The following is a 57,671-nucleotide window of genomic DNA, read 5'->3' as shown; positions in this document are numbered from 1 at the left end:
TTACTTGTCCTAATGAACCTCAAGCACTACCTTTAATTAAAGTAGATGAACCTACTCTGCAAATGACTTTCTCTGTAAATGACTCTCCATTTGCTGGTAAGGAAGGAAAATTTGTAACTTCTCGACAAGTACGCGATCGCTTGATGCGAGAGTTAGAAACTAATGTTGCATTGCGAGTAGAGGAAACTGACTCTCCAGAGAAATTTTCTGTTTCTGGTCGTGGGGAACTACACTTAGGTATTTTGATTGAAACCATGCGTCGAGAAGGTTATGAGTTTCAAGTTTCCCAACCTCAAGTTATTTATCGAGAAGTAAATGGTCAACCATGCGAACCATTTGAACTTTTAGTAATGGATGTTCCTGAAGATGCTGTTGGTGGTTGCATCGAAAGAATAGGTCAGCGCAAAGGTGAAATGCAGAATATGCAGGTGGGTACTAATGGTCGTACTCAGTTAGATTTTTCTGTTCCTGCTCGTGGTTTGATTGGTTTCCGGGGTGAGTTTATGCGTCTGACTCGTGGTGAAGGTATTATGAACCACAGTTTCTTAGATTATCGTCCGTTTATTGGTGAAATTGAAGCACGACGCAATGGGGTAATTATTGTATTTGAGGAAGGTGTGGCAACTTTTTATGCGTTGAAAAATGCTGAAGACCGTGGAGTGTTTTTTATTACTCCTGGTACGAAGGTTTATAAGGGTATGATTGTAGGAGAGCATAACCGTCCTCAAGATTTGGATTTGAATGTGTGTAAAACTAAGCAGTTGACTAACCATCGTTCTGCTACTGGGGATGAATTGGTGCAGTTGCAAACGCCTGTGGATATGAGTTTGGAGCGAGCGTTGGAATATATCGGACCAGATGAGTTGGTGGAGATTACTCCTGAGTCAGTTCGGTTGCGGAAGCTGAGTAAGAAGTTGGTGAAGAGGTAAATACAGTTATCAGTCAACTGAAATTGGTTGATTGGAATAATAATTATTCTGAAAAAAAGTGCGGATTTTATTGATTATTTATTTGTCAATTTAATCCGCACTATTCAAGGTTTTATTAAAACCGAAATATGAATTATTTTGTACAAATAGCCAATAATTTCCGGATGGGAATATATCTAAAAATTCTTGCTTTTGTCTTTATTATGGCTTATTAGGAACAGAAGTGATTTTACTTTCAGTATTTATAGTTTTATTATTGTGGAGAAAGTAGTCTGGTAATCTTGTAGATGCAATGATATTTACAAATAAATCTCTTTCATTGTCAGGAGGCTAATTACCAAAATCACTACTTGTGTAACACTACAGATTTCCATCACTAAAATTATGGCAAATCTACAAACTCAATTTAATAAATTTCATGACACTATCAAAATAGATTTTGATGATAGCCAACTATTGCGCGATAAGAGAGACTTAATTGTTAATAATTTAAAAAGTGGTTTAGAAAGGTTATTTCCCAGATGTACGCCTACATTTGAATTCTTTAACCAAGGAAGTTATAACTTGGCAACAGGAGTAGAACCCCTTCCAGGAGATGACTATGACATTGATGTAGGCATAATTTTTAATTTTTCAAGAAGTGATTATAAGCCAGTTGAAGTCAAAAAATGGGTTTGCCATGCTCTAAAGACAGGCAAAAGAACAGTTGAAATAAAAAGACCTTGTGTAAGAGTCCAATATCATGAGAATAGTCAAAAAGATTTTCATGTCGATCTGGCTATTTACTCAACTGAGAGGAATTCTTGGGGAAACGAAGTAACTTATATTGCCAAAGGCTTAATCAATTCATCTGAAGATAAGAAAATTTGGGAATTGTCTGATCCTTTCAAGCTTAAAGAGCTTTTGAAGTCTAAAATTGCTGATAGTTCAGATAGAGACCAATTTCGTAGAATTATAAGGTATTTGAAGAGGTGGAAAGACTGTAATTTCTCTTCAGTTAGAGGACGACCTACAGGAATAGCTTTAACTGCTTGTTGTTATAATCTTTTTACAGCAGAAAAAGATGATAATTATGGAACTTATACTTACTCTTACCAATACAATGATTTGAGGGCTTTACAAATGGTTGTCAACGGAATTATTGGAATGTTTTCTTGGCAAAACCAAATAAGTGTGAAACTTCCTGTTCAACCCTATAACGACCTTTTTGAAAAAATGACTGATAATCAAATAGAATTGATGAAACAAAAATTAACTATTTTGCAAAAAGTCTTAAATATAGCATCACAAGAAGACAATTCTTGTAATGCGTGTACTGCTTTAAAACAAGTATTTGGTAAAGATTTCCCCAGTACATAAAATGGCAAAACGAAAACCTATTCCTGAAACAACAAAATTACAACTGTGGGTAAAATCTGCAGGGCGGTGCGAATTTAAAGGATGCAATACACCTGTTTGGTATAACGGTCTAACGTTAAGTAAAGGTAATTTTGCAGAAGTTGCGCACATTATTGCTTCTAGTAAAGATGGTCCCCGAGGAACAGACCAGTCAGAAGAAATGCAAGTGGATTTTGACAACCTAATGCTTTTATGCAAAAGTTGCCATAAAGAAATAGATGACCATCCAGAAAAGTACCCAATTGAATTATTACGTTCTTGGAAACAAGAACATGAAAATAGAATAGAGATACAAACGAACTATCCAGAGGATATATACAAATCTACAGTATTAGTTTTCTCTGTGAATATTGGGGATAGAACTGTTCCTATCAATATTGAGGCTGTAAGAAATGCAATGTTTCCCAAATTTCCGACAGATACTAAAGGAATAAAAATAGAAGAACAAGATTTTGATCGAATGGGGACACCTGAGCAATGGCAAGCATTTGCAGAGACTAAGATTAAGCGTAGAATTTCAAGATATTTGGATGAAGGTGTTGATGATGTAAAAATAAAACATATCTCTCTATTTGGAATATCACCTATGCCTTTATTGATGTATTTGGGAAAATGTATAGGTGATACAGTTCCAACAGATATCTACCAATCTCATAGGAATATAGAAAATACAAGCAAAACTTGGTCTTGGCAAGAAGAGACTATTAGTGAGATTAATTACTTTGTTTCTTGCGAAAAAGAAGGTCAAAGCGAAATCGTATTTCTAAAATTGGCAATCAGCGACTCAATTGAACGTGATAAATACGAAAGTTTGCTTTCAAGTGATTGTAGTATTTACCAGATAACTATTTCTGAACCTTCACCGCATTTCTTAAAATCAAAAAGGCAACTTGAAATCTTTAGCTATGAGTATCGTAAGTTGCTCAATGAAATTCAGGCCAGACACGGACACAATTGCATTATCAATATTTTACCCGCAGTTCCCGTATCAGTGGCAGTAGAGTGTGGAAGAGTTATTTTGCCTACAAAAGATCCAGAGATATACGTGTGTGAATACTATGGTAATCAAAAAAAATTTAAAGTTGTACTCCGAGTAAATTAGAAATTATTAATTATGAATTTGGAAACAAAATACTATGAAATTTGTTAGTCCTAAAATTGATTATGCTTTTAAAAAAATATTCGGTTCAGAAGAAAGTGAAGATATCTTAATTAGCTTTCTGAATGCAATTATTTATGGGGGTGAAAAAACGATTCAGTCTTTGACGATTGTTAATCCTTTTAATCCTGGTAAAGTTATCTCATTAAAAGATACCTATTTAGATGTTAAAGCTGTTTTATTCGATGGTTCTCTGGTGATGATTGAAATGCAAGTAGCATGGATGGGAGCTTTTAATAAACGGGTAGCTTACAATTTAGCTAAAGCTTATGCTAATCAGTTAGACAAAGGAGAAAAGTACCCTCTACTAAATCCAGCGATCGCTGTGACAATTACAGATTTTATGTTATTTAAAAAGAGTGAGAAGGTAATTAATAAGTTTGTGTTTAAAGAAGAGGAGAAAAATTTTGAATGTTTGGATAAAGAACTGCGACTAATTTTTGTGGAATTGCCCAAATTTAAGAAAAGTTTGTCTGAGTTAGAAAGTTTGAGTGATAAGTGGATTTATTTTCTCAAAGAAGCTAGCAGTTTAGATGAGATACCGGAGAATTTAGGAGAAGTTTCGGAAATAGAAAAGGCTTTAAATATTGCCGAACAAATTAACATGACACCGGAAGAGTTAGATATGCTTGACCGCCGAGGAATGATGCTTCAAGATGAAAGAGGACGGATAAGTTATGCGGAGGAAAAAGGGGAAAAAAAAGGGAAATTGCGGTTAATAATGCGTCAAATTCAAAAGCGTTTTGGAGAAATTCCAGAGGCAATAAGTAGTCAAATTGAAGATTTATCTGTTGAAGATTTAGATGACTTAGGAGAATATTTTTTAGACTTAAATAGTCTGGAAGATTTGTTGAGTTGGTTGCAGGAACATTAGTTTTTAAGCATTCAGCGTTCAGCATTAAGCTAAGACTTTTTCAGCAAACCCTATTTATCAATTCTTTCCCCCTACTCCCTACTCCCTTTTCTAACATTTAATGAAGCTGTTAAGTAAATACCAAATAAACCCAGAGCAATTATTGTTTTGGGTTCGGTATCAGCATATAATACTGTATTTGCTACTGAATCTTCTGGAGAATTAAACACACTGAAAAAAGTATTACCACCGTCACTAGAAAAACCAGCTAATTTCAAGGTGTAATCTACTCCAGCAAAGTTAAAAAAATCATTTGTCAGACCATTAGCAGTAAAAATAAGTCTATCTCCATCTAAAACTGGGTCGTTGTAAATGAGTTATTAATTATTAATTATTGAAAGGGCTTATGCAGCAGCTCTATTTGTATTTGCTAATATTATTAAACTCTATAATTTTCCGGAAGCGATATTTTAGGATAAGAAGCTACTTTTAACTATCTAAAAAGGACTCTGGAAAATGGAACCTATAGAATTGACGGCAGTAGCGATCGCCTACCACTTTTTAACTAAATATGTGGAAAAAACAGGGGAAGGTTTAGCAGAAAAGACTACCGAAAATTTGGGTAAGTTATGGCAAGGGATAAAAACAATGCCTGCGAATACTTTTGCTGCTTTGAAACCTGCACGGGAAAATCCTTTTCCTGGAGATTTTGAGCAAGCGATACGGGAAATGGAGGCAGTGGCAAATCAAAACCCAGAACTTAAGCAAGATATTATTGATGTGGTTGCGGTTGCTAAAGAGGAATATCCGGAATATGTGAAAAATCTTGAGGCGAAGTTGGAAGAAATAAAGTCTCAAGGGATAACTGCTGAGAAAATTAATGCTTTGTTTCAGGGAAGCACTATTACTGGGGGCGTTGTAGGTAATACTGGAAACTTTATAGGTAATACTGGAACTACTATTGAGGGTAATGTTAACTTCAATCAAATATGACTGCCGCCGTCGGGATGGGCACCGACAAAGAAAAGTACCCAATCTCAACATCCTAACCAAAAATACAATATTCCTGGGGAGGAAGGTTTAAATAATAAGGTTTTTGTGGGAAGGGAAAGGGAACTTGCCCAACTCCACGAATTGCTAAAAAATCATCAACGGGTTGCTATTGCTTCTATTTCTGGAATGGGAGGTGTTGGTAAAACGGAACTTTCCCGTCGATACGCTCATGCTAATAAGTCTGTTTACCCTGGTGGTATTTGTTGGTTGGAAGTATCTGCGGGAGATGTGGGTATTCAGATACTGAGGTTTGCTCAGAATAATCTCGGACTTATTCTACCGGAGGAGGAAGATTTACAGGGAAGGTTGCGCTACTGTTGGCAAAATTGGTCTGAGGGGGAGGCGTTACTAATATATAATGATGTGACTGACTACAAAACTCAGGTAAAGCCTTTTTTGCCTCCAGACTTTTCTCGGTTTCGGGTACTGCTGACTACCCGTAAAAGTTTTGGCAAGGCATTTCGGGAGTTGCCTCTGGATGTGTTGCCACCTTTGGCAGCGATGCAGTTGTTAAAGTCAATATTGGGTAGAGATAGAGTTTTGCAGGAACCCTGGAAAGCAAGGGAGTTGTTGAAATGGTTGGGTTATTTGCCTCTGGCGATCGAATTGGTAGGGCGGTATTTGGATGAATATTGGGAGTCTTTGAATAGAGATAATTCAGCTTTGACAAAAATGCTCCAGCGTTTACAGGGAAAGAGTCTGGAACATCGGGCAATGTCTGCTAATGAGTTGATTAATTATCCTCATGGTGTGGCAGAGGCGATCGCTTTGAGTTGGGATAGGTTGGATGCTCAGACTCAAGAAATAGGTTTGAGCTTGGGGTTGTTTGCTTTGACACCTATTCGTTTGTTTTTGGATAGGATGAAAGATGATGAAGTGTGGGAAATTGCTCTTGGGGATCTGCTAAATCTCCATTTAGTTAAGAATGTTGAATCTGGGGTTTATAGTTTGCATCCTCTGGTGCGGGAGTTTTTGCAGATAAAATTGAGAGAAGATCCAGAAGCGGATGAGTTGAAACGTGGTTTTGTTGTGGGGATGGTGGGGGCGGCAGGGAAAATTCCCCAGAATATTACACTGGAGCAAGTAAAGGAACTTGAAGTTGATATTCCCCATATTATGGAAGTGGCAAAACATTTGATTGAGTATTTGAGCAATGATGATTTGATTATTCCTTTTATTCAACTGGTTAGGTTTTATGAAGCTCAAGGATTTTACTCACAGGCAGAAACTTGGTTAGTCAAGTGTAAAGAAATAGCTGAAAAATTTTTAGACAAAGATAATACTGATGTTGCGACTCTATACAACAACCTGGCAAATTTATATAATTCTCAAGGGAAATACCAAGCAGCAGAACCATTGTATCAACAAGCCATAGAAATCGTCAAAATCGCCCTGCCTCCTAATCATCCCTGTCTTGCCTCCAGTCTCAACAACCTGGCAAATTTATATAATTCTCAAGGGAAATACCAAGCAGCGGAACCATTGTACCAACAAGCCATAGAAATCGATAAAATTGCCCTGCCTGCTAATCATCCATCCCTTGCCACCCACCTCAACAACTTGGCAGGATTATATCGTGCTCAAGGGAAATACCAATCAGCGGAACCATTGTACCAACAAGCCATAGAAATCGATAAAATTGCCCTGCCTGCTAATCATCCATCCCTTGCCACCCACCTCAACAACTTGGCAGGATTATATCGTGCTCAAGGGAAATACCAATCAGCGGAACCATTGTATCTGCAAGCTTTAGCTATTTTGTTTTCACAACTAGGACAAGAACATCCTAATAGTCAGACTGTTTGGCGGAATTATCTCAAATTTTTGCAGCAAGTTGCCAGGGAAAGTCGTCAACAGGAGTTATCAGATGAAAAGAGTTTGCAGATTTTGTCAGAAATGGAGAATGAAGCAACTTAGGAAGGCAGAAGGCTTTTTTATAACTGATTATCCGGACATGATATAACTAGGGCTTACCGTTCTAATCTCAAAGCATTGACAACTAAAGGTTTGAGCCTTCTTAAATCCCCAAAAAGTGCGCTGGTTTTAGTCTAAAACCCTCAAAAAGTTAGCATAAAAGGCAAACCTTCGGACAGAAAAATTGAGGGACAATTCTTACTCCTACCTCCTCGCTCATTCCCATTTCTCCTGTCTCCTGTCTCCTGTCTCCTACCTCTACTAAAAGACTTTTGAGCGCAAACCCTAACTATTCGCTCTTATTTGAACAAGATTTTTCATAATGAACTGTTTTTTCAACTGTTTGTATTTCATTAGGAGGTACAGTTCTTTCATCCATATAGTAAATAATCAAACCATCTAATTGTTTTTTACCTTGATGAGTAGAATTCCATTGACGACAGAGATAAGCTGCATAATGAGGATATAATTTTTTTCCTACTGCACGGTTAAGAGTAATCAAATAAACTCGCCATTGAATTGTTTCATAAAGTTCTTGGCGCTGTTTAATATTTGGTTTATCCCAACTAATTGGTTGTTTTTCTGCTAAAACATTGACTGTACTTCCATTTTTTAATTTACCTTCAATGACGTGCCAACCATCATCTCTTGGCGGCGCCGGAGCAAAAATACTCCATGTTTGATCTAAACGAGTCATGTAACCAATAGGATGAATATATTGAAGAGTTCGTCTATTTAGTAGTTTATGACTAGCTGTAATCCAATCATTTTTCTGCTCTTGACGCGAAGCATAGGTTTGTTTGACAAAACTTCTAAAATTCCACATCGTAGTAAGTATAAGTAAAGTAATAGTAATAAGGTTGAAAATTAAGGAAGGGCAAACTTCAATTGGTCGAAATTTTAAAGGTGCAGTAAACTTGCCTGCAAATTGACGATTAGAAGCAATTGTTTCATAAATTTTAGTACCTAAAGATTTTAAAGGTTGCCATTTTAAGATAGGTACAAGAAAACGAAATAAAGGAGATAAACTCACTACATAAATTATTCCTTCCCATTTGAAGTAACGATTTTTTTGCCAATCTTCTACTACCCAAGAATTTTCGGCTAACATATCCTCATAAATAGATGGATAATCTTGTGCAATTAATACAGGGGTTTTCGGCAAAATTAAGAAGGTACGCAATAAATAAACTACTTTTTTACAAAAACCACAATCAGCATCGTAATAAATGGTTAATCCTTGACGTTGTTGATTTTCTATTTTTTGTTCTGCTTTATCCCAAATTACACTAGGTGTTAATGCTAACCAATTACAGATACTTAGATAACTTAAAATGCCGATGTGAAAACATAGTTCAAAACCAATATGTAATAAGACAAAAGAAACAATTGCTATACAACGAAATAAAGCATTCCGAAAAGGGATAAATATGATTAACGGACCAACCCACTCAAAAATCAGTGCAGAAATAGTCAGTAATTTTAAAATTTCTTGAGGAAAACTCAATAAAAATTGACCAAATGCTGTGGAATATTGGTCAAAACTTAATGAGTAATAAACAGCGTCTCCATCAGGCCACCAAATGTCACTTTTGGTTTTAAAAGCTGCCGACCAAATATAGATATAACAAAGTTGAATTAAAAAAGCTAAAGTTGCTCCACTGCATACTCTTTTAGGTAAAGGATTACGGGCAGAATTAAGGGCACTATCTATTGAATAACAAGCACCTAATGGTAAAAACATTGACCAAAAAAGCATTGCCCGCAACACATGATCTGCGGCAAAAATTAATACTGGATTACGATTATTTAGAGAGATTATTAATGCCCAAGTAGCAATAGTTGCTAGTCTGGTACGATAACCGAATAACATAGCTAAAGCAAAGAATATAGCTACCGCAAATATTAATCCTTGTATGAAAGGATGACCGCTAATTAAATTAATTGACCAATCCCAAGGATTAAGCATATCGATTAGAGCAGAACGTGGTAAAAGTCCATTATCAGTATAATGAGCATTTAAAGCTTGAGAACGAATAATTATATCCGTAAGGGTCATTAACGCTAAACCAATCCGAAATATGGCAAGCGATCGTAAATCTAAACCGATAATTTCATCTAATTTTAAAAGAGAAAAAATTTTTGACTTAGTCATAATTTACCTAATTATTAATTATGGGTTTACTGAAAAAGTCTTTTAGTAGGGGGTAGGAGACAGGAGAAAGGAGACAACCCACCCCTAACCCCTCCCAGGAGGGGAAGACAGGAGAAATGGGAATGAGCGAGGAGGTAGAAGTAAGAATTGTAAGAATGATTTTTCTGCCCAACTTTTGCCTAAAATACGCTCCTTTTTGAGCATGAATAGCTGATAAATTTGCACTTTTTTCGATTCCAAAAAGGCACTTTTTTTTATTTGTCAATGCTTTTATATTTAATCAGCAGAGCAATAATTATGGTTTATTAAGCGATTAATTATCAAGAAGTTTTGTACAAGACAGATTAGCAAAACTACCTATTTTGGCGTTGGTGAAGCGCGTGTATGATATTAATCTTAATTATTTAGGAGTCAGGAGAGAAGAAAGAAGAAGAAAGAGTAGTAAAAGGAGAAAGTTTTTTGTTCGCGCTCTTATTGGAAGGACGGTTTTAACGAGAGGTAATTATCAATTAATTAACCTGTACCTCATTTCCCCGAAATATACTGTAACTTCTGACTTTATTTCCCCGAAATATACTGTAACTTCTAACTTTTTATTTTTGACTTTTGACTTTTGAATTTTGACTTCGTTAAGCTTCTTTTTGCCGCCAAAGTCGCCAAACTGTTGTTACATAATCACGTCCTTTATCTAAATAATCTAACAAATTAATCCCTGTTTTACTTTCTCCTGTAGTGCGAGGTACACAAACATAAGGTACTTCTACCAAATGATAACCTAAACGAAAAGAACGACATAATAAATCAATACAATATTCTCCATAATCACCTTTTAAAGGAATTTTCTTTAATACTTCACTTCGTGCTGCAATAAAACCACTGGTATAATCATGTACTTGATTACCCAGAAATAACATCGCATAATTATTGATAATCCAGCTTAAGATACGAGCCATCATACCATGAGCAATATCTTTTCCACCTTTTATCCAACGAGAACCTACTGCCACATCTGCATTCCCTTCTCTTATTACTTTGACTAACTTAGGTACATCTTCTGGTGGCATAGATAAATCACAATCCATCCAGGTAATAATTTTAGCATCATAAGTAGCGATCGCTTCATTTATTCCTCTTTGAATTGCTGAAGTTAAACCTTTTTCGTCAATACGTTTAATTAATTCTACACCAGATTTAAAACTGTCATCTTGAAGAGAAAGGGGGTAATTATGGGCAATTTCTTCGACTATTTTCCAAGTACCATCTGGAGAATTATCATCTACGACTAAAATGAGATAAGGATGAGGCACGCTAGCTATTAAAGTTTCAATTAAAGGACGAATATTATCTTTTTCATTGAAAGTAGGTAAAACAGTGCAAACTAATTGATTAGACATAATTTTTTTTTATTTTTTTACTATTTTGGTAAGCATTTCCTCCGGAATGCTGCGCAAACAGCCGTCAGCATTCAGCCATCAGCTATTGCTTCTTTTTAGTTCTAGATAAAAGCTTTACTAATTGAATGAGAATTAAATTTTACTATAAAAGCAGCTTTTAAAGTCTATATATTAAATTCCCCTTATAAGAGCTGAGATCTGGCAGCTAATAGCTAAATTCTTACCTATTTTGAAAAACTTAATTGCTTTAAGCTGTTGCGCATTTAAATTGGAAATTATAGATATAGATTTTAAAAAGAGTGTTCTGGTCAAGTCTCATTAATTAGGCATAATAAAATTTTTCATTTCTGTGTCTTATATCATCTCCTTTATTTCCCTATTTTCCCTATTTTATGTTCCCTTTAAACTTCATATTTACTATTTCCAAAATAAATGTATATAGCGTTTCTTAAATTAGTGAGATACAGTTGTTTTTCTTTTTGGTAGTCCTACATAGTAATGGTAGATGAGGATGAATAGCGCTGCTTCATGGGAGCAAAATGCTCCCACTACCGTTTCCTTGACCAACATAATTACAATAGACCACCATTACAATGCACCACTACCTTGTTTTTTTATATCCCCTGTTTATCGAATTACTACTCCCTACTCCCTAAAACAAACGAATTTTGTACCTCACCAATATTAGAATTGCTATCTTAACTTATTTCAACAATTTCTCCTTGATAAATAGGATATTTACCATGGGTTCCTAAATTATTTAACTTCACCTGAAATAATTGATTATTTTGACTAAATTGAAGTTTTTCAGTGGCTTCTGTTAATGGACGACAGACACGATGGGGATAACAAATGTAAGTGAATTTATCTAAGCTTTTTTGTAACAATGCTTGAGCTAAATTTAATAAATCTTTGCTTTCTTCAGCACGAAATAATAAAGTTTTTGACGGCAAAGAAAACTCTAATGCTTGGGCTGCGTGTTGATGAGAAACAGCAACCACAGGGTCAGTATTTTTAGCTAAAAACTGAATTGTCGGCTCAATATCTTTACTGTTTTTATTTATGTATATTGTTCCTAAATATAGGTTTTTGTATATGCCTAAAGCTACAAAAGTCAAAACAGTAAATAAAGCAACATAATAGAATATAGTTGATGAGAAATTTTGAAAGTATTGTAATTGTTCAATCACCATCAAAGAAATAAGGGGGAGAAGGATTAATAAATATCTTGGTCCCCATTGTTTTCCTCCAACTGTAAATTCATCAGGTGCTATATCAACTAAAAGAGATACTCCTACCACAAAAAATAAACATATCAAATAAATAATTGTTATCTGATTATTCACTTCTAAACTTGTTTTACTCATGAAATAAAACCATAAAATTGTTGCTATCAAAGGAATAAACCATTTTTTTATTTTATTTTTTAGTTCTCTTACACCTCCTTTGATGAATTGAAATCCTGTTATTATTATGCCTATTGACACAAGGGCAGCAATCATTAAATTAACATTCAATAAATCAGGAGAATTTTCTATGCCAAATAACAGAATGTAAAATATAGGAAAAATGGTTAGAGGAAAATATTCTATTAAAGACTTAGTTAAAAATTGAATAATTATTTTAAATTCTTCGATTCTTCTTGATAGGGAAAATTCTTCCAGCACTAACAGAGAATGAAGACCTAAAAAATATCCATAAATAATTTTGTTAGTTACTAAAAAAGCACCGACAACCAAAAACATACTGATTAAGTAGAAAAATGGTACTTGCAAATTCAGATATAGATCCTGCCAGTTAAAATTGTTGGGATTTGTTAAAACTGCTAGTAAATTATTTTGAGAAAATGCTTGTAAAATAACAACTATTGTCAAAGCACCAACCATAGCAAAAAACTCAGATCTAACCCAAACCGATAATCCAACTAAACATCCAGTGATGATGACATTAAATATAGACATTTGAGGGATAAAGAAAAAACTCATTCCCGCAAAACAAAGGGCAATAGCTAATGTATGTTCCCAATACATCGCACTATATAAAGTTAGATTTGAAGCAAAAATTAGAGCAATTAATCCTAGATTTGTATTAATAACGTTAAAGTTCAAAGATTGACAAATTAAATTAAAAGTTATCCAAACAACCCAGGTAGAAACTACAGGAATCAGATATAAACCTCTATAACCAAAAAGTTTATAGAAAGGCGCAGTAATTAAAGAAAAAGTAAAGGGGAAAGAAATGTAGTAGCGATTATTTAAACAAAAAACAAACGGTTTTTCATAGGGATAAAGTCCTTGATTCCAAAGTTCTTTCACCCATTTTTCTTCAGATGGAATTAAGTCAAAACGCAATTTACCACTACTTAATTGTTTTGCTAATAAAGCTTTTAGTCCAGAATCACCATTAAAAAATGCACCATAAGCGACTTGAGAAAATAAATACAAGGAATAAATAATTCCTGCTAATATTATTAGCCAAGATAATTGTTCTTTGATAATTATCATAAATTTGTCATCCATTTATAAAATAAGGAAGAAGGAAGAAGGAAGAAATAAAGAAGAAAAAAAAGGGTGGGGAAATTATATAAAGAGGTAGCTTCTACCATTGGAGAGAGCTAATTTTAAAGTAAGCATTTCCTGCGGAATGCTGTGCAAACAGCTATTAGCGGTCAGATAGCCTCCTGCAGAGGAACTGGGTTATCAGCAATGAAAATAAACATAAATAGCTAAAGTTAGCTGATGATTAATCCTTTTCCCAGGCTTTTAATTATCGCTCAATCTTAATTTTAATTCCTCGTTTAAATACAATAAATGATGAAATTTCATGGCAGAATGCTAGCGACTGAATGGTTAAAAATTTAAGCATAAATCTCTACCTTTCCATTTTGTATAATTCTTTTTTTAAATTGGTATAAAACCTACGACTTGAAAACCTAATACCAATTCTCAAAAACTTTGCTCTACTTGAAATTTCTATTTCTAAATACTATTTATTGACGTGATGTAAGCCTTTAATCATCTTTGCTATTTTGAGGCTTATTTTGACACTTTCCAAATATAGCATTACTCTTGATAAATGGTATAATATCGTGTCCGGATAATTAGTGATGAAAAAACTTTCTCCTCTTTTTCCCTCCTGACTCGGTCTTCCTGACTCGGTCTTCCTCCTTTATTATTTATAACTATTCAACCGGACATAATATAACACCTAAATACCTATTAATATAATTAAGCAAAAATTGTTTTTAATGATTTTACAACTGTTTGTATTTGTTGGTTATTTAAAGCTAAACCACTAGGAAGATAAAATCCACGTCTTGCTATATTTTCAGCTACAGGGCAAGATTCTTGCTTAAATAATCCCATTTTTTGGAATACTGGTTGTTCGTGCATACACCAGAAAAAAGGACGAGTACCTATTTTTTGTTCGCGCAATTTTTTCATTGCTTCTTTAGCATCAAAAGAAACAGAATCTTTGAGTACAACCCCATAAACCCAGTAAATATTATCAGCATATTCTGTTTTTGTCAGAGGTAATTCTAATTCAGAAACATCTGCTAAAAGTTCAGTATAAAGTTTACCCATATTTCGCTTACGCTGGATAAATTCATCTAACCTTTCTAATTGTGCCAAACCTAATGCTGCTTGTAGGTTAGTCATGCGTAAATTCCAACCTAATTCTTCATGGATAAAACGTTGTTGTGGTTGAAAACAAAGATTTCTCAAAGACCGACATTTTTCAGCTAGTATTTCATCATCAGTAACAATCATTCCTCCTTCACCAGTCGTAACGTGTTTATTAGGATAAAAACTAAAAGTACTCAATTCTCCAAAACTACCACAAGGTTTACCAAAATAAGTTTGTCCGTGCATTTCTGCTGCATCTTCAAGAATTTTTAAACCATATTTTGCAGCTATTTCTAATACTGGATTCATATCTACTGGTAATCCATAAATATGAACCACCATAATAGCTTTAGTTTTCGGAGTAATTTTAGTTTCCAATTGCTTAATATCAATATTCCAAGTAGTAGAATCACAATCTACTACAACAGGAATTGCACCTGCTCTAACAATTGCTGCCGCACAAGAAATAATAGTAAAAGTAGGTAGAATAACCTCATCTCCTTCACCAATACCTAAAGCACTAATTGCTGCATCAATTGCCATTGAACCATTACAAACAGCAATACCATATTTTCTACCTACACGATTCGCAAAAGCTTGTTCAAATTGTTTAACAAAAGAGCCTTCAGAAGAAATCCAACCAGTATCAATACATTCATTCAAATATTGCTTTTCTTTTCCCTTTAGTAAAGGCTCATTCACAGGAATAAATTCTGTCATTTTTCTTTACCTTACAATTTAAATTTATACGAAATCCGCTTTAATATAACTATATTAAAAATATTCAAAACATTTGTATAAAGCGGATTAAGTAATTTAGGCAATCAGTCTATAATCACCGGATTTTGGTATTATGCTAGAACTTGTTCTCGACTATTATCGCTTCGTTCAAAGCGGGTTTTATCAAGATTTCCTACATAAGGGCCTTGTTTTACTTCAATCATTTCTACTTCTTCTAACATCTTGAAGCCGTGTCCACCTTTGATTAGTAAAATAACGTCTCCTTTATTTAAAATGTGGCTTTCAAGATATTCCTGTTGGTCATTGTAAAAATCTACTAGTAATTTTCCTTCCTTGATTAGTAAAACTTCTTGAGTATAAAAAACTTCTCGCCTTACCATATTATGACGATGAGGTTGAATTTCTTTGCCTTGAGGGTGTCTCATGTAAGCTAGCTGTTGAGAATAGTTATCTGGGGTGAAAAAATGAATTCCAGGCTCTCTAAAATCAGCCGGAATAATCATCGCTAATACTTCATTGTGATACATGATTTGTTTAATCATAAGTAAATATCCTGATCATGTAATTTTATGATTTTGTGAAGCCTCAATAAACTTGATATATACATAGGACTTACACAGTACAAGGTATTTCCCTCCAAAGTGACCAACAGGGTTTGTGGAGCAGTCCGCAACGGACAGCAATCTCAAATCCTAGTTTTTCCTACCTGACGCGTAAGTCTTGTATAAATTAGTTTGGCTTCCTCATTAATAATACCACAAAAATTCTAGCCTAATCGTTCATTTTTCTGCTCACCTATCCGTTCATTTACTTATTCAAAGTGTCCATTACCTATTCAAAATAAAAAAATAAGTAGAACGGTGCAAAAAAACAGAAGTATGTAACGAAAAGTAAATTTGCCAAAAACTATCTTCCCTTCTGCCTCCTGCCCTCTGCCTCCTGCCTTTTCATAACGATAATTTTCAACACCTACCTACTTAGCTTAGGCTAAAGACATTAGGGGATAGCACAGAAAAACTACATCAAGTAGATATGAGTTATACCATGTCCGGATAATTAGTGATGAAAACACTTTTTTCCATATCTCCTATCTCCTGTCTCCTGTCTCCTCCCTAATTATTTATAATTGTTCAACCGGACATGATATTAGTCCCAGTCCAGGTTCAAGTCTATAGCAGGGAACAGGCAACAGTGGGAAAAACATTCCTCTGTCTTGCTGTCTAAGGTTGATCGTCAGTCTGTGTCCTAAGCAACTCGTTCTTTGCTACAATAAATAAAGAGTAAACAACTTGTCCGAATACAATGCTTCCTTGTTTGCCTAGCATTTCGTAAGAAAGTAAACAGGGAGTTTGACTTTTTGCTCAAGTCAAGTTGCGATCGCTTCTGAGCTGTGGTGAAATTTACTCAGGACTTACCTAACTACCAAATATAGTAGGGGTTAACGGCCGCCCGCCCCTACAAATGGTGTATAGTTTCGTTAGCCTCCGTAAGTCTTGTTACTATCTATAAGTCAAGGAACAGACAACAGTGAGAAAAATATTTCCCTCTATATCCTCAGCATCTTTCTCAATCCCCCCATCTCCTTATCTCCCCATCTCCCCACACTCTATCTACCATTACTATGCACTAGCACCAAATGATGGACCTGGCCTTTTTTTTTGCCTCTAGTCTCTCCCTTTCAGTAGACTGAGGATATACAGATGGAGAAAGTCCTATGAAAAAATCATCAAAATCTAAAGGTCGTCTAGTTTGGAATCATTCCACTCATATTGAAGGGTTGATTCCTATTTTAGAGAAACTAACTCAACGTCAGGGTATTGAAACTGTGACTCCAGGAGTCATCAGCAGATCCAAAAGTCATATTCCCCACATGAAGTTAAAAGTTTCAGTGCCTATTCGAGGTGGTTTTAAACTTATTGCTAGACAAGGAAAGACAGTTCAAGAAGTGTTTATGTTGACAAGTTTAACTCAAGAAGATTTAGAAGAGGCGATCGCTTATGTTTTAGCTAAATAATTTGGCGTTGCTGAAGCTTGTGTATGATATTAATCTTAATTCTTTAGGAGTCAACCCACCCCTAACCCCTCCCAGGAGGGGAATTCAGGAGGACTGAGTCAGGAGAGAAGAAAGAATAAGAAACAGGAGTAGAAGTCGCGGAGCGTGGAACGGAGTTCTATCGCGCTCCTATCTGGACATGATATCATACCTCAAATCACCAATGCCAATAATCTATGCTTTTGCCGACCTCTGAACCACATTGTCACAACAAAAATCTTGTAGGGGCGTTAGCAAATGGCCATTTGCTAACGCAAAGCTCCGCTAACGCCCCTACTATGGTCTACCGAAATGAAAACCGCTGTAAATACCTATTCAGTGCTTTATTCTCCTCTATCCAAATGCCATAATTTTATTTTTAAACCGTCACGGGGATTAGGTGTTGGTACTGCAACTAGACTTAAATCTTGTTCTGGTAGAAGTTCCCATTCATAACCCCGTAACAACTTGGCGGCAAAAATCTTCATTTCTAGGCGAGCAAATTCTTTACCTAAGCATTCCCGCATCCCACCACCAAAGGGAATATAACCAAATATTTTTTGTTTATCTACAGCATTTTCTGGGGAAAAACGGTCGGGGTCAAAATTGTTATGTTCTGGGTAGAGAGTTTCATCTTGTTGAGTCTTACCAATTTGATACTGAATTAACCAACCTTTTGGAATAGAATATCCACCAAATTCACAGTCTTGAATTACTTGTCGGAACCCACCCCCCACAGGCGGAATTAAACGCAATACTTCTTTGAGAACTTGTTCTAGATAGGTCATCTGTTTGAGATTTTCTGTAGTTAGTGGTTCTGTGGGAGAATATTGTTTTTGTTCTTCACGGATACGGGTAAGTACATTGGGGTTTTGAGTTACTAATAGACAGAAAGAAGCGATCGCTGAAGTTAATGTCTCGTGACCAGCAAACAGCAATAATAATATTTGGTCTTTCAATTCATCTAAAGGTAAAGCATTTCCATCTTCATCCCGCGCTTGCAAGAGTATTCCCAAGGCATCCTCACCCAAGTTTTGTTGTTGCTGTCGTTGCAAAACTATTTCTTCAATGTATTGGAGTAATTTTTGCCGACAACGCAGTGATTTTCCAAATCTTGTCCAAGGTAGTGATAGGGGAATGGAAAATAAACCTTTTACCCACTCTTCAAATAAACTGGCTAATTTTGTTTGGGAACCCCCATCACTACCCATAAATAAATGACTAGCAATATCAAAGGTATAATCACGAATTTCAGGATACCAAGTTAACGTACCCATTTTTGCCCACTTCTCCAAATAGCTAGCAGTTATAGTCTCCATTGTGGGAGCATAATTTGCTAAAGCTCTAGGTTGAAAAGCTTGTGCCAATAGTCTACGCCGTTGTTGATGAAGACTACCTTGTTGAACAGCTAAAGAGTTAGGGCCTAATAAAATCCTGGTACTTTTTGGCCAAGTAGCAGTAAAGTATTTATTTTCATTGGAAAACAAAAATTTATTTGCTTCTGCTCCGGCTAAAAATACTGTGGGACTGCCAAAAATATGACTTTTATAGATTTTTCCGTACTTTTTTTCTCTTGTTTGGGCGAATGTATTATCAGTTAAGAAACTGATAGTTTCACCAACAAAAGGTAGGCCAAAATTTCCTGGTGGTAGGGGTAATAATGATTTGGTATTTGTGATAGTCATTTCAGTTATCAATCATATAAATTTAATTCTCACTTGTACTTTGTCTAACATACTTCCACAAAATTGAATTAGAGGTTGTCTGAGAAGTCTCATTTGTTACATCAAAGCCCCCTAAATCCCCCAAAATTGGGGGACTTTTACCAACTAATGGATTCTTGTTCCCCCCAGAATTGGGGGGCTAGGGGGGCAAAATTCAGTATTAAACAACTTTTCAGATATCCTCTTAATTAAGATTCAAAAACACTCATATTTTAAATTTATATTTTTCATTAAAAAAAACTTCTTCCCTTTTCCTTCTTCAATAATCACCACCTAAAAATTAAACTTCTTCCTTCTTCCCTCTTCCCTCTTCCTTCTTCCTTCAATAAGCCCAATTATCTTGCCACTTAACCGTACCCTCTTCAGCTAATAACCATTGTCGAGAAACTAAATTTTCTCGCTGTGGAATTTCAGTTTCATTTCCATTTTCATCCCGGTAAACAATTGCATATTTATAAGCAATTACTTTTCCTGCACTTTCATTAAAGGGAATTTCATTAAACCAAGTATTAGAATTAATATATTCTAACTGGTAAGCTTTACTAATATCCCAATTTCCCAATTCAGGACAATCTCCTGTTACTACTATTGCTTCTCCAGGATTAGTTGAAACTCCATTTAATTGCGCTCGGACGATTAATTTTCCCTTGACGCGATCGCCTAAATAATTAATCACTATCATCTCTTGTACACCCAGTTCTAAATTATGTAATGCGCCATCTTTTACCTCAAAAAAGCGCTTTGTTAAAATACAAATATATTCTCCATCTTCTAAATCAGTTTCTACCCGTTCTATTGTTACTGAATTACCTCGATTAATTGCTACAAAACAACGATAATCTCGGTAACATCGCACATAACAATAAACATCCTCAGTAATATATTTTTGCCATTGACTTCCCAGAGAAACAGCAGGATTAATTCGACGTACTTTTGATAATAATTGAACATCCCGATAAATTGGTGTATCTGTATCCCATTTTTCCATCATCGGGCGATTATAAGGTTCTTCCCCACCATCTGTATCATTATAAAGACACTGTTCTGTACCATAATAAATGCAGGGAATGCCACGAGAAGTCATAATTAAATTAATAGCTAATCTCAAAATTCCTGGGTCTGGATTCAAATTTTGAAACCTGGGGATATCATGGTTATCAATAAATGTCACTAGCTCACTAGCACTATTATAAACATTATCTTGGTCTAATACTTCTTGAATAATATGAAATCCTCCCGGTTCACATTTTCCTAGCGCGCGTCGAATTGCCACACAAAAACCAAAGTCTAACATTGACATTCCAGACTTATTAGCAAATTCCAGAGATGCACCATCATAAGGTCCGCTAAAAATCCATTCTCCAAAGACAAATACTGAAGGTTTATGACTTTTAATATCAGCATAAAATTCTTGCCAAAACCATAATGGCATATGTTTAATTGTATCTATTCGTAGCGCATCTACTCCACGGTCTAACCATAATTTAATTGCTGATTTAATATAATCTCTATAGTCAGAATTATTCTCATTAAAATCTGCTAATCCTCCCAATTCTCTATTTTCGACTTGCCATTTGTCATCCCAATCTTCTACTTCACCATAATGGTGATACCAGTCGTTAACATCGTTATGAAAATCAGCAATTAAAACTCCATCATCAAATAACTGACCTTTTTTACCACCTGCATCTGGGCTACTATGATTACACACAATATCCAAGATTATTTTTATTCCTAAATCATGAGCTGCTGCTACTAATTTGTCGAAAACTGTTTCCTGATTTTTTACTAAAGAAATCTCATCATCTTTGTCTACTAAACGAGGATTGAGTCGTTTAAAATCTTTCGCCCAATAGCCATGAATAGGAGCCATTTCAAATAATTCTTCTTCTATTTGTTCAAATAAAGGAGTCATCCAAATAGCTGTAATTCCCATATTTTTGAGATAGCCAAGTTGATCAATTATTCCCTGTAAATCTCCACCCCAATATAAACCCCATTTTTCTTTATTTGGGTCATATAATTTAGGATTTGGACCTTCATTATTCCTGGGGTCTCCATCAAAAAAGCGGTCTACGATAATGAAATATATTGTTTCTTGGCGAAACTCTATAGAACGAGTGAAAAGAAATTCAAAATCGTTGTTGGTGTTATTTTGGTTGTTAAATGTTTGATTTGTAGAATCTTTTGGCATTTTTGAGTCTTACTTTGGTTAAGATTATTTTGGTTTATTATTTGATACCAATTTTATAGCAGAAGTTAATACGAAAACAGAATGCGAAGATGTTTCAATCCCTAAAAGGTTGTCTGAGAAGTCTCATTTGCTACATAAAAGCCCCCTAAATCCCCCAAAATTGGGGGACTTTCACCAGCTAATGGATTCTTGTTCCCCCCAGAATTGGGGGGCTAGGGGGGCAAAATTCAGTATTAAACAACTTTTCAGATATCCTCTTAACTTCTTCCCTCTTACCGAATAATTAATAATTAAATAATTCTGGTTTAAAGCCTCCCCTTTTAAGGATAAATAATATTTCCTTATATTCAATAAAGAACGGTTTTAACCAGAGGTAATTATCAATTATCAATTAATGAATTCTTCCTTCTTATCTTACCGAAAAATTGTGGTTTAAAGCCTCCCTTTTTAAGGGGATAATAAAGAAAATTTTTCATGATTAGTCAATGTAAGCATTCCGTAGGAAATGCGAGCTAGATGAATGCTTACGAGTCAATCCTCTTCTTTTAAAGGAGAGGTAATAATTAATAATTAATTAGGGCTTGCTGATTAAATCTAAAAGTATTTACAGATAAAGGTTTTAGCCTTTTTTTTGCCTTTGAAAAGTGCATGGTTTTCAGCTCTTCACGCTCAAAAAGTTAATATTTTAGGCGCATAGTTGGGCAGAAAAATCATTCTTACAAAACTTAGCTCCTACCTCCTCTAAGTGCCTATTTCTCCTGTCTCCTGTCTCCTGTCTCCTGTCTCCTACCCTCACCCATAAGACTTTTTCAGCAAATCCTAATTATTTAACGACTCCAATCTTCAACTTCATACAAAAAACGAGTTCCACCAATTAATTTACGATTCACCGACGTACTCTGAACAAAAACTACATATTTCTCCAAATTATTAGGTTTAATTCACACCGTTGTACCATGAGGCAAATCTAAAATTTCTCGTGCAGCTTCTCCCTCAAATAAATCTCCCGTTGCTCGATCCATTAAAATAATTTCTTTTTTCCCTTGAATAGTTTCGGTCTTGGTAAATTCATAAAAACCACGCCCTTTGTTAAAAGTTAAACCATTTTCTAAGACAAAGTTTTTAATTGGTTTATTCTCATCCACTTCTAAAACTTGGAACCTTCCCGGTGTCACAACTCGCAAATCTGCTGACTCATAAATACTGGTTTTTTCTCGATTTAACATGGTATTAAAAATTTGATTTAAACCACGATTCATTCGCCCCATATCTAAAATTTCTTGTTCATAATTTTGCAGCTCTTCATCTGAAGATTGTTGATAACAAACTGCTAAAAATAAATCATTAATATAAGCAAATTGGTCTAACTTGATATGAAACCCACCCGATTTTTCTGCCAATTCTTGATAAAACATTGTGGCATGACGACGATTTAATGCTTGTACGCCATAAATTATAATTCCCATATCTGATAATTTATTAACTTCTTCTCGCCAATTTAACTTCTGAGGATTTTGACTAGGTGGATGAGGAATATCATCTCCAATTAATACTAAAGATTTGGTTGCTTTCCGAGTCCAAGCAAAAGATTGAGCTTGATGCAATACTAATTCATAACATTCTGGCGCGTCTCCACCACCTGTCTTTCCTACCCTTTCTACAAAGTTACAAATAGCATCAATATTTTGGGATAATTCTAATCGTTTTGTCATATAAGTAGAGTGGCGAGCGCAATAATCTCCATGAGCAATAATTCCAATTCTAATACCAGGAATTTCTAACATTAATCGAGTTACTGTATTTTGGATTTTTCGGCGTACTTGAGTTAGGCAAGGATACATACTGCCAGTTGTGTCAAAGCTGAATACTACTTCTATATTATTAGTCATATTTTTTCTCCAATTTTTGACAAAATTTCCACAGAAAATCCCTCGGTTTCAGCCTATAAATTAGCTGCCACCATTAGATAAATTAGTCAGGTTTGAAAGCTTTCTTTTGTGTCTTATAGGAGGGAACAGGGAATAGGGAATAGGGAATAGGGGAAAAACATTTCCCTATCTGAAGTTCATCATCAGTCTATGTTCTCAGGACTTACGCACAGACACTAAATTAATTGAGTGCGAATGCCATTCGCCCCTACATATGGCGTTTTCAACGTTAATTTGCGTAAGTCCTGGTTCTAAGTAACTTGTTCCTTGCTGTATATTTATCAGGACTTACGCCAAGAAACTATGTATAGAGTCCAGTAACTATTGGACAATAGTTACAAGTACTATATATAGCGTATCTGCGTAAGTCCTATTTATCATTTTCTTTGTGGGTTTAATACCCCACCGTCAACTGGAGTGTTCAAAATTACTTGGGGTTAGAATCCCCATGTAATTTTCCTCCTGTCTCCTGTCTCCTGTCTCCTGTCTCCTTCTTCAAATTTTAATCAATGTTGAACAAAACGTCAATAATAAATTGAATAAAAAATCAATCAAATATTTTTTAGATTTTAGATAAATTCTGGGAGAGCCAGAACCCATAAAATATAGCAGTACCTTCTTTACTTTGGCGTTTGACAATAAAGTAGGGACGTTGTATGCAATGTCCTCCACTATACACGCCAGAAAAGCTGTTTGCGCAGCATTCCGTAGGAATAGCTGACCGCTGACCGCTGACTGCTATCTCAAAAACAACCATTGTTCAAGAGGAGAAATAATTGATAGAAGAACGTGCCTACTGGTTGGCATGGGCAAAAATCAGTGGTATAGGTCCAATAGCTCTACAACGACTCAAACAACAATTCGAGACTTTGGCAATAGCTTGGACGGCCAGCCCCAAAGAATTAGGCCAAGTACCAGGATTTGGCCGTCAGAAGATAGAGAAAGTAGTGGAAGAGCGATCGCGTCTGGACCCAAAACAACTGATAGAAGAACACACAGCGAAAAATCCTGATTTCTGGACTCCAGCAGACTCAGACTATCCACGCCTTTTGCAAGAAATTCCGACACCGCCTGCTCTGCTATATTATCGAGGCATAGTTGACCCCCAAGAAGTTCTAGGTATTACTCCGACGGTAGGAATAGTCGGTACTCGTTACCCCACTGAATATGGTCGTCGTTGGACAAGGAAAATAAGTTCGACCTTGGCAAAAAGTGGATTTACTATTGTTTCTGGACTAGCTATGGGAATTGATGCTGAGGCGCATAGTGCTTGTTTAGAAGCAGGGGGGCGAACAATTGCTGTTTTTGGTAATGGGGTTGATACAGTTTATCCCAAGGAAAATAAAACTCTTGCTGAAAAAGTGATAAAACAGGGGTTGGTGGTGAGTGAATATCCGGCAGGTACGAGACCAAATTCTAAACATTTTCCCCAACGTAATAGAATTATTGCAGGATTAAGTAGGGCAGTTTTAGTGATGGAAGCTCCCCAAAGATCGGGTGCTTTAATTACTGCAGATATGGCAAATGAATTTTGTCGAGATGTGTATGTTTTACCTGCTCGTTTAGATGACGAAAAATCTCATGGTTGTTTGCAGTTAATTAATCATGGTGCAGAGGTAATTCCGATTACTATGGATAAGTTATTAGAAATGTTAGGAGCAATACCACCGTTAGATATTGATGTGGTAGAACCTTCCGAACAATTATCTTTATTTGAGGAGAAAAGTCGGGATTCTATTCCAGATTTACAACCTCTTTTAGCGAAGGTTTTTCAACATATTTCTAATGAAGCTATTCATTTAGATTTAGTTGTACAAGCAACAGGTTTATCACCAGCAGATGTTTCTAGTTCTTTATTACAGTTGGAGTTATTAGGGTTAGTTACTCAGTTACCAGGAATGCGTTATATCATCTCCGGTTGAATACTTGACGGAGGAGTCAGGAGTCAGGAGTCAGGAGTCAGGAGGAAAGAAAGAAGAAGAAAGAATAAAGAGGAGGAAAAAGAGAAAGTTTTTTATCACGAATTATCCGGACATGATATTTTCAAAAAAATTAATATGGCAGGTATCTGTGGGTGCATCTCAATATTTGCAAAAATACTTTTTTCCTATATATTTTCTGTTGCCTGTTGCCTGTTGCCTAAAAGCGATAATTTTTTGGCTTTATTCTTGCATTGAGATGTACCCGTATCTGTAAAACTTCTGCTTTTTTTAATTAATCTTGATGTTGAATATCAAATAATGATTAAATTTTTCCTTCTTATTTCTTCCTTCTTCCCTCTTCCTTCTGAATAATGACTAAATATTTACTTCTTCCCTCTTCCTTCTTCCCTCCTCTTTCTTATTTCTTCCTTCTTCCTTCTTCCCTCCTCTTTCTTATTTCTTCCTTCTGAATAATGACTAAATTTTTCCTTCTACCTTCTTCCCTGTTCTTGATTATTTCTTCCTTCTTCCTTCTTCCTTCTTCCCTCTTCCTTCTGAGTGCCACTGCCACCCCGAAAATTATTTTTCCCACCTGCCCTAGAAGCGAAATTTCTCAACTACCTCAACCTCCTTTATCTCAAACTCAACCAAGTATTCCTAGTCTGTGGTTAACTCAAGATTTCTTTGGTGAAGAACTTATTTATACTTGGTTTGTTGACTCAGATGATATTTGGGTAATGTTGGTAGTCAGAAAATTAATTTGGGATAAAAAAGGCTACCTAGAACGTTATAAATTTATTAACCATTTTGGTAATGTAGCTAGAGAATATGGCTATAACTTACAAGTATGCGAACCTCGTAATAAAAAACCAATTGCTGCCTATTTTTGTGACTTTGAAACTGCTCCATTAAATTGTAATGTAGAAATTGATTATAGATTTGGTAGAAGTTTATTTCGTTCACCTAAAGGCTTTACATTTCCTCCCACAGTAGAGTGAATATTTATCATGACTAGATTTCTTTATTCCCAATTTTTCAAACAATTTTTAGAAGAATTATAGCAATTTCCATACTGGCGAGGTACAAAATTTTAGGTTTGAGGGAACACCGGATCTGGGAACGGGGAACAGGGAATAAAAATACGAAAATATCACTGTACCTCACGAGCTTGAGAAACGCTATACTATCAATTATTCATACAGTAAAAGTACGCTATGATCTACAGATAAATCCGATAAATAGATGTTGTGGTAATAACGAATATCTTTGTTTATTTTTGTCGTGAAAATTATCAGATGTAAACAAGCGATCGCTCCCTAAGTAATAATATTAAATTCGATAGTATTGGCATTATTTAGGATACATAGCACAAGGAAGAAGGAAGAAGGAAAAATCTTACGTTATCTGGGTTTTAAGCTTTTTATCTGTCTTAACCTTTCCTTCGACTGCTATAGCAATAAGGTGAAAATTTTAGGGGCAAACGGCCGTTTACCTCTACTGATGCTAGAAATTATATTACTCGGTAATATTATGTCCGCTTAATTAGTCAGAAAAAACTTTTTCCTCTCTCTCATTTTTGGCATTTTTTCCCTTTATTCCTTTTTTCATCTTCTCCAAATTTCGTTTATTCAGTATTCAAACAGAAATGATATAGGTACAAAAAATCAAAAACATAAAATTATATTTAATATTACAAGAAGTCATTAAAATATTTAACCAGATTTCATCTCAACAGATAGACGAATTTCTTGCCATAATTGCCTATATTGTTGAATAGTACTATCTGCCAGTGGGTAGATAAAATCACTTTTTTCTAGAATATCTTCTGGAGGTAATAGCAAAGAATTATCTTTAATTTCTGAAGTTAATTCAGTTGGATTTATCCCTGGTATAATTGGAGAGGTAGTCTGAGTTATCAGAGACATTTGTTCTGCTATCTGAGGTTCCCAACAAAAATCAATCCATTTTTCTGTTAAGGAAGTCTCCACAGTAGCAGCAGGTTTTACCCATAAATTAGACCATAAAGCTGTACCAGATGTAGGTATTACCGCAGCAATATCTTTCCGTGTTTTAACCAATGGTAAAATATCGTTAGACCAACCAACAGCTAACCAAGTATCTCCAGTAATTAGAGATTGTAAATAATTATTGGAAGCGTAATATTTAACTTGTTGATTTAGTTTAACCAGTTCCGATTTTAAATTTTCAACTTTACTAAGATTTTTAGCATTATAAGATTTACCCAATTTTTTCAGAGTTAAACCAATAACTTCTCTAGGTTGATTTAACAAAGAAAATCTATGGCGTAACTCCTCTCTCCATAGATCGTTCCAGTCTTTAGGTTGCCATCCCAAAGTTTTAAATTTATCAACTCGATAAGCAATTAATGTTGTACCCCACTGATAAGGTGCTGCCCAAATTTTTCCTTGGGGGTCTGCATAACCTTGATTATTACGCTTCACTAACTTTTGCCATTTTTCCGGCAATTTATTCCAATTTTGTAAAGCTTCAGAATTAAGAGGTTGAATTAATTCTTGTTTAATAGCATTTGCTAACCAATAATCTCCTAAAGTAACGAGATTAGCAATATTTATATTTGTTTGTTCTGTAGATGATTTTTGCTCTTCTAATAAAAGTTTTCTCTGCCAACTTTGCAACAGAGAAAATAATTCTGTTAAATTTTCTTGAGGATTAAAGTTTAATTTAGGCTGAGATGTTAATTCCCTCTTAAACTTTGACACCATTTGAGCAGGAATAGTGTTTTTTAACAGTTGAATATTTAAATCTCCCTGACCTTCACATCCTGCTAAAAATTCAGCTAAAGTTATTGCTGTAGCTCCGATTAAAAAATTCCGTCGCTTCACTTTTTCTGATTATTTAATATACGCTTTTCTAGATATTGACCAATCATTTTTTGTTCGCCCGCACGGGAAATAATAGTTTGCCGTGTCCGGTATTTATGGCCGATTTGTTTAATTTCTTCCTCAAATACAGACCCATTGTACTCTGTTCTGAGACATAATGTGTTAGGGTCAGATAGATGATATCCAGCTATGATGGGGTTACTTGTAGCAAAACCGCGATCGCGATACAACATTAAGCCTCGAACTCCGAATATTGTTGAGCCTTCAGATTGTTTCTTACCTGATACAGAATCTTGACTAAGCCAACTGACTAATGAACCACAAATCATCGCTGTTTCAGGGTTATGTAATTTATGGAGCTTGGCTAATTCTATAAGTTCTGGACTTCCTAGCTCTAGAAATTTAATTGTTAAATGACTGACTATTTCTTGGGTATTTCCTTCGGGTAAGGTATAGTAGCGTCTTTCGGAATGCCATTGGCCTTCGGAGCGTTGAAAATATTCAGTGACTCTTGAGTCTGCAATTTCTAATGTTTGTGTGGTGTTCTTTACGCCTAATTCCATTTAATTTTATCCTCTGGGTTGTTCTCAATATCAAACTAACTGTGATTTGTCAAGTTTTTTGTTTTATTTGTTACTCTTTTTAATATATCGTGTTTTTTTAGTAGTTTCCGGAATGTTCATCTGGTTGATGCTTAGTTTGACAGGAGGGGTTGATTTGCGCGGATGGGTAGCTGTACAAGATCAAGGGTGAAAAAAAATTGCTGAAGTTAAGTTTGGGCAAGGTTTAGAGCTTTGTGGAGGAGTATAGGTGATCGTCGCAATTTAGTAAATCCCTATTAGAGATTGAAACTTCAACCAAAATGCTAATTTTTTCCCAACTTCAACCTTTCTTTTTCTGATAAATTTTCTTCCAGCATACTAATATTTTCCACAGGAATATTAACTTTAACTGCCTCACCAATAGCATATTGATTGAGATGAAAACGATTAATATTTTGCCTGCGGATAACTATCTTAGTTTTGTAAGTTAAACGCACAACATAACGAGTATCCGTACCAATATAAACAATATTTTCTACTATCGCTGAAAAATCTGCTTCTTCTGTATAAGTTGATGGGTAAATTTCTATTTTTTCCGGTCTGACAACTAAGGTAATAATTGTATCTATTGGCAGATGATTAACAGAGGGTATTAATAAAGGCAAATCTTCATCTACTAACACCAAACTTTTATCCTCTTGATGTGCAGTTATTCGCCCAGTTAAAAAGTTACTTTCCCCGATAAACTCAGCCACAAAACTAGTTTTTGGTTGTTCATAAATCTCCACCGGAGTTCCCACTTGTAAAACTTCTCCTTGGTGCATAACTGCTATCCGGTCAGACATAGTTAAAGCTTCTTCTTGGTCGTGAGTAACATAGATAAATGTAATGCCTAACCTTTGCTGCATTTGCTTTAATTCTAACTGCATTTCTTTGCGTAATTTCAAGTCTAAAGCACCCAAAGGTTCATCAAATAATAGCACTGCTGGTTGTTTAATTAATGCTCTTGCTAAGGCGACTCTTTGTTGTTGCCCACCAGATAATTGTCGGGGATAACGCTTTTCCATATCTGTTAATTTTACTTGAGTTAAAGTATCAGTTACCCGACGATTTATTTCTGGGCGCGAAATATTTTCCATTTCTAACCCAAAGGCAATGTTTTCTGCCACTGTGAGATGGGGAAATAAAGCATAATTTTGAAAAACTGTATTGACTGGGCGATGAAATGGCGGACTATTTCCCATTAGTTTGCCTTGAATATAAATTTCTCCCGATGTAGGCACTTCAAAACCAGCTATCATTCTTAATGTCGTAGTTTTACCACATCCAGAAGGACCTAGTATAGAAAAAAATTCTGATTTTTTTATTTGGAGATTGATGTTATTTACAGCGATAAATTTTTTTTGATTTTGACTTTTGAATACTTTGGAAATGTTGATGAGTTTGACGGTCTGAGATAGCATATTTTGGCGTTGGTGAATTAGTGTATGATATTAATCTTAATTATTGAGGAGTCAGGAGTCAGGAGTCAGGAGTCAGGAGGGAAGAAAGAAGAATAAAGAGGAATATAAGGAGAAAGTTTTTTGTTCGCGCTCTTATCCGGACATAATATCATACCTCTTTTCACCAACGCCCATATTTTTATGATTAACCCTTGAAATATAGAAGGAAGCACCCCTATTTTTTTCAGCAAATAAATGCAAATTAATATTTTCATAAAGTCCGGTATTTTTCAAGCATTTCAAATGCTACTGTATGACTTTTTTTTGTTCGCTCTACCTACAGAAGTTAGTTTTATCTAGACCAAATATCTACAGATTTATCATTTACTAATTAATATGAATAAAACGAGCGATCGCTTCTTTAACTAAGGGATAATTTACTTGATTTTCTAAGTCTACATAAGGAACTTTACTTTGCTCAATAAATGCTTCTGTGACTCTGATTAATTGATTAATTTGAGGTTCTCTAGCATCATCTATTGCTTCACTTACTTTTTCATTTATATAAGAGTTAATTACCTTTTTCTCAGTTGTTCCTTGCTGAAAAATATTATTTAATTCAAACTGTAAACGTAAGTAACCTTCAGGATTCTTTGTAGACATGATTTGTTCTGCTACAAGGCTATTAGCTGAAGACTGAGAATTCATCAATATATTAATTAGTTTGATTGCCCATTCAGCTAGCCCCCATTCTACTATTTGCTTATAACTATATGGCTGGCTAGTTTCACCTGTGCCAATAGAAATTATCGAAATATCTTCTAGTTTATGACCTAGTTTAATTGCATAGCTTATTGCTGCTAATGTGGGATTATTCGCTGCTATTCCTCCATCTATATGTGGTAGACTCAAGTCTCCATTTTTCAATTCATAAGCTGGAAAATAAGTAGGAGCTGATGAAGAACTAGCACAAATTTCCCACAAAGGGAGATTGTCATACCAAATCGTCTGTTTAGGTATTTCCGGATGATAATTTACAAAAATAGTCGGAGATTCCAAAAACATATTGTAAGCTACAATTAATAAGTTTATTTCACTAATTTCCTCAAGTCTAATTGCCGTTCCATCTTGTCGTAAAAGGTATTTTTTCAAGACTTTAATTAAGCCTTCATTGGAAAACTTAGGAGCAGAAATTCCATATTTCAAAATTAAGGGTAATCTTTTGGGCGACAAGCGACTTTGATATGGAAAAATATTGATTCCTTCTTCCTGATATAGTTTGAGAATATTAGCGCTGTCTGTTCCTGTAGCAACTAGCGCTGCGATAATTGAGCCAGTGGAAGTACCAGCTACTAAGTCAAAATATTCATGTAAAGATTGACCTTTTTGTTCTTTAATTTGTTTTTCAATTTCTATCAGAATTCGTGCTGCAATTACTCCACGAATTCCACCACCATCTAAACTAAGGATTTTGAAAGTCATTATAGTTTTGCCTTTATAAATATAATTATTTAACTACTCAATTATATCATTGCTATATAATTCCCAAGAAGCGTGAGGTACAAAATTCCTTTTTTTTAGGGAGTAGGGAGTAGGCTAAGACGCATTTAAAATGCGCCTTAGCAAGTCAGAAGTTAGAAGTCAGAAGTCAGAAGTAATAGGGGGTTGTACTTTTAATTAGGTACACAACAAATAATATTATGTCCGGATAATTAGTGATAAAAAAAACTTTCTCTTTTTTCTTGCTTCTTCCTTCTTTCTGTTCTCCTGACTCCTGAGGACTGACTCCTCTGTCGTTTATTTATAACTATTCAACCGGAGATGATATAAGTGGTTTAAATACACAACAGCTTAGGGAGTAGTAATTCGGGAAACAGGGGATAGAAACAAAGAAAAACAACTGTATCGCACTAATTTGAGAAACGCTATATATCTATAATTAAAGTAGGGTTTAGTACCTGATTTTTGTTAATAACAGGACTGGAACAGAGAGAAAGTTATTTGACACTCCCACCGTCATTTCAATTATCAGTTATCAGTTATCAGTACCTCTGCAATAAGGAGGCAAGGAAATACGGAATCTTCTTTTTTTTATCCTCTTAAAAGAGGAGGCGTAACTACCCAAATTTTTCGGTCAAATCAAAGATTATAACGGGGGATTTTTGTTTTGCTGGCGCAACGCTACGGGAACACAAATTTATAGCAATAAATAGATAGGTTAGGACATAGATTGTTAACGAAGTCAGAAGTCAGAAGTCAGTAGGAGCGAATGGCCATTCGCTCCTACAGAAGTTATTTTTGTAACGGGGATTTAAGCCTCCCTCCAAAAATATTTCGCCTTAAAAAGCGGGGTTTTAGATCCAATTATTTTGATAATAATTTTGTAAGCATTCAGCTATTAGCGGTTAGCTATTCTTAGGCCATGTTGCACAAACAGACTTTTAATGAATAAAGCAAGTATTCGTTTAATTTCTACTACATTCTTAACCTAGAGATTCGTACTCTGAAGCTTTGATAAAATTGCTTTTTTCTTCTTTAAAGGTAATAAAGCTGATAGCTGATAGCTGACTGCTGTTTGCGCAGCATTCCGGAGGAAATGCTTACATAATTTTTTAGACAGGGAAATGTTTTTCCTACTGTTCCCTGTTCCCTGTTCCCTATTCCCTATTCCCTGCTATTTTTAATATAAATCTCTCTCTAAAGTTGAGCTAAAAATTACTAAGTACCAACTCCTAATTTAACTTCTGTCCAAGCTTCATCATATAGAATTGTGGCTTGACCAACATCTTGAATATAATCAAGTTTTGCAAATAATTCTGGTGGGGGATAAATGGCAGGATTATTCAAATCAGCAGCTTCGATTAAACCTAAATCTTTTGCAGTTTGGTTTGGGGTCGCGTACTTAATGAAATTGGAAATTTTTGCCCCTATTTCTGGTTCGAGAATGAAGTTAATAAATTTTTCTGCAAGCTCTTTATTATTACTTCCTTTAAGAATAACCATATTATCAGTTAAGAGAATACTTCCTTCTTTGGGAATAGCGTAACGAAGGTTGGGATTTTCTTTCATAATCTGAAAAATATCTCCGCTCCATTCACAGGTTAAATCTACTTCTCCTTGGTCTAATAAATTTTGACCTGTGTCGGGCGCAAAAGCAGCGATCGCCTCTTTATTTTTAATTAGAAAATCTCTAGCTTCATTAATTTCTTTCGGGTTAGTTGTATTGGGGTCATAACCAAGGGAAATTAAGGCAATTGAAAAGCTACTTCGCATATCATCTAATAGAGCAACTCTGCCTTTAAATTTAGGGTCAAACATAGTTGACCAACTATTAATTTCACCTTCAGTAGCTTTGATGTTATAGCCTATTCCCATTGTGCCCCATTGGTAAGCCATACTATATTTATTTCCAGGGTCGTAAGGAGGATTAATAAATTTTTCATTGAGATTTTTAATATTAGGAATATTTTCCTGATTTAGTTCTTCTAGCAATCCTTCAGCTACCAGAATTTTTACCATATAATCAGCCGGAAAAGCTACATCATAACCAGGATTTCCTGGCTTGATTTTGGCATAGAGGTCTTCATTACTTTCGTAGGTATCGTATTGAATTTTGACATTAAATTTATTTTCAAATTCAGTAATTACTTCAGGAGCAATATATGTTGACCAATTATAAATACTCAGGATGTTATTATTGCTAATTTCTGAAGTATTAGGGCTATTATTGCTACAACCAATTGGTAAAATTACAGCCATAGTAAATAGCAGCAGAAAAGTCATCAGTTTTTTCATATTTACAGATATTTATTTAATCATTTTATATAGAATCCGGTTAGACCAAATCTCAGGCATTCTTGCTACATCTCCTTGAGAATAGGGAGTAGGGAGTAGGGAGTAGGGTTCAAAAACATAATATATTTTGGCTTAATGCCAATAATCCTTACAAAAATTATTGAACCACTATTATTACTTAATAACTGAAGTTGCATCGGAAGTATAAAATTATGTTTGAGAATTGGTATTATACAGTATATGTTGATAATTCTATCCACACTTTAATATTAAATCTCCCCATCCCCCCATCTCCCCATCTCCCCATCTTCCCATCTCCCCATCTGATATAATAAGTATTCAACCGGATTGAATATTAGATGTTTTTTTGATTCCCTAATTGCTCAAGAAAAAGGGCAGATATTACCAACATCAAAAAAGCTATTAATATTAAAGTAGATATCCCATCATTAAATTTCCCCATCCCCTCATCTCCCCATCTCTCTACCTCCCCATCTCATATAATAAGTATTCAACCAGATTTAATATTAGGTGTTTTTTTGATTCCCTAATTCCTCAACAAAAAGGGCAGATATTACCAACATCAAAGAAGCTATTAACATTAAAGTAGATATAGCATTAATTGCTGGTGTTACGGAAAATTTAATCATACCATAAACGAATAATGGTAATGTCGTCGAACCTACTCCCGCAGTAAAAAAAGTTATCACAAAATCATCTAGTGACAAAGTAAAAGCTAATAAAGCAGCACTAAAAATTCCCGGCCAAATCAAAGGTAAAGTAATACGAAAAAAGGTTCTCCATTCATTAGCACCTAAGTCTAAAGCTGCTTCCTCTAAAGCTGGGTCAAGTTCAGCTACCCGCGCTCTCACAGTTACCACAACAAAAGAAATACAAAATGCTATATGACTAATAATTACTGTAGGTAAACCTAGCACTAGACGAATGCCGAAAAAATTTTCTATTAGTTGAAAACTTAGAGAAAAGAAAACTAATAAAGAAAGTCCTATAGTAATTTCTGGAATAATGATTGGTAGAAAAAGTATTGCCTCCAATACAGTCCGTCCGGGAAAACGAAAACGTTCTAATGCTAAGGCAATCATAGTACCAAAAATTGTGGCGATGATTGTCGAAATTACTGCTACGAAAAGACTGTTTTTTAAAGCTTCCCAAATCATCACATCAGTAATAGTATTATTAGTTGCCCCTTGTAATAAATTCCGATACCAATCTAAAGTGAAGCCTCGCCAAATAGCATTAAAACGAGAATTATTAAAAGAGTAAATTACTAATATAAAAATTGGTAAATAGAGAAAGGCAAAACCCAGAGCAGCATTTAGCCATAACCCAAACTTACCAAGAGAACGAATGAGTAAATCTAATTGTTTCATTGTAGCTTTTAAAGTGAATTTTTTTTGTCTTCTGAAATCCGGAAATATATAATAACTGGGATTAATACGATTACCATTAATAAAATTGATAATGCCGAACCAAACGGCCAATTTCTCGCTTTAATAAACTGATTTTGAATGAGATTTCCCACCATCATAGTTTTGGCACCGCCTAAAATATCAGGAGTAATAAAAGCACCAAATGCTGGAATAAAAACGAGTAACGAACCAGCAACTATTCCTTTGATTGTCAATGGTAAAACTACACGAAAAAAAGTTCGTAAATCATTAGCACCCAAATCTTGAGCAGCTTCTAACAAAGAAAAATTAAAACGTTCAATTGTGACATACAAGGGTAAAATCATAAATGGTAAATAACCATAAACTAAACCAACAATCACAGCAAATGGAGTAAAGAGAATCGTCAAAGGTTCATCTATTAACTGTAAACTTTGTAGGGCAATATTAAATACTCCTTCGGTACGAAGTAATACAATCCAAGCATAAGTACGAACTAAAAAATTCGTCCAAAAAGGGATAATTATTAGCATTAGTAAGACATTACGCCAAGGTGGTCTACGGGTAGCAATAAAATATGCTAATGGGTAACCAATTAGTAAACAAATAATAGTTGTAATGAAAGCTAAAAATAAAGACCGCCCAAATATTCCCCAATATATTCCTTGACCTAGTCGTTGATAATTATCTAGGGTAAATTCCCAAACAACCCCACCGTAAGTACCTCTTTCTAAGAAGCTATAAATAAGTACAATTATTAAAGGGATAATGAAGAAAATTAAGATCCATATAGTTGCTGGAGATAACAGAATGAGTAAATTGTTTAATTTCCGAGTTTCAATGGTTGATTTTGATTGTTTTTTATGAGGTTGCCACATATTAATTAGTTGATGACCAGGAGATTATAGCTATCAGATTTATGCTTGCTTGTCAATTAGTAAAATTAAAGTTATGGCGGTTATTACTAAGTTAATTCTAGGTTGAACAAGAAGGTTAATATGTATACTAATAATCTTTCCACTTAACCAGGGCAAATTAGTATCAGTTAAATACAGCATATTCCAAGTATATGAAGTACAGATATTAACGATTAAATGTTCCCAGTGCGGGTATCTTGCCCGCTATTGGATGTACCTCACCCCTGATGCAATCTGCTGTATATAGCTTTTATATAAAACAGGACTTACGCAAAATATGAAAATATACACCACCTGTAGGGGTTAATGGCTGTTAACCCCTACTAGATATGGTTGCTCTCCGTAAGTCCTGTAAAAATTAGTATTTTCGAGTACAAAAAATTTCTATAGATCAAAAACCTGAAACTATTACCACTGTTGCCAGATTAGCTATTTCCTTTCCCTTAAAAGTATATTTACATTTGAACTGTAAATGTTAGAGTTTTTTTGCTTTGCATTTACAGCAGTTTTCAGAAAGATGGAACGCACTCCTAAAGAATAAAAACCTTTGTATAGACCTTCCATGGAACCTTCCTACCGTAGTCTACTTAAGTAAAAACTACTATAATTCTTAATTGATAGGTAGAACTGAGATACCACTATCAGTATTCTACGCGATCATCAAAATATCTTCCATAGCAGAAAACATCTCCAGAAGGCAACAGTGGGAAAAAATCTCCCTTTTTACAGCGCTTTTCAAATTGATGAACCACATCTTCACAAACAAAACTTTGTAGGGACGTTCCATGGAAAGTTCCTACTGTGGTCTACCCAAATGAAAACCGCTGTAAATTTCATTACAGTCCATTTCCTGACCAACTCTTTCTTTGTTATACCTGAACAATACTATCGGATAGTGACGATTATCAATATAAATCAACTTTTATATATTGACAAATTAACATTTTTATGATTTTATAATGCAATCTAAATATTGTAGAGCTAAAAGTATTAAATATTATCAACTTTTATATATTGACAAATTAACATTTTTGTGAAACAAAAATAATCAGTAATTTTACGAATCAAAGCAACCATGCTATGTAAAGAGTCTGTAAAATTATAGAGATTTTTTTAAAGATTTAATGAAGGTATAAAGTATCTTAAAAAATCGAAGATATCAACTTTTATATATTTTCATCTTGAGCAGTAATTGGCATAATTAAATAAGAAAAAATCAATGCTTTCTCTAGAAATAAAAGATACTCTATCTTCAATAAAAAATATGAAAAATTTAGCTCAAATTAATCAAGAAAGTATTTGGAAAAAACATATAGTTAAAACCAAGAGAAAAGGATATTTCCGAAATATACAGGAAGTAAAAGTTGTAGCTAAAGTAGCAAACATGGGTCTTGAACCATCAAGATCAAAATCATTTACATCAAAGGTTTGGGTAGTTTCTAGCTCTTTGTAAACATAATATCTGTATCGATCCGCTTGTTTGAAAAAACTGGCAATGGTACAAATATTAATCAAATATTAATCAGTATAAGGGTTTCCAAAAATTAAAAATTTGGAAACTTTTTTTATTCAATTAGTTTTTTCAGGAACTAGAACTTGATTAGTATTAACAAAATATCATCAAATGCGTGAATTTGGTATGAGATATTCCATAAGTCAAGAGTAGTAATGGCAATTGCTGTATATACAAAAAATCAAAACTATTTTCAAAATATCCATACCAATCACCGAATAATTGATGACACTGATGAAGATGATAACCGAGTAGAGGAGACAATATCTATCTCATACCATTTCTCCATGAAGTTGCCCTTAATAAAAGGTAAAAGCTATTAGTAAAATTCAGGTTTGGGTAAGAATTATTAAGCGCATTATTACAGAGAAATGGTATCATAACTTATTTATGACTGCTATAATTATATTTTTGTGTGTAAAAGTGTAAATTAAAAAGCGTGAGAGAAGAAATAGTATGTTATAATTATGATCATAAATGAATTCTGATTATTTTTAGGAAAATCACTCTATACCCTCATCAAGTGGAGGGTCAGAGTCAGCATGACAGCCATCGAATCAATATCATTATTTACTGAACAGTTAGTAACAGCTAAAACAGGTAAATCTCTGTCAGACATTGAAAGAGAAGTTCTACGACTATCTTTGTCTGGAAAAACCTATAGTCAAATAGCCTCCAAATCAGATTACTCTCGAGATTATATTAGCCAAAATGTGGCTCCTAAATTATGGAAGTTACTAAGTAATATTCTCAAAGAAAGAATTAGCAAAACTAACTGCCTTTCTGTATTAGAAAGACAACTATTGATTTATCAAGCAAATAGAAAGCAAGCTGCACAAACCAGCTTAATTAATACAAATATAATCCAATATTCAGAAATTTCCGAAATTAATGATTGTAAATTACTAGATGGTAGAATCCCTATGGGTTCTCCATATTATATAGAACGTAAGGAACAATTAATCTGTTATTCAGAAATTAATAAACCAGGATCGTTTTTGCGTATCAAAGCACCCAGACAAATGGGAAAAACTTCTCTATTAATGAGAACTATTAGTTATGCTATCAAACAACAATATCAGACAGTACGATTAAGTTTACGAAGAGTTGATAGTACAGTTATCAAAGATATCAATAAGTTTTTAAGATGGTTTTGTGCTAGTGTAACAAGAAAATTACAGCTAGAATCTAAATTGAATGAATATTGGGACGAAGATATTGGTAGTATAGAAAGCTGCACTTTATATTTTCAAGATTATTTGCTTTCTATCATAGATGATCCTATAGTTTTAGCAATAGATGAAGTAGATTATATTTTTCAGTCTCCAGAAATAGCTAATGATTTTCTGTCAATGCTGCATTCTTGGTATGGAGAAACAAAGGAAGTTAAACTCTGGCAAAAACTGCGGATAGTTTTAGTAAAATCCACAGAAGTTTATATTGCAATGAATATTAATAAATCACCTTTTAATATGGGAATAGCTATAGATTTATCCCCATTTACTCTCGAACAAATCCAGGAATTAGCACATCGTTATCAAATAGAGCTATTACCACAAGAACAAAATCAATTAATGCGATTAGTGGGTGGTCATCCCTATCTAATTAATACTACTTTTTATCATATTAAATGTCATCATGCCAGTTTAGAAAGCTTAATCAAAACAGCAGCTACAGACACAGGTATTTATAGTAACCATTTGCATCAACATTTACAAAATCTGCAACAATATCCAGAACTTAAAACAGCTTTTGAACAGGTATTGCGAGCTATAACTCCTGTAGAGTTAGAACAGGTGCTGGCATTTAAGTTAAAAAGTATGGGCTTGGTTGTACAATTAGAAGATAATTTAGTTATGCCTAGTTGTGACTTATACAGGCGATACTTTTATGATGTATTTGTTGGTATATAGTTGGGAAGTTTAGGGGTTTAGGTAGTAGAAAATATTAGTTAATTTTTTAACTTGAATAAGGAGGGTAATTATGACATTTGATAATTCTTCTGGGTTGCCTCTTGAAGACCGCGAAACTAAAATTCGACAGGCAATAGCAACTGAATTGTTAGATTATTGGCAAAAGCGCTATACAGAATATATTGAAGATCGAGAGACTGATGAACAAATTTGGGACGATGGCGGACTTAACCCCCAAGAGTTGTCTGAAAACGCTTATGCTGCCTATCAATTTTATAGAGGAACGGTGGAAATGGGAGACTGGGGATCGGTAATAGTTTATAGGATGGAAGTAGAAGAAGAAGCGATCGAGATTATTTATGTCGTTACCGACGGTGATGATGGTTGGTTGGAAGCTTATGATTTGGATGGAAATCTCCTGGGTGCGGCGCGACGATATATTGAGTTATTAGCTTGGAAAAACGTAGAGGATGTGCGAGGACAGGTAGAAACAGGAGATTTTCCCCCCGAACTGAATTGCGAGTCAACTTTGTGGGGTCGTCCTGAAGTAGTATAGCGCTACGCTTCAACAATTAATAATTAATAATTATAATTACCTCTCCTTGAAAAGAAGAGGATTGACCCCTCTTTTTCCTTCAACTCCAAGCTAAACTAATGGTTCTTGCTGAGTCGTGCAATGTATTCCTCCGCCTCCTGCCGCAATTTCATCAATATTAATTTGCACAATATCTCGACTGGGGAAAAGTTCTGCTAGAGTTTCTTTGGCACGACGGTCAGTCTGACGATCGCCAAATTCTGGGGCAATAACAGCACTGTTAATCACATAAAAATTAATATATCCTGCTGCAAAGTCATCACTTTCGTATCCCGGTCTTATTCTTTTCGGTGCTTCCAGCACAACAACTTCTAGTTTTTTCCCATCCGCATCTGTTGAGGAGTGCAAAATTTCTAAATGTTTTTTGGTAACAGCATGGTCAAAAGATTCAGGGTCTGGATCGTATCCAGCAACAACAACACCGGGACGAACAAAACGGGCATAAAAATCTGTATGTCCATCGGTAATATCATAACCTCTGATACCTGGTAACCAGATGATTTTACGCAACCCCAATAAAGACTTTAATTCTGTTTCGCAATCAATTTTGCTCCAACCGGGATTGCGATTATTATTGATAATACAACTTTCAGTTATGATCGCTGTGCCGCGACCATCAACTTCAATACCACCTCCTTCAAATACAAGTTTTGTATTAACTAACGGTACTCCAGATTTTTTTGCCACAAACCGAGCTACTTTAGCATCGCGGTCGTGATATTGCTTGTTTCCCCAACCATTAAAATTAAAATCAATGGCTGCTTTCTGACCTGCCTCATTCACGACAAAAACTGGCCCTGTATCCCTAATCCAAAGGTCATCTATAGGGCAAACAATTAACTCCACACTAGAACTACATTTAGCTGCTGCCACATCATAGTCTGCCTCACGAACTAACATTTTTACGGGTTCATATTTGGCGATCGCTCTGGCGATGTTTGCTAGATTATCTTGTACTCCAGAATAGTATTTACGTCCCCAAATATCTTTACTTGCACTAAATGCCATCCAAGTACACAAATGAGGTTCGCCTTCATCTGGCATATAAAACGAGGTATTTGATGACATATAAATTGATGTTGGGTTTAATAATTGAGGATTAGTTGTGGCAAAACTGGCTAAATTCTTGATAAAAATATAGCTTGATGTGGTCGATATTAACTGGAGAAAAAATCGTCTATTAATCATAATATCATGTCCGGTTGAATACTTATAAATAATTTAGTCAGGAGTCAGGAGTCAGGAGCTAGAGAAGAAGAATATAAGAAAGTTTTTTATCACTAGATGTCTCCAAAAATCAAAAGTCAAATCAATTCTTATTCATAGATTATCAATTACTTCTCCCTATTGCCCATTGCCTATTCCCTATTTTCTGGAGATGTCTACTAATTATCCGGACATGATATAAATCTGGGTGCATCTCATATTTGCAAAAATACTTTTTTCCTATCTATTCCCTGTTGCCTGTTGCCAGATGAGCTGTTGCCTAAAAGCAATAAATTTTTGGCTTGATTCGAAATTGAGATGCACCCATAAATCTTATCAGTTTTCAAGAGGGGTAATTGTTAATTATTAATTGTTGAAGATTGGTTATTGCCAGAGGAGGATGAAGCGTGGCACTATTTGTCAAGAGTGATGTAGTTGTTGTTTCATTTCTCTACTCCTCATTCTCTTCTTAAACTCCAGTGATAATTGCTACTAAAATTGCCATTAATTCTTCTAAATCATTAGGTACTCGATATAAATTTAGATCTTGCTTAACTTGCTTTTCTTGTCGTTTTAATTATAGATAAAAAGCCAAATTTTATTTTTTGTTACCCTGTGATATCCTAGATATAGAACTAAGTATATCTGATAAAATAACATGGTTATGGAACAAGCTACTCAAGAAATTTTAGTTGTTGGATACCCTAAGAGTGGAAACACTTGGTTAACTAGATTAGTTGCTGAATTAATTTCCTGTCCTGTTAAGGGTTTTTTTGGAAAGACTAATAATCGCGAAATAGCTATTGAAGGAGGCGATCGTCAATCAAACTATGTAGTATTCAAAGGACATCACACTTTTGATCAAGTTTGCCAAAAAATTCAACATAAGCATTTAATTTATGTGGTAAGAGATGTTCGCGATGTTGCAATTTCCGGCGCTAATTTTTTCAAAATTTATCCAACTAAACTAGATAAATATATTTCTAAATTACCTAATATTGGCAACTTTTATTATAACAAATGTATATCTGAACATGCAAAAATAAACAGAATGATTCGTATCATAGACAACTATGAAAAGCCACTACCGTGGTGTAAAATACCTTGGGACAAACATGTGATTCAATATTTAAACAATGGAATATTAGTTATAAAATATGAGGATTTGCTGGTAAATCCTGAAGCAGAATGCCAGAGAATTTTATCCAGTCTTGGAATTGAAAGAAGCACACAACAGATTGCAGCAGCTATAAAAAATCAAAGTTTTGAAACAAGAAAAGAACAATTCAAGTTAAGCGGCGATAATAGACGTTACAAATTTTTAAGGGAAGGAAAAAGTGGTGGTTGGAAACAAAAGTTGACAGAAGAACAAAAGAATTTTTTGACAAATAGATTTTTTGATACTCTTAATGCTCTGGAGTATCTGGATTAAAAAAGTTTTGTGTTAAATTCAAACTCCTGGAAAGATAGTATGAAACAAAAAATTTATGCCCACATTATTCACACCTATACTTTTACTGATACTCTCGCTTAATTGATTTTGCCCACAACAAAAATGGTATTACACCACCCCCTAATAATACGGCTAAAGTAAATAAGAAAATGATGAGTCTAGTCAAGAAAGGTAGGGAGCGAGACACCCAAGGAAATACATAAGGTTGTTGTTCTGAATCTACTGAATTATCGGGTAAATTGAGACTAACTTGCACATTATGTAATGAACCACGATCGGCATTTATTGGCTGAATATAGTTGATTTGATACTCATCAAATAAAGCCTCTAAAAATTCAGTCAAACTACTAGAAATATCCTCAGCATTACCAGAAAACTCAGCAATACCCTTAGTTACTCCCGCAATTTGCTGTAGTCGTTTTTGGTCAACAAATTCTTCAGCAGCAAGTTCGGTTAACTCCTCAGAATTATTACTTTTTTTTCCTCCTCTCACACTAATATCTCTAATAGTAGGAGGTTCCTCTAAATCATACTTTTGCTGCAACTGTTGGGGAGTCAAACCATAACCCAAAGTATGCACAGTAATATTAGGATAACTTTTCAACATAAACACAAGTTTTTCAAAGTCTTGTGCTTCTAATTCTGGTTCATTTTCTCTATTTCCATAAATACTATGATAGCCATCAGAAAGTAAAATTATCGAACGCCTTGGTTGAGATAAATTAGAATTTGGGCGTCGGTTAAAACGAGTATCTTCGGAATTACCAAAAAATTTTACTGCCTGACGCAAAGGTTCATAAATATCTGTAGCTGCACAAAGATTATCCAGTTGATTTTCTAGTTTTTTGAGAGATTGTTCAACCTTTCTATTACCTGCTAAAACAAAATTATCTAGTTCTTTTTTTGTCACTTGATTTCCCGGACAATTTTTACCTCCTTTGCCAAAAGGTACAATAGAAATTCTGGTATTTTCTCCCTTGTCAGATAAATCTTGATTGAATTTTCTAATTGCAGCGATCGCTCCTTCTAATTTAGTTTTTTCCCCACTACTATCTAATTGTTTCATACTGCCACTAAAATCTAATAAAACAATTACCCAAGCAGGAGGTAATTCTGCGGGTAGGGGAATTTTCCAGTTAATGTCAATGGGATTTAAAGTTTGACATTTCCCAGTTTTAGGCTCTATTTGAGGCGGACAAACTGTTAAATTAAAGTTCTCTTTTTGCAGATCTCTTACTGGTTTATTGTTTTGGTCATAAGCTTTAATTCGCAGGGTAATTTTACTTTCATTACGTTCAGGAATAGCTTCGATAATTTCTACATTTTTTACTTGAGCAAAGCTAGGATTAATGCAGGAAATTACTATTAACAAAGAAAAACTAACCTTGTGGGTCCAAGAAGCGATTATAGTAGACAAATCTGAATAATTTTTTACCATTATAGCCCTCATTTTCGGCATAAAATGCAATTAAATCGTTATGTTTTAGTTTGATTGGCGTACTTTCCTTCAAGCGATCGCCTTGATATTCTATTCTATTAAAAAACTTAAGATTAGGTACTAAAATTGTTTGGCTAGATGCTAAGTCTAAGTCAGCAATATGCAGTGGCAAACCAGGGATACAAATATCTACACCAAATTGTTGACTGCCCATAATTTTCAACTGAGCTGAACCAATTTTAATTTTACCTCTTGCAGGTAATTGAATTGATAATCCTTCCTCAATTTTATCGGTCAAATCATTACTCACAAATTTAATTCTGGGTGATAATTCTTTCTGAATATGGGGATAATTCCCTGGTGTTTCAGACTGATGAAAATTGACATTTTCAATATATTCAAAACCAGCTCCAGCTCTGAGGGCAACTAGATGACTAGGAGAGGTAGAAAAACTCAAGACGAAACCTAATAAACTCCCTAATAAAGAAAAACCTATTGTGTCTTCCCAAGCTTGTAATGCTGTGGGCATTCCATCCATTTTTTGTCGTATCCATTCAAAGATAATTGCTGCAACTAAAGCTGTCAAAATACTGGTAGTTAAACTAATGGTAAGTCGCTGCAAGAAACGCCGTTTATCTCCTGCTTCTATACTACGCCAGCGCCAAGTCAAACCTTCAGCTAAACCCACTGCTCCACCAATTAAAATCCACCCGACTATTCTGACAAATTTATCGGGTACAGTTATGACTTTATCTCGTAGTTGTGGATTGAGTAATATTTGTACTAATCCTCCAGAAGTAAGACCGATTAATAATCCTAATCCTGCAGCAATACTCAGTGGTATTATACCTCTGTTGAAGTTGCGTTTAAATCGAGTTGGATTACTTAAAAATATATCTGTTGCAACTATACCAACTGCTAGAGAAATTGCCACGCAAGGAAATAATGTTAATTCAGGAAACTTTTGTAACCAGCCTAAATCGCTGAGGATAAATTGCCCTATACTCCAGCCGATTAATGCTGATGTAATTCCTGATAGAATATATAGATATATTCTCATAATTTATAATTAATTTTAATTTAGATAGAGTCAGAATTAGCAGATAATTAGCAAATATACAAGTTTTGAATCTTTTGCATTTTAAATATTATCTTCCAGAATGTCAATAGTATATTGGCAGAAAGAAGGAAGCCACGGCAGGGATTTTGAATACATATTAGACGGAATGAAGAAAAAAAGAATAAGACTGTTTTTTTATCCTCTGGTTATCTTGAATCTTTTTGCCCTAGTTTTAACTAATAAATATGAGGAGGCCAACCAATTTTATTGCCTTCTATTAGCTAGTCGAAAATAATTACCACTTCTCAGCAACTAAGTTTATTTTTTAATGGGCACATTGCTTAAAAGCCTTATCAAAAAAATCTTAAAAAACGGAAGCTCTACCTTGACATACAATACTTGACAAGATATGATAAGCATAATGGAAAAGGTGCGCTCATATATAGTAGAAAAAAATCCAGAAAAATCAGCTTTACCCTCAGCCAAGAAAATTTAACTACCAACAAATTTCAGAAATAAGTATCGCATCGCTCACGGGGTGACAAGCCCTTCAAAACTATTGTATGTCAGGATTTAAAGGATATCCACTCTGCCTAAATTTGACGGTTTTTATGAGAATAATAATTATTCTTAGTAGTGATGTGGGTTCGCGATATAGCTGCCGCACTTGCTCCGCCAACGCGAACCCACATTACCAATTACGTTGATTCATTGTTCAATTAGATGAATCCTAGAAAATTTATGTAAGTCCTGTTAAAATTTGTTAATAATCAGATGAATAGTAAAACGTTTCGGGCAAATAATTAAATATTATCTAACATTGACAGAGCTTTTAATCCCCTTTGATAATGAGACTTTTTGTGAGGATTAAGGTTAATTATCTGTTGAACAATATCAACTAAATAGTCCCAGGCAATTCCCCAAAGATAACCATATATACCAAGCCAAAATTCACTTAGTTTAAGTGGCCGTAGTAGTGAACCACTACCACCACAAGAACCATCAGAAAGTTCAGAATTGCTAATCAATGTTCCTGAACCCTTGATAACCTTGCAATTACTTGAAGATTCCGATTTACCCACATATATCAATGCGATCACAACTCAGAAAAAACTTTATGCCAATCCTACAGCTTTGAATGCTCAAGGCCAGCCACCAGAAATGTTTCTTCAAGGTAATGCCTATGATTTAAATGATGTTGAAGAATTAGATTATAGAACAGCTAGGGTTGCTAGTGGTGAGAAGCTGGTGGAATATGAATATCAAGCTTGGCGGTGGTTTTTCGATCTTGAAGCGTATGCAGTTTCATTCCAATTTCAAGCAGATTCAGTTTTGTGGTCAGCCTTGCTGACTCGGACAAGTTTTGGAAGCTGTTGAGACAGGCAGTACAAGACTGTGATGGAACAGAGCAATTGCTCCAGTTTCAAGGTTGGATACCACATTTTCCGATAGTATTTGCTATCGGAAAAATAAATAAAAAAAAGTAACTATGGTTTTGAGTATGTAGTGTCTTTGTCTAAATCCTGAGAATACTTTTATTTCCCAATAGGCACCAAATGGGTTCTATATATTTAACTATTTAGTCTAAACTTCAAACAAAAATTATCTTGCCAAAATTCCTGATTACAAGTTATAGTTATAAACTTAAATAAAAGAAGATTATCAAAAATCTACCAAATTAAGAAGAAAGGATGAGAATCAATTAAGATAAAATGTTAGAGTTAATTAATCGTTACGAACACGGCTTTGTTTCTATTCCTGTAATTTTAGCCTGTAGAGAAAAGGGATTATTTGAATTAATCAAACAAAAAAAAATAACCCACCAGCAAATAGCTAAAACCCTAAGAGCAAACACAGGTCATCTGCAAGTAGCATTAAGAATGATGCAATCCCTAGGTTGGCTATCAAAAAATGAACTTGGAGAATACTCCCTCACAGACAATTCTCAAGGGTACTTGTCCATTCCTGAAGAAATATTAGAGCTATACAACCTACCCATAGAATCATACTTACGAGGAAAAGAAAAGCCTGATGTCCTCAAAAATTGGATAGAGCTTTCTCAACAGCAGTGGCATATTAATGATCAAACAATTGCAGATTTCTTAGATGGGGCTCTAATAATACCAATAATGCTAGCACTTCACAAGCATAAATTATTAGCAGTAGACCAGGAAAAAAAGCCCTTATTCTCTAGTGTAAGTCCTCAAATACGAAAAGAATTATCAACATGGTTTATAGCGAAAGGATGGGCAGAGAAAAGTTCTGTCATTGTCCACAAACAAAATGAAAAATCAACGGACGATGAAAATAAATTATACTTAACAGCCCTGGGTAAATTTATAGTAGAGAGAATACTAATTACGGGAGTTACCGCTTCCTATACTCCCATGTTGTTGCAGATTTCAGACGTATTATTTGGAAAAAGTCAAACAGTATTTTGTAGAGACGAACAAGGAAGTGAAAGTCACATTGATCGAAAATTGAACGTAATGAGCAGTGGTTTTCAACACCAGAAGTTTTTTGCTGATGTAGACGAATTAATTCTGAGTATTTTTAATCAATTACCCTATTACGAACAACCAAACTATATTGTAGACATGGGTTGTGGCGATGGCACACTACTCAAACGGGTTTATCAAGTAATTAGTACAAAATCTGCTAGAGGAAAAGTGCTAGACAAATATCCAGTGCAGATGATAGGAGTAGATTATAACCAAGCATCGTTGCAAGAATCTGCATTAACTTTAGCAGATATTCCTAACTTGCTAATGAAGGGGGATATTGGAAACCCACAACAAATGATATCCAACTTAAGAACTCAGGGAATTGACGATCCAGAAAAAATTCTCCACATTCGCTCCTTTTTAGACCACGATCGTCCATTTATTCCTCCCAAAAATTTAGAAGCAGCAAAAAGGCGGGGCAAACTTTCTTACTCAGGGGTTTATGTAGATTCAGACGGCGGTTTAATTCCGGCCCAGATTATGATACAAAGCTTGGTAGAACATCTGGAAAGATGGTCTTCTGTGGTTACTAAACATGGGATGATGATTCTGGAAGTTCATTGTTTAGAACCAGAAGTAGTAAACAAATTTTTAGACAGTAGTAATAACCTGCATTTTGATGCTTTACAAGCTTTCTCAAGTCAACATTTGGTAGAAGCTGAAGTGTTTCTCAGTTGTGCTGCTGAAGTAGGTTTATTCCCCAAGTGGGAGTTCTCGAAACGATATCCTCAGAATTTTCCATTTAGTCGTATCACCTTAAATTGTTTTGAGAAAAAGCCTTACAAGTTGCGCCATCCTACAATTAAGGATTTACCAGATCTAATAGTACTAGAGGAATTGTGTTGGTCAGAAAATCTCCGGGTTGACAGTGAAGAAATTCAGAGGCGGATTTTGAATTTTCCACAAGGGCAGTTTGTTTTGGAGCTTGAGGATAAGATTGTTGGAGCTATCTATTCCCAAAGGATCGAACGGACAGAAGTTTTGGAGAATAGAACCTTTGTAGAAGTGCCATCATTACATACTGAATCAGGAGTAGTGATACAATTACTAGCTACGAATATTTTGCCAGAGTTGCAAAACCAAGGGTTAGGGGACCAATTACTGGAATGGATGCTTCAGTATTGTGCTGTGATGGGTGGTGTGGAAAGGGTTGTGGGAGTAACTCGTTGTCGTAATTATCCAGACTATTCCCCAATGCCAATGACAGAATATATCCACAAAAAAAATGATTCAGGGCTACTGGTAGACCAGATATTGCGCTTTCATCAGATACATGGGGCAAAAATTCAAAAAGTTCTTCCTGGTTATAGGCCCAAGGATATAGAGAACAAAGGTTATGGTGTTCTGATAGAATACGATATCCATAATCGTCAACGTTTTGATGGTGTAGGAGTTGAAAAAAATCAGCAGGAAAAAGTAGAAATAGATGTAGATGTAGATGAAGTTGTGGCTGGTTGTGTTCGGACAGTAATGAATAAGAAACGCTCTTTTGATTCAGATCGCCCACTGATGGAGATGGGAATCGAATCTTTGGAACTGTTAGAACTGAAATATTTATTGGAGAAAAAACTGGAAGTAAAAATCGAGCCGAACTTCTTCTTTAAATATGGAACTCCAAAGGCGATCGCTAGTTATTTTAAAGGAGAAACACCAACTAAACAAAAGAATATTTCTGAGTTCTTGCCAAAAATCGCACAACTAGAGTCAAAAGCCGAAAAAACTGATTCAGGTTTTTCGGCAGCTCAATTAGAAAATGGGATAGCAATTATAGGAATGGCTTGTCGGTTTCCTGGAGATGCTGATAGCCCCCAAAAGTATTGGTCATTGCTGCGTGATGGGATTGATGCAATTACGGAAGTACCTTCAACTCGTTGGGATATTGAAAAATATTACAACTCCGATAAAAATCAACCAGGAAAAATATCCAGTCGTTATGGAGGCTTCATTTCCGAAGTTGACAAATTTGATGCAGATTTTTTCCATATTTCGCCCCGTGAAGCTAAATATATAGATCCACAACAACGTATATTACTAGAAGAAAACTGGAAGGCATTAGAAAATGCAGGGATTAATCCAAAATCTCTTTCGGGAACAGAAACAGGAGTATTTGTAGGTATAGGTTTTCATGATTATGAACAGCTACAGTACAAACATAATCAGGAGCAAGATTTAAACATCTATTTTGCTACAGGTAGTTCTACTGCTATAGGTGCGGGAAGATTATCCTACTTTTTGAAATTAAATGGTCCAGCTATAACAGTAGATACGGCCTGTTCATCATCTCTAAGTGCTGTTCATTTAGCTTGTCAAAGTATACGCAATGGTGAATGTGAATTAGCTTTGGCATCAGGGGTGAATTTATTGTTGTCTCCTGAGTTGAGTATTAGTTTCTCTCAAGCAGGGATGTTATCGCCAGATGGACGTTGTAAAACCTTTGATGCTTCTGCAAATGGTTATGTACGGAGTGAAGGGTGTGGAGTTGTAGTTCTCAAGTCATTGAAACAGGCCATAGCAGATAGAGACCCAATTTTAGCAGTGGTTAGGGGTACAGCAATTAATCAGGATGGTGCTAGCAATGGAATGACTGCACCAAATCAATCAGCTCAAGAAGCGGTGATTGGGAAAGCCTTGTCTGTAGCAGGAATATCAGCTAATCAAGTGTCTTATGTAGAAGCTCATGGTACGGGTACTTCTTTGGGGGACCCAGTAGAAATTAAGGCTCTGGAAGTAGTGTATGGAAACAATCGTGGTTCGGAACGCCCTTTAACGATCGGTTCAGTAAAGACAAATATTGGTCATACTGAAGCGGCAGCGGGTATTGCCGGGTTAATCAAGGTGGTGTTGTCACTGCAAAATAAGTATATACCACCTCATCTACATTTGAGGGAGCTGAATCCTTATATGAGTTTAGCAGGGATTCCTGGTATGATTCCGATGGAGGGTAAGGTATGGGAAAAATATGATGGAGATGAAAGTTGTGTAGGAGCGGTAAGTTCTTTTGGTTTCAGTGGCACAAATGCTCACGTTATTCTTGAGGAAGTACCAACTCAAGTTAAAACGCAACAGTTAGAGGAGCAACCTCATTTGTTAACTCTCTCAGCAAAAACAGAAAAAGCTTTGGATGAGTTAGTGAGTCATTATCAAAATTATCTGGAAACTAATAGAGAATTAGAACTGGCAGATGTATGTTATACAGCCAACACTGGACGCGCTCATTTTAATCATCGACTAGGGGTTATTGCTACTAACCTACAAGAACTAACGCAAAAACTTCTGGAACACAAAGCAGGGCAGGAAATCATTGGAGTATTTTCAGGAAAACTATCAAGTGAGAGTAGTTCTCCCAAATTAGCGTTCCTGTTTACAGGTCAAGGTTCGCAGTACGTTGATATGGGAAGACAACTATATGAAACTCAGCCAACTTTCCGTCAAGCTTTAGAGGAATGTAACCAAATTCTAAGTTCGTATCTAGAACATCCGCTCTTAGAAATTCTATATCATCAAGATGCTGAAAATTCAAGTTCATCTTTAATAGATCAAACTGCTTATACTCAACCAGCTCTGTTTGCTATTGAATACTCTTTGTTCAAGTTATGGGAATCATGGGGAATTAAACCCAATGTGGTCACGGGCCACAGCGTAGGAGAATATGTAGCAGCTTGCGTTGCAGGAGTTTTCAGTTTAGAAGATGGTCTCAAACTAATCGCTATGCGGGGCAGGTTAATGCAAAAGTTACCCTCCGGTGGTGAGATGGTATCTGTTATGGCATCAGAATCTCAAGTGACAGAGGCCGTAGGCGAATATAGTTCCCAAGTGACAATAGCAGCGATAAATGGACCAAAAAGTATAGTAATTTCAGGTGAGAGTGGAGCGATCGCCAATATTTGCCGACAGCTCAAAGCAGTGGGGGTGAAAACCAAGCATCTACAAGTTTCTCATGCTTTTCATTCACCATTAATGGAACCAATGTTGGCAGAATTTGCAGCAGTAGCTAAAGAAGTAACCTATAGTCAACCTAAAATACCACTAATATCAAATGTGACTGGTGAAAAAGTAGGTGCGGAAATAACTATTCCTGAATATTGGACTCGTCATGTACGAGAACCAGTAAGATTTGCCCAAAGTATGAAAACTCTTCATCAGCAAGGATATAAAATATTTCTAGAAATCGGACCGAAACCAATCTTATTAGGCATGGGAAGGCAATGTTTGCCAGAGAGTGAAGGAGAATGGTTACCATCATTACGACCGGGAGTGGATGAGTGGCAACAAATACTATTAAGTTTAGGGCAGTTGTATGTACGGGGTGCGAAAATAGATTGGTTAGGGTTTGACCAAGATTATGCTTGTCAGAAAGTAGAATTGCCTACTTATCCATTCCAACGAGAACGTTACTGGATAGAAACAGCACAAACCAAAAATCATCAATTTGAGTCATCGTGTAATGTTTATTCAGTACCAAAAATAGATTTTCCTCTTCAAATTTTTTGCTTGTCTGCTTCTAGTCAACAGGAATTATTACATTTAGCTAAAAATACTATACTTAGTATAGAACAACATCCAGAAGTTAAATTATCAGAGCTTTGTTTCTTAGTGAATACTAAGCAATCATTGTCAGAATATCGTTTGGCAGTTATAGCACAATCTACTTTAGAAGTACTTGCAAAACTCACAGATTTTGTAGCTGGAAAAGATGTAGAAAATCTTTGGAATGACCGGATTAAAAATAGTGATTTTTTGAAGGTAGGTTTTATTTTTAGCCCCTACAGTACTTTTTACCCAAATATGGGCAAAGAACTATATGAAACTCAACCAAAATTCCGTCAATCAATTGACCAATGCCATAAAATTATTAGTGATTATACAGGTCAGTCTTTACTGGAATTATTGTACTCAAACAAAGTTGATAATTTGTCAGAAATAAAACATATTTACAGATTACCAATGTTGTTTGCAATTCAATATGCTTTAAGCGAATTGTGGAAGTCTTGGGGAGTAGAGCCAAGCTTAGTAATGGGTCATAGTTTTGGAGAGTACTCGGCAGCATTAATTGCAGAAATATTTAATTTAGAAGAAGGCTTAAAATTATTAGTTTCTATTGGAAAGCTTTGGGATAGTAAATTAGAAAGAAATTGTCAAGCTATTGGTATTATAGCCAGTGAAAAATATGTTGAAGAAACAATTGAACCCTACATTCAAGAAATTAAAATTATTTCTTATGGTGGTTATCGCAATACTGTAGTCGGCGATCCTCAAACAATTCAATTAGTAGCTGAAAAGCTTAGAAAAGAGGGTGTATTAGTAAAAGAACTCCCTTTTGCCGAAGGATATCATACTGACAGAATTAAACCGATACTAGGACTTGTCGATCAAATTCACCAAGGTGTAAATTACTCTAGTTCAAAAATTCCTTTTGTTTCAGCTATCTCAGGTGAATTACTGAATGAAGAGGTAGATTCTACATACTGGAGGAAGGTATGGGGAGAACCTGTAAAATTTTCTACTGCTATAGAAACTGCATATAAACAGGGTTGTAAAATCTTTTTAGAAATTGGTCCAAAAGCAGTTACTTTGTCAATGGGGAGATCTCATCTGGGAGAAGAAGCAGGAATTTGGCTTTCTAGCCTTCGAGAACAATATTCAAACTGGCAAATAATGTTGCAAAGTTTATCTCAATTATATGTTCTAGGAATGCCGATAAATTGGTATGAATTTTATCAAAAATATCCACAGTATCAAGTAAAATTACCAATCAGATTTTTACCGAAAGAAACAGAATTATTAGAGAAAGAAAAACAAGGAAATATCAGGAAAGATTCAAGTTTTATTACTTCCATTGAAACCAGGATCAATCAAATGCTTATTGATGGAAATGTGGAGTATTTAACGCAGCATTTAAAAGAGAAGAATGAACTATCAGAAATTGAGTCCAAATTTATCCCAAAGTTGTTAGAATTAATAGCAAAAACCCATCAAAAAGAAATTATCGAAAATCAAGTTAAAGATTATTTTTATCAATTACTTTGGCAACCCTTAATACCTAACGAAGATAATTCTGCTATTCAACTGAGCCATTGGTTAATTTTTGCTGATTCTACAGGAGTAGGGAAAAAACTAGCAACAAAACTGAAAGAACAAGGACATAAATGTACTTTAGTTTATCGTGGAAAAAGTTTCAAAAATCCTGAAAGTGGAACCTATCTACTAAATCCATGTAATTTTGATGAGTTTGAAAAACTTTGTCAGGAAATAATAACCTCAAAGCAATTATCTTGCCAGAGAGTCATTCATTTGTGGAGTTTAGATGCTCCTACTTCGGAAAATTTAAGCATTTCTCAGTTAGAGCAAGTACAAATATGGGGATGTGGTAGCTTACTGTACCTGTTACAGAGTTTGGTTAAAATTTCCATATCCAGTTCCCCTCAATTGTGGATAGTTACAAGGGGATCTCAGCCTGTATTATCTAAAATTGAAGAACTAACAGTTGCAACATCACCTTTGTGGGGTTTAGGTCGAGTAATATCTCTCGAACATCCACAATTATGGGGAGGATTAATAGATTTAGATTTGCAAGGTTCGCAAAATGAAATAGAAACACTTGTAGAAATTTTGACGAGTAATCAAATAGAAGATCATCTAGCTTTACGAGAAAAACAGATTTATGTAGCTCGTTTATTCAAGCAATGTCCTAAATTATCTGCTCCAATATCATTTTCTTCTAATGCTACCTATCTTATTACTGGAGGACTTGGTGCTTTAGGATTACATGTAGCTAAGTGGATGGTATCCAAAGGAGCAAAATATTTGGTTTTGATAAGTAGATCGTCTCTCTCGGAGGACAAACAAAAATATCTAAGTGATTTGAAACAGCTAGGAGCTGAAGTTGTTACAGTTCAAGCTGATGTATGCAATCCGGAAGAAATGTTGAAAGTACTTGACAAAATAGATAGTTATATGTTTCCCTTAAAAGGAATTATTCATGCAGCAGGAAAACAAAGAAGTGAACGGATCGAACGGATGCAAGTAGAACAGTTATTAGCAGTAATGAGTCCCAAAATTATTGGTGGATGGATACTTCATCAAATTACTAAAGATCGAGAGTTAGATTTTTTTGTCAGCTTTTCTTCCATTGCCTCTGTTTGGGGAGCAGTTGGTCAAGCTCACTATAGTGCAGGCAATCATTTTTTAGATGTGTTATCTTCTTATCGACAAGCTCAGGGATTACCAAGTTTTACTGTTAATTGGGGACCATGGTCTGGAGGTGGTATGGCATCAGAAGAATTTTTGAGAGAATTAAAAGAAAAAGGTATAGAGTCTTTATCCCCTCAACAAGGAATAGCTGCTTTAGAATTACTATGGAACAGTCATAGTGTCCAAACAACTGTAGTTAATGTTAATTGGGATTTATTCAAACAACTTTATAGTACAGGAAGACAGCGATTACTTCTAGAAGAAATTAATGTCAAACAAGTTGAAACAAAACGTTCAACTTCCAAGCAAAAGCTCGAAATTATTAAAAAAATGGAGACTGCTCCTAAAACTGAACGCAGAAATCTATTAATCACATATCTTCAAAAAGAAATAGGAAAAATATTAGGATTAAAAATAGATCAATTGCCAAGTTTAGAGCAAGGTTTTTTTGAAATGGGTATGGACTCTCTAATGGCAGTTGAACTCAAAAATCGACTAGAAGATAGCCTGAATTGCTCTTTACCTACGACTTTAATTTTTAATTTTTCTAACGTTATTAGTCTAGCCGATCACATTGCCTCAAGTATACTGGGATGGGAATTAGAAAACATTGAACGCTCTGAATTTTCCAAGGCTGAATCAAATAAAATTCAAGAATTGTCAGAGGTAGAAGAGTTATCTGAAGAAAGTATCCAACTCTCAATCGCAACAAAACTTACTAAGTTAGAAACTTTGTTGGAAGACAATTAAAATAGAAAACATGGAAGAAAAAGAAAATCACCTAGCTGATTCTAAGCGAGTATTTATAGCTCTTAATAAAGCAGTAACAAAACTAGAAGCAATTGAGCGAGCCAAAACAGAACCGATTGCTATAGTTGGGATGGCATGTCGTTTTCCAGGTGGTGCTAATGACCCTGAAAAATTTTGGCAACTTTTGTCTAAAGGAGTGGATGCAATCACAGAAATTCCTCCTCAGAGGTGGGACGTCGATGCTTACTACGATCCTAATCCAGAAATCCCAGGAAAAATGTATACTCATCGAGGTGGTTTTTTAGATGATTTCGATGTAAGTCAATTCGACCCAGCTTTTTTTGGAATTTCACCTCGCGAAGCGATCGCCATAGATCCCCAACATCGTTTATTTTTAGAAGTTTGTTGGCAAGCTCTCGAAAATGCTGGACAAATCCCTCAAAGATCGGAGGGAAGTCCTACAGGGGTTTTTGTTGGGATCACCGCTTATGATTATGCGCTTATTACCCATCGCGCAAAATATGATAGTAGTATAGAACCTTATCTGTTAGGGGGATCTTTCTTAAATCTTGCTGCAGGCCGTATTTCTTATATTTTAGGATTTACTGGTCCTTCTATGACTATAGATTCAGCCTGCTCCTCTTCTTTAGTAACTATTCATCAAGCTTGCCAAAGCCTACGACAACAAGAATGTCAGATGGCTTTAGCAGGGGGTGTCAATCTAATGTTATTGCCAGATAGTATGATAGTTGCTTCCAAAGCGAAAATGCTTTCACCAGATGGTTACTGTAAAACTTTTGATGCAGCAGCTAATGGCACTACCTGGGGTGAAGGCTGTGGTGTATTAGTTCTCAAACGTTTATCAGATGCTTTAGAATCAGGAGATCGTATCTTGGCACTAATTCGAGGTTCAGTTGTGAATCAAGATGGACCAAGTAGTGGTTTTACAGTTCCTAATGGGAATTCTCAGAAACAGTTAATACATCAAGCTCTAAAAGCAGCAAAAATAGAACCTTCTCAAGTAAGTTATATAGAGACCCATGGCACAGGAACAGCTTTGGGAGATCCTATTGAACTAAATTCTTTGGCAGAGGTATTTGGAGCAGAAAGAACTAAGAAAAAACCATTAATGATTGGGTCGGTAAAAACTAATATCGGTCATTTGAGTTCAGCCGCTGGAATAGCAGGAGTAATCAAAGCAATACTTCAATTGCAACATCAACAAATAGCTCCTCATCTACATTTTAAAAATCCAACTCCTAAGTTTAACTGGAAAGATTTTCCTCTAGTTGTACCCACTGAATTAACTTCTTGGCAAGTTAAAGATGGTACAAGAATTGCGGGAATTAACTCCTTTGGTGCAAGTGGAACTAATGCTCATTTAATCTTAGAAGAAGCCCCTGTTCAAGACGAGATGCACCCCCCTATCCTTAATCAAGGAGGATTAGAACAACAATTAAGAATTAAGAGTGAGAGACCAAAACATTTGTTAACCCTCTCGGCAAAAACAGAAAAAGCTTTAACAGAATTAGTCAGTTGTTATCAAAATCATCTGCAAATTCATTCAGAATTAAAACTAGAAGATATATGTTACACAGCAAATAGTGGACGATTCCATTTTCACCATCGACTTGCTATTCTTGCTTCCAACTTAGAGGAGTTAGTCTCAAAACTAGCTCACTACCAAAAAGCAGCAAAAGTAGCAGGATTATACACTAATAAAGTTTATGACAACAATAGTCAACCCAAAAAAGCGTTCCTATTTACAGGACAAGGTTGCCAATATCTGAATATGGGAAAAGAGTTATATCAAACTCAGCCACTATTTCGCCACACAGTTGACCAATGTTCCCAGCTCTTGCAACCCTATCTAGAACATCCCTTACTTTCCGTAATTTATCCAGATACACAAACAACACAAAACATTGACTTAATCAACCAAACAGCCTACACTCAACCAGCCTTATTTGCCATAGAATACGCTCTGTGTCAACTATGGCAGTCATGGGGCATCAAACCAGATATACTCATGGGGCATAGCGTAGGAGAATATGTAG

General features: G+C 35.2%; 36 protein-coding genes and 1 pseudogene (1 of these 37 running past the window's edge). 17 read left to right on the top strand and 20 right to left on the bottom strand.

Features of this window, described 5'->3' with window-relative positions; genetic code table 11:
* From typA to F6K27_RS12340, 4 genes are all read left to right on the top strand, one after another.
* Nucleotides 1-929 carry the 3' portion of a translational GTPase TypA gene (gene typA, locus F6K27_RS12355; RefSeq protein WP_287276444.1) on the top strand. 862 nt of this gene lie to the left of the window's left edge, so the window shows 929 of its 1,791 coding nt (coding positions 863-1,791); the start codon falls outside the window, past its left edge; the stop codon is at nucleotides 927-929.
* Nucleotides 930-1,313: 384 nt separating this feature from the next.
* A complete protein-coding gene (locus F6K27_RS12350; RefSeq protein WP_287276442.1) occupies nucleotides 1,314-2,288 on the top strand; it encodes a nucleotidyltransferase in 975 nt (324 codons plus the stop codon).
* Between the two features lies 1 nt (nucleotide 2,289).
* Nucleotides 2,290-3,429: an SAVED domain-containing protein gene (locus F6K27_RS12345; RefSeq protein WP_287276440.1), complete on the top strand. Its 1,140-nt coding sequence runs from the start codon at nucleotides 2,290-2,292 to the stop codon at nucleotides 3,427-3,429.
* A 34-nt stretch (nucleotides 3,430-3,463) separates the two neighbouring features.
* Nucleotides 3,464-4,360, top strand: coding sequence for an Rpn family recombination-promoting nuclease/putative transposase (locus tag F6K27_RS12340; protein ID WP_287276438.1), 897 nt, complete (start codon nucleotides 3,464-3,466; stop codon nucleotides 4,358-4,360).
* Between the two features lie 71 nt (nucleotides 4,361-4,431).
* Here F6K27_RS12340 and F6K27_RS12335 read toward each other — a convergent pair.
* A pseudogene (locus F6K27_RS12335) lies at nucleotides 4,432-4,713 on the bottom strand (choice-of-anchor K domain-containing protein); the annotation flags it as partial.
* A 142-nt stretch (nucleotides 4,714-4,855) separates the two neighbouring features.
* Here F6K27_RS12335 and F6K27_RS12330 point away from each other — a divergent pair.
* Together F6K27_RS12330 and F6K27_RS12325 are read left to right on the top strand one after the other, a co-directional pair.
* Nucleotides 4,856-5,332 (top strand): hypothetical protein, encoded by a 477-nt coding sequence (locus tag F6K27_RS12330; protein WP_287276436.1) that lies wholly within the window; start codon nucleotides 4,856-4,858, stop codon nucleotides 5,330-5,332.
* A gap of 105 nt (nucleotides 5,333-5,437) precedes the next feature.
* Nucleotides 5,438-7,309, top strand: coding sequence for a tetratricopeptide repeat protein (locus tag F6K27_RS12325; RefSeq protein WP_287276435.1), 1,872 nt, complete (start codon nucleotides 5,438-5,440; stop codon nucleotides 7,307-7,309).
* A gap of 286 nt (nucleotides 7,310-7,595) precedes the next feature.
* Here the strand turns inward: F6K27_RS12325 and F6K27_RS12320 are convergent, their stop codons facing one another.
* The 5 genes from F6K27_RS12320 to F6K27_RS12300 all read right to left on the bottom strand — a co-directional run bounded on the left by F6K27_RS12320 (nucleotide 7,596) and on the right by F6K27_RS12300 (nucleotide 15,764).
* Nucleotides 7,596-9,461, bottom strand: a complete 1,866-nt coding sequence (locus F6K27_RS12320) for a hypothetical protein (RefSeq protein ID WP_287276433.1) — start codon at nucleotides 9,459-9,461, stop codon at nucleotides 7,596-7,598.
* A 629-nt stretch (nucleotides 9,462-10,090) separates the two neighbouring features.
* Nucleotides 10,091-10,855 carry a polyprenol monophosphomannose synthase gene (locus F6K27_RS12315; RefSeq protein ID WP_124144242.1) on the bottom strand — a complete coding sequence of 255 codons (765 nt, stop codon included), beginning with the start codon at nucleotides 10,853-10,855 and terminating at the stop codon, nucleotides 10,091-10,093.
* 698 nt (nucleotides 10,856-11,553) lie between these two features.
* Nucleotides 11,554-13,359 carry an LA_3751/LA_3752 family putative glycosyltransferase gene (locus F6K27_RS12310; protein ID WP_287276431.1) on the bottom strand — a complete coding sequence of 602 codons (1,806 nt, stop codon included), beginning with the start codon at nucleotides 13,357-13,359 and terminating at the stop codon, nucleotides 11,554-11,556.
* 723 nt (nucleotides 13,360-14,082) lie between these two features.
* A complete protein-coding gene (locus tag F6K27_RS12305) occupies nucleotides 14,083-15,201 on the bottom strand; it encodes a DegT/DnrJ/EryC1/StrS aminotransferase family protein (RefSeq protein WP_287276429.1) in 1,119 nt (372 codons plus the stop codon).
* A 131-nt stretch (nucleotides 15,202-15,332) separates the two neighbouring features.
* Nucleotides 15,333-15,764 (bottom strand): hypothetical protein, encoded by a 432-nt coding sequence (locus F6K27_RS12300; protein WP_287276427.1) that lies wholly within the window; start codon nucleotides 15,762-15,764, stop codon nucleotides 15,333-15,335.
* 1,172 nt (nucleotides 15,765-16,936) lie between these two features.
* On the opposite strand from F6K27_RS12300, the gene F6K27_RS12295 reads away from it, so the two are divergent.
* Complete coding sequence (locus F6K27_RS12295; protein ID WP_287245585.1) at nucleotides 16,937-17,236, top strand: DUF2103 domain-containing protein; 300 nt, start codon at nucleotides 16,937-16,939, stop codon at nucleotides 17,234-17,236.
* A 362-nt stretch (nucleotides 17,237-17,598) separates the two neighbouring features.
* Here F6K27_RS12295 and F6K27_RS12290 read toward each other — a convergent pair whose 3' ends face one another.
* The 3 genes from F6K27_RS12290 to F6K27_RS12280 form a co-directional block, all read right to left on the bottom strand.
* Complete coding sequence (locus tag F6K27_RS12290; protein WP_287276425.1) at nucleotides 17,599-18,939, bottom strand: cytochrome P450; 1,341 nt, start codon at nucleotides 18,937-18,939, stop codon at nucleotides 17,599-17,601.
* 361 nt (nucleotides 18,940-19,300) lie between these two features.
* Nucleotides 19,301-21,172: an alpha-amylase family glycosyl hydrolase gene (locus F6K27_RS12285; RefSeq protein ID WP_287276424.1), complete on the bottom strand. Its 1,872-nt coding sequence runs from the start codon at nucleotides 21,170-21,172 to the stop codon at nucleotides 19,301-19,303.
* Between the two features lie 941 nt (nucleotides 21,173-22,113).
* Entirely contained in the window at nucleotides 22,114-23,061 is a 948-nt protein-coding gene (locus F6K27_RS12280) for a vWA domain-containing protein (protein WP_287276423.1), read from the bottom strand.
* Between the two features lie 815 nt (nucleotides 23,062-23,876).
* On the opposite strand from F6K27_RS12280, the gene dprA reads away from it, so the two are divergent.
* Nucleotides 23,877-25,022: a DNA-processing protein DprA gene (dprA, locus tag F6K27_RS12275; protein WP_287276421.1), complete on the top strand. Its 1,146-nt coding sequence runs from the start codon at nucleotides 23,877-23,879 to the stop codon at nucleotides 25,020-25,022.
* A 473-nt stretch (nucleotides 25,023-25,495) separates the two neighbouring features.
* Nucleotides 25,496-26,020: a hypothetical protein gene (locus F6K27_RS12270; RefSeq protein WP_287276419.1), complete on the top strand. Its 525-nt coding sequence runs from the start codon at nucleotides 25,496-25,498 to the stop codon at nucleotides 26,018-26,020.
* Nucleotides 26,021-26,734: 714 nt separating this feature from the next.
* Here the strand turns inward: F6K27_RS12270 and F6K27_RS12265 are convergent.
* The 7 genes from F6K27_RS12265 to F6K27_RS12235 form a co-directional block, all read right to left on the bottom strand.
* Nucleotides 26,735-27,886 carry an extracellular solute-binding protein gene (locus F6K27_RS12265; protein ID WP_287276417.1) on the bottom strand — a complete coding sequence of 384 codons (1,152 nt, stop codon included), beginning with the start codon at nucleotides 27,884-27,886 and terminating at the stop codon, nucleotides 26,735-26,737.
* Nucleotides 27,883-28,449, bottom strand: coding sequence for a phycobiliprotein lyase (locus F6K27_RS12260; RefSeq protein WP_287276415.1), 567 nt, complete (start codon nucleotides 28,447-28,449; stop codon nucleotides 27,883-27,885). Before F6K27_RS12260 ends, F6K27_RS12265 begins: the two co-directional genes overlap by 4 nt.
* 302 nt (nucleotides 28,450-28,751) lie before the next feature.
* Complete coding sequence (locus F6K27_RS12255) at nucleotides 28,752-29,891, bottom strand: ABC transporter ATP-binding protein (RefSeq protein WP_287276413.1); 1,140 nt, start codon at nucleotides 29,889-29,891, stop codon at nucleotides 28,752-28,754.
* Nucleotides 29,892-30,257: 366 nt separating this feature from the next.
* Nucleotides 30,258-31,352 carry a patatin-like phospholipase family protein gene (locus F6K27_RS12250; protein WP_287276411.1) on the bottom strand — a complete coding sequence of 365 codons (1,095 nt, stop codon included), beginning with the start codon at nucleotides 31,350-31,352 and terminating at the stop codon, nucleotides 30,258-30,260.
* Between the two features lie 1,236 nt (nucleotides 31,353-32,588).
* Complete coding sequence (locus tag F6K27_RS12245; protein WP_287243731.1) at nucleotides 32,589-33,665, bottom strand: PotD/PotF family extracellular solute-binding protein; 1,077 nt, start codon at nucleotides 33,663-33,665, stop codon at nucleotides 32,589-32,591.
* 527 nt (nucleotides 33,666-34,192) lie between these two features.
* A complete protein-coding gene (locus tag F6K27_RS12240) occupies nucleotides 34,193-35,056 on the bottom strand; it encodes an ABC transporter permease (RefSeq protein WP_287276410.1) in 864 nt (287 codons plus the stop codon).
* Between the two features lie 8 nt (nucleotides 35,057-35,064).
* Nucleotides 35,065-35,952, bottom strand: a complete 888-nt coding sequence (locus F6K27_RS12235) for an ABC transporter permease (protein ID WP_287276408.1) — start codon at nucleotides 35,950-35,952, stop codon at nucleotides 35,065-35,067.
* Between the two features lie 1,258 nt (nucleotides 35,953-37,210).
* On the opposite strand from F6K27_RS12235, the gene F6K27_RS12230 reads away from it, so the two are divergent.
* The 4 genes from F6K27_RS12230 to F6K27_RS12215 all read left to right on the top strand — a co-directional run bounded on the left by F6K27_RS12230 (nucleotide 37,211) and on the right by F6K27_RS12215 (nucleotide 39,973).
* Complete coding sequence (locus F6K27_RS12230) at nucleotides 37,211-37,444, top strand: hypothetical protein (RefSeq protein WP_124142760.1); 234 nt, start codon at nucleotides 37,211-37,213, stop codon at nucleotides 37,442-37,444.
* A gap of 215 nt (nucleotides 37,445-37,659) precedes the next feature.
* Complete coding sequence (locus F6K27_RS12225; protein WP_161564291.1) at nucleotides 37,660-37,827, top strand: hypothetical protein; 168 nt, start codon at nucleotides 37,660-37,662, stop codon at nucleotides 37,825-37,827.
* Nucleotides 37,828-38,046: 219 nt separating this feature from the next.
* The gene (locus F6K27_RS12220; RefSeq protein ID WP_287276407.1) at nucleotides 38,047-39,417 is read left to right on the top strand and encodes an AAA-like domain-containing protein; all 1,371 of its coding nucleotides are present in this window, start codon (nucleotides 38,047-38,049) and stop codon (nucleotides 39,415-39,417) included.
* A gap of 70 nt (nucleotides 39,418-39,487) precedes the next feature.
* Nucleotides 39,488-39,973 (top strand): hypothetical protein, encoded by a 486-nt coding sequence (locus F6K27_RS12215; protein WP_287276406.1) that lies wholly within the window; start codon nucleotides 39,488-39,490, stop codon nucleotides 39,971-39,973.
* Between the two features lie 90 nt (nucleotides 39,974-40,063).
* Here F6K27_RS12215 and F6K27_RS12210 read toward each other — a convergent pair whose 3' ends face one another.
* The gene (locus tag F6K27_RS12210) at nucleotides 40,064-41,200 is read right to left on the bottom strand and encodes an agmatine/peptidylarginine deiminase (RefSeq protein ID WP_287276404.1); all 1,137 of its coding nucleotides are present in this window, start codon (nucleotides 41,198-41,200) and stop codon (nucleotides 40,064-40,066) included.
* 682 nt (nucleotides 41,201-41,882) lie between these two features.
* Here F6K27_RS12210 and F6K27_RS12205 point away from each other — a divergent pair.
* On the top strand, nucleotides 41,883-42,650 hold the full coding sequence (locus F6K27_RS12205; protein WP_287276403.1) for a sulfotransferase domain-containing protein: 768 nt from the start codon (nucleotides 41,883-41,885) through the stop codon (nucleotides 42,648-42,650).
* 82 nt (nucleotides 42,651-42,732) lie between these two features.
* Here F6K27_RS12205 and F6K27_RS12200 read toward each other — a convergent pair whose 3' ends face one another.
* The 3 genes from F6K27_RS12200 to F6K27_RS12190 all read right to left on the bottom strand — a co-directional run bounded on the left by F6K27_RS12200 (nucleotide 42,733) and on the right by F6K27_RS12190 (nucleotide 46,197).
* On the bottom strand, nucleotides 42,733-44,088 hold the full coding sequence (locus F6K27_RS12200; protein WP_287276401.1) for a vWA domain-containing protein: 1,356 nt from the start codon (nucleotides 44,086-44,088) through the stop codon (nucleotides 42,733-42,735).
* Nucleotides 44,051-45,169, bottom strand: coding sequence for a hypothetical protein (locus F6K27_RS12195; RefSeq protein ID WP_287276399.1), 1,119 nt, complete (start codon nucleotides 45,167-45,169; stop codon nucleotides 44,051-44,053). Before F6K27_RS12195 ends, F6K27_RS12200 begins: the two co-directional genes overlap by 38 nt.
* 803 nt (nucleotides 45,170-45,972) lie before the next feature.
* Nucleotides 45,973-46,197 (bottom strand): hypothetical protein, encoded by a 225-nt coding sequence (locus F6K27_RS12190; protein WP_124142768.1) that lies wholly within the window; start codon nucleotides 46,195-46,197, stop codon nucleotides 45,973-45,975.
* A gap of 22 nt (nucleotides 46,198-46,219) precedes the next feature.
* Between F6K27_RS12190 and F6K27_RS12185 the strand changes: the two genes are divergently transcribed.
* The 3 genes from F6K27_RS12185 to F6K27_RS12175 form a co-directional block, all read left to right on the top strand.
* Nucleotides 46,220-46,546, top strand: a complete 327-nt coding sequence (locus F6K27_RS12185; protein ID WP_124142769.1) for a hypothetical protein — start codon at nucleotides 46,220-46,222, stop codon at nucleotides 46,544-46,546.
* Between the two features lie 335 nt (nucleotides 46,547-46,881).
* Entirely contained in the window at nucleotides 46,882-55,614 is an 8,733-nt protein-coding gene (locus tag F6K27_RS12180; RefSeq protein ID WP_287276397.1) for a type I polyketide synthase, read from the top strand.
* Between the two features lie 10 nt (nucleotides 55,615-55,624).
* Nucleotides 55,625-57,671 (top strand): type I polyketide synthase (locus F6K27_RS12175; RefSeq protein ID WP_287276395.1); only part of this gene is annotated, 2,047 nt, incomplete at its 3' end.

It is taken from the genome of Okeania sp. SIO2F5, from assembly GCF_010692685.1.
GTDB lineage: Bacteria > Cyanobacteriota > Cyanobacteriia > Cyanobacteriales > Microcoleaceae > Okeania > Okeania hirsuta.
This window is presented reverse-complemented; position numbering and strand designations above follow the sequence as displayed.

Excerpts from the sequence above, each read along its gene's own strand:
- F6K27_RS12210 (WP_287276404.1), bottom strand. The coding sequence starts at position 41,200 with ATGATTAATAGACGATTTTTTCTCCAGTTAATATCGACCACATCAAGC.
- F6K27_RS12285 (WP_287276424.1), bottom strand. The coding sequence starts at position 21,172 with ATGCCAAAAGATTCTACAAATCAAACATTTAACAACCAAAATAACACC.
- F6K27_RS12245 (WP_287243731.1), bottom strand. The coding sequence starts at position 33,665 with ATGAAAAAACTGATGACTTTTCTGCTGCTATTTACTATGGCTGTAATT.
- F6K27_RS12305 (WP_287276429.1), bottom strand. The coding sequence starts at position 15,201 with ATGACAGAATTTATTCCTGTGAATGAGCCTTTACTAAAGGGAAAAGAA.
- F6K27_RS12295 (WP_287245585.1), top strand. The coding sequence starts at position 16,937 with ATGAAAAAATCATCAAAATCTAAAGGTCGTCTAGTTTGGAATCATTCC.
- F6K27_RS12280 (WP_287276423.1), bottom strand. The coding sequence starts at position 23,061 with ATGACTAATAATATAGAAGTAGTATTCAGCTTTGACACAACTGGCAGT.
- F6K27_RS12350 (WP_287276442.1), top strand. The coding sequence starts at position 1,314 with ATGGCAAATCTACAAACTCAATTTAATAAATTTCATGACACTATCAAA.
- F6K27_RS12215 (WP_287276406.1), top strand. The coding sequence starts at position 39,488 with ATGACATTTGATAATTCTTCTGGGTTGCCTCTTGAAGACCGCGAAACT.
- F6K27_RS12250 (WP_287276411.1), bottom strand. The coding sequence starts at position 31,352 with ATGACTTTCAAAATCCTTAGTTTAGATGGTGGTGGAATTCGTGGAGTA.
- F6K27_RS12230 (WP_124142760.1), top strand. The coding sequence starts at position 37,211 with ATGCTTTCTCTAGAAATAAAAGATACTCTATCTTCAATAAAAAATATG.
- F6K27_RS12240 (WP_287276410.1), bottom strand. The coding sequence starts at position 35,056 with ATGAAACAATTAGATTTACTCATTCGTTCTCTTGGTAAGTTTGGGTTA.
- F6K27_RS12310 (WP_287276431.1), bottom strand. The coding sequence starts at position 13,359 with ATGATAATTATCAAAGAACAATTATCTTGGCTAATAATATTAGCAGGA.
- F6K27_RS12315 (WP_124144242.1), bottom strand. The coding sequence starts at position 10,855 with ATGTCTAATCAATTAGTTTGCACTGTTTTACCTACTTTCAATGAAAAA.
- F6K27_RS12205 (WP_287276403.1), top strand. The coding sequence starts at position 41,883 with ATGGAACAAGCTACTCAAGAAATTTTAGTTGTTGGATACCCTAAGAGT.
- F6K27_RS12225 (WP_161564291.1), top strand. The coding sequence starts at position 37,660 with ATGGCAATTGCTGTATATACAAAAAATCAAAACTATTTTCAAAATATC.
- F6K27_RS12220 (WP_287276407.1), top strand. The coding sequence starts at position 38,047 with ATGACAGCCATCGAATCAATATCATTATTTACTGAACAGTTAGTAACA.
- F6K27_RS12235 (WP_287276408.1), bottom strand. The coding sequence starts at position 35,952 with ATGTGGCAACCTCATAAAAAACAATCAAAATCAACCATTGAAACTCGG.
- F6K27_RS12290 (WP_287276425.1), bottom strand. The coding sequence starts at position 18,939 with ATGACTATCACAAATACCAAATCATTATTACCCCTACCACCAGGAAAT.
- F6K27_RS12255 (WP_287276413.1), bottom strand. The coding sequence starts at position 29,891 with ATGCTATCTCAGACCGTCAAACTCATCAACATTTCCAAAGTATTCAAA.
- F6K27_RS12300 (WP_287276427.1), bottom strand. The coding sequence starts at position 15,764 with ATGATTAAACAAATCATGTATCACAATGAAGTATTAGCGATGATTATT.
- F6K27_RS12320 (WP_287276433.1), bottom strand. The coding sequence starts at position 9,461 with ATGACTAAGTCAAAAATTTTTTCTCTTTTAAAATTAGATGAAATTATC.
- F6K27_RS12180 (WP_287276397.1), top strand. The coding sequence starts at position 46,882 with ATGTTAGAGTTAATTAATCGTTACGAACACGGCTTTGTTTCTATTCCT.
- F6K27_RS12270 (WP_287276419.1), top strand. The coding sequence starts at position 25,496 with ATGACTAAATTTTTCCTTCTACCTTCTTCCCTGTTCTTGATTATTTCT.
- F6K27_RS12345 (WP_287276440.1), top strand. The coding sequence starts at position 2,290 with ATGGCAAAACGAAAACCTATTCCTGAAACAACAAAATTACAACTGTGG.
- F6K27_RS12330 (WP_287276436.1), top strand. The coding sequence starts at position 4,856 with ATGGAACCTATAGAATTGACGGCAGTAGCGATCGCCTACCACTTTTTA.
- F6K27_RS12340 (WP_287276438.1), top strand. The coding sequence starts at position 3,464 with ATGAAATTTGTTAGTCCTAAAATTGATTATGCTTTTAAAAAAATATTC.
- F6K27_RS12195 (WP_287276399.1), bottom strand. The coding sequence starts at position 45,169 with ATGAGAATATATCTATATATTCTATCAGGAATTACATCAGCATTAATC.
- F6K27_RS12260 (WP_287276415.1), bottom strand. The coding sequence starts at position 28,449 with ATGGAATTAGGCGTAAAGAACACCACACAAACATTAGAAATTGCAGAC.